This window comes from endosymbiont of Galathealinum brachiosum, assembly GCA_003349885.1.
Classification (GTDB): domain Bacteria; phylum Pseudomonadota; class Gammaproteobacteria; order SZUA-229; family SZUA-229; genus SZUA-229.
Genome location: QFXC01000004.1, coordinates 58,021 through 104,398, shown reverse-complemented (window position 1 = coordinate 104,398; position 46,378 = coordinate 58,021). Strand labels below are relative to the sequence as shown.

The 46,378-nt window shown below is 38.4% G+C and carries 36 protein-coding genes (1 of these 36 cut by a window edge); 11 read left to right on the top strand and 25 right to left on the bottom strand.

Going from position 1 to position 46,378, the window contains the following annotated elements; genetic code table 11:
- Positions 1 to 2,502 (bottom strand): hypothetical protein (locus DIZ80_02525; GenBank protein RDH85311.1); only part of this gene is annotated, 2,502 nt, incomplete at its 3' end.
- Between the two features lie 731 nt (positions 2,503 to 3,233).
- On the opposite strand from DIZ80_02525, the gene DIZ80_02520 reads away from it, so the two are divergent.
- From DIZ80_02520 to DIZ80_02510, 3 genes are read left to right on the top strand one after another with little or no spacing between them, the layout of a single operon-like run.
- Positions 3,234 to 6,485 carry a hypothetical protein gene (locus DIZ80_02520; protein RDH85310.1) on the top strand — a complete coding sequence of 1,084 codons (3,252 nt, stop codon included), beginning with the start codon at positions 3,234 to 3,236 and terminating at the stop codon, positions 6,483 to 6,485.
- Position 6,486: 1 nt separating this feature from the next.
- Positions 6,487 to 6,855: a response regulator gene (locus DIZ80_02515; GenBank protein RDH85309.1), complete on the top strand. Its 369-nt coding sequence runs from the start codon at positions 6,487 to 6,489 to the stop codon at positions 6,853 to 6,855.
- Positions 6,848 to 7,456, top strand: a complete 609-nt coding sequence (locus DIZ80_02510) for a chemotaxis protein CheC (GenBank protein RDH85308.1) — start codon at positions 6,848 to 6,850, stop codon at positions 7,454 to 7,456. The genes DIZ80_02515 and DIZ80_02510 overlap by 8 nt, the downstream gene beginning before the upstream one ends.
- Positions 7,457 to 7,497: 41 nt before the next feature.
- Here the strand turns inward: DIZ80_02510 and DIZ80_02505 are convergent, their stop codons facing one another.
- The 3 genes from DIZ80_02505 to DIZ80_02495 all read right to left on the bottom strand — a co-directional run bounded on the left by DIZ80_02505 (position 7,498) and on the right by DIZ80_02495 (position 14,587).
- On the bottom strand, positions 7,498 to 11,184 hold the full coding sequence (locus DIZ80_02505) for a histidine kinase (GenBank protein RDH85307.1): 3,687 nt from the start codon (positions 11,182 to 11,184) through the stop codon (positions 7,498 to 7,500).
- 9 nt (positions 11,185 to 11,193) lie between these two features.
- The gene (locus DIZ80_02500; protein RDH85316.1) at positions 11,194 to 12,324 is read right to left on the bottom strand and encodes a nitrate ABC transporter substrate-binding protein; all 1,131 of its coding nucleotides are present in this window, start codon (positions 12,322 to 12,324) and stop codon (positions 11,194 to 11,196) included.
- A 115-nt stretch (positions 12,325 to 12,439) separates the two neighbouring features.
- On the bottom strand, positions 12,440 to 14,587 hold the full coding sequence (locus DIZ80_02495) for a hypothetical protein (protein RDH85306.1): 2,148 nt from the start codon (positions 14,585 to 14,587) through the stop codon (positions 12,440 to 12,442).
- Positions 14,588 to 14,729: 142 nt separating this feature from the next.
- On the opposite strand from DIZ80_02495, the gene DIZ80_02490 reads away from it, so the two are divergent.
- On the top strand, positions 14,730 to 15,740 hold the full coding sequence (locus DIZ80_02490) for an ornithine cyclodeaminase (protein RDH85305.1): 1,011 nt from the start codon (positions 14,730 to 14,732) through the stop codon (positions 15,738 to 15,740).
- 6 nt (positions 15,741 to 15,746) lie between these two features.
- Here the strand turns inward: DIZ80_02490 and DIZ80_02485 are convergent, their stop codons facing one another.
- Positions 15,747 to 17,129 (bottom strand): hypothetical protein, encoded by a 1,383-nt coding sequence (locus tag DIZ80_02485; protein ID RDH85304.1) that lies wholly within the window; start codon positions 17,127 to 17,129, stop codon positions 15,747 to 15,749.
- A 144-nt stretch (positions 17,130 to 17,273) separates the two neighbouring features.
- On the opposite strand from DIZ80_02485, the gene DIZ80_02480 reads away from it, so the two are divergent.
- Positions 17,274 to 18,074, top strand: a complete 801-nt coding sequence (locus DIZ80_02480) for a hypothetical protein (GenBank protein ID RDH85303.1) — start codon at positions 17,274 to 17,276, stop codon at positions 18,072 to 18,074.
- Between the two features lie 15 nt (positions 18,075 to 18,089).
- Entirely contained in the window at positions 18,090 to 20,354 is a 2,265-nt protein-coding gene (locus tag DIZ80_02475; GenBank protein RDH85302.1) for a hypothetical protein, read from the top strand.
- Positions 20,355 to 20,358: 4 nt separating this feature from the next.
- On the opposite strand, the gene DIZ80_02470 is transcribed toward DIZ80_02475, so the two are convergent.
- The 5 genes from DIZ80_02470 to ald form a co-directional block, all read right to left on the bottom strand.
- Positions 20,359 to 21,231 carry an arginase gene (locus tag DIZ80_02470; GenBank protein ID RDH85301.1) on the bottom strand — a complete coding sequence of 291 codons (873 nt, stop codon included), beginning with the start codon at positions 21,229 to 21,231 and terminating at the stop codon, positions 20,359 to 20,361.
- 132 nt (positions 21,232 to 21,363) lie between these two features.
- Positions 21,364 to 22,674, bottom strand: a complete 1,311-nt coding sequence (locus DIZ80_02465) for a recombination factor protein RarA (GenBank protein RDH85300.1) — start codon at positions 22,672 to 22,674, stop codon at positions 21,364 to 21,366.
- A 76-nt stretch (positions 22,675 to 22,750) separates the two neighbouring features.
- Complete coding sequence (gene lolA, locus DIZ80_02460) at positions 22,751 to 23,374, bottom strand: outer membrane lipoprotein carrier protein LolA (protein RDH85299.1); 624 nt, start codon at positions 23,372 to 23,374, stop codon at positions 22,751 to 22,753.
- Between the two features lie 80 nt (positions 23,375 to 23,454).
- A complete protein-coding gene (locus DIZ80_02455; protein ID RDH85298.1) occupies positions 23,455 to 25,794 on the bottom strand; it encodes a cell division protein FtsK in 2,340 nt (779 codons plus the stop codon).
- Positions 25,795 to 25,891: 97 nt separating this feature from the next.
- Positions 25,892 to 26,962 carry an alanine dehydrogenase gene (gene ald / locus DIZ80_02450; protein ID RDH85297.1) on the bottom strand — a complete coding sequence of 357 codons (1,071 nt, stop codon included), beginning with the start codon at positions 26,960 to 26,962 and terminating at the stop codon, positions 25,892 to 25,894.
- Positions 26,963 to 27,137: 175 nt separating this feature from the next.
- On the opposite strand from ald, the gene trxB reads away from it, so the two are divergent.
- Positions 27,138 to 28,094: a thioredoxin-disulfide reductase gene (gene trxB / locus DIZ80_02445; GenBank protein RDH85296.1), complete on the top strand. Its 957-nt coding sequence runs from the start codon at positions 27,138 to 27,140 to the stop codon at positions 28,092 to 28,094.
- A gap of 64 nt (positions 28,095 to 28,158) precedes the next feature.
- Complete coding sequence (locus tag DIZ80_02440; GenBank protein RDH85295.1) at positions 28,159 to 29,280, top strand: GNAT family N-acetyltransferase; 1,122 nt, start codon at positions 28,159 to 28,161, stop codon at positions 29,278 to 29,280.
- A gap of 15 nt (positions 29,281 to 29,295) precedes the next feature.
- Here the strand turns inward: DIZ80_02440 and DIZ80_02435 are convergent, their stop codons facing one another.
- Both DIZ80_02435 and DIZ80_02430 read right to left on the bottom strand, forming a co-directional pair.
- A complete protein-coding gene (locus DIZ80_02435; protein RDH85294.1) occupies positions 29,296 to 30,603 on the bottom strand; it encodes a chloride channel protein in 1,308 nt (435 codons plus the stop codon).
- Between the two features lie 226 nt (positions 30,604 to 30,829).
- A complete protein-coding gene (locus tag DIZ80_02430) occupies positions 30,830 to 31,630 on the bottom strand; it encodes a two-component system response regulator (protein RDH85293.1) in 801 nt (266 codons plus the stop codon).
- 61 nt (positions 31,631 to 31,691) lie between these two features.
- Here DIZ80_02430 and DIZ80_02425 point away from each other — a divergent pair, with 61 nt between their 5' ends.
- Entirely contained in the window at positions 31,692 to 32,414 is a 723-nt protein-coding gene (locus DIZ80_02425) for a leucyl/phenylalanyl-tRNA--protein transferase (protein ID RDH85292.1), read from the top strand.
- Positions 32,415 to 32,450: 36 nt separating this feature from the next.
- Here DIZ80_02425 and fghA read toward each other — a convergent pair whose 3' ends face one another.
- The 3 genes from fghA to DIZ80_02410 form a co-directional block, all read right to left on the bottom strand.
- Positions 32,451 to 33,287, bottom strand: coding sequence for an S-formylglutathione hydrolase (gene fghA, locus DIZ80_02420; protein RDH85291.1), 837 nt, complete (start codon positions 33,285 to 33,287; stop codon positions 32,451 to 32,453).
- Between the two features lie 10 nt (positions 33,288 to 33,297).
- Positions 33,298 to 34,407: an S-(hydroxymethyl)glutathione dehydrogenase/class III alcohol dehydrogenase gene (locus tag DIZ80_02415; GenBank protein RDH85290.1), complete on the bottom strand. Its 1,110-nt coding sequence runs from the start codon at positions 34,405 to 34,407 to the stop codon at positions 33,298 to 33,300.
- A gap of 206 nt (positions 34,408 to 34,613) precedes the next feature.
- Positions 34,614 to 35,924: a homoserine dehydrogenase gene (locus tag DIZ80_02410; GenBank protein ID RDH85289.1), complete on the bottom strand. Its 1,311-nt coding sequence runs from the start codon at positions 35,922 to 35,924 to the stop codon at positions 34,614 to 34,616.
- 150 nt (positions 35,925 to 36,074) lie between these two features.
- Between DIZ80_02410 and DIZ80_02405 the strand changes: the two genes are divergently transcribed.
- Entirely contained in the window at positions 36,075 to 36,443 is a 369-nt protein-coding gene (locus DIZ80_02405; protein RDH85288.1) for a hypothetical protein, read from the top strand.
- Between the two features lie 101 nt (positions 36,444 to 36,544).
- On the opposite strand, the gene DIZ80_02400 is transcribed toward DIZ80_02405, so the two are convergent.
- From DIZ80_02400 to DIZ80_02380, 5 genes are all read right to left on the bottom strand, one after another.
- A complete protein-coding gene (locus tag DIZ80_02400; GenBank protein ID RDH85287.1) occupies positions 36,545 to 37,585 on the bottom strand; it encodes an RNA polymerase sigma factor RpoS in 1,041 nt (346 codons plus the stop codon).
- Between the two features lie 247 nt (positions 37,586 to 37,832).
- A complete protein-coding gene (locus DIZ80_02395) occupies positions 37,833 to 38,786 on the bottom strand; it encodes a hypothetical protein (GenBank protein ID RDH85286.1) in 954 nt (317 codons plus the stop codon).
- An 83-nt stretch (positions 38,787 to 38,869) separates the two neighbouring features.
- The gene (locus tag DIZ80_02390; GenBank protein ID RDH85285.1) at positions 38,870 to 39,448 is read right to left on the bottom strand and encodes a hypothetical protein; all 579 of its coding nucleotides are present in this window, start codon (positions 39,446 to 39,448) and stop codon (positions 38,870 to 38,872) included.
- Entirely contained in the window at positions 39,445 to 40,083 is a 639-nt protein-coding gene (gene pcm, locus DIZ80_02385) for a protein-L-isoaspartate(D-aspartate) O-methyltransferase (protein RDH85315.1), read from the bottom strand. The genes DIZ80_02390 and pcm overlap by 4 nt, the downstream gene beginning before the upstream one ends.
- A gap of 100 nt (positions 40,084 to 40,183) precedes the next feature.
- The gene (locus DIZ80_02380; protein RDH85284.1) at positions 40,184 to 40,930 is read right to left on the bottom strand and encodes a 5'/3'-nucleotidase SurE; all 747 of its coding nucleotides are present in this window, start codon (positions 40,928 to 40,930) and stop codon (positions 40,184 to 40,186) included.
- A gap of 68 nt (positions 40,931 to 40,998) precedes the next feature.
- Here DIZ80_02380 and DIZ80_02375 point away from each other — a divergent pair, with 68 nt between their 5' ends.
- Positions 40,999 to 41,514 carry a DNA mismatch repair protein MutS gene (locus DIZ80_02375; protein ID RDH85283.1) on the top strand — a complete coding sequence of 172 codons (516 nt, stop codon included), beginning with the start codon at positions 40,999 to 41,001 and terminating at the stop codon, positions 41,512 to 41,514.
- 183 nt (positions 41,515 to 41,697) lie between these two features.
- Here DIZ80_02375 and DIZ80_02370 read toward each other — a convergent pair whose 3' ends face one another.
- The 5 genes from DIZ80_02370 to DIZ80_02350 form a co-directional block, all read right to left on the bottom strand.
- Positions 41,698 to 42,558, bottom strand: a complete 861-nt coding sequence (locus DIZ80_02370) for a cation transporter (protein ID RDH85282.1) — start codon at positions 42,556 to 42,558, stop codon at positions 41,698 to 41,700.
- Positions 42,559 to 42,634: 76 nt separating this feature from the next.
- On the bottom strand, positions 42,635 to 43,372 hold the full coding sequence (locus tag DIZ80_02365) for a cytochrome B (protein ID RDH85281.1): 738 nt from the start codon (positions 43,370 to 43,372) through the stop codon (positions 42,635 to 42,637).
- A 427-nt stretch (positions 43,373 to 43,799) separates the two neighbouring features.
- Positions 43,800 to 45,053 (bottom strand): hypothetical protein, encoded by a 1,254-nt coding sequence (locus DIZ80_02360; protein RDH85280.1) that lies wholly within the window; start codon positions 45,051 to 45,053, stop codon positions 43,800 to 43,802.
- 8 nt (positions 45,054 to 45,061) lie between these two features.
- Positions 45,062 to 45,754 carry a macrolide ABC transporter ATP-binding protein gene (locus DIZ80_02355; GenBank protein ID RDH85279.1) on the bottom strand — a complete coding sequence of 231 codons (693 nt, stop codon included), beginning with the start codon at positions 45,752 to 45,754 and terminating at the stop codon, positions 45,062 to 45,064.
- Between the two features lie 2 nt (positions 45,755 to 45,756).
- On the bottom strand, positions 45,757 to 46,378 hold the 3' portion of the coding sequence (locus DIZ80_02350) for a hypothetical protein (protein RDH85278.1). Its footprint extends 602 nt past the window's final position; 622 of the gene's 1,224 nt are visible here — the last part of the coding sequence; the start codon falls outside the window, past its right edge; its stop codon occupies positions 45,757 to 45,759.

The window sequence follows — 46,378 nt, the reverse complement described above, 5'->3', positions numbered from 1 at the left end:
GCCAACGGTGTATTGCTGGGTTTGATTACCCGAGACAGAACCGGTCACTAAAAAGCTGGTTTGACTAACCGCCGTTAACGTCCAGTCTTCTGTTTTGGTATCGTAACTGGTATTAAGAATAGTAAGCGAACCATCGCCGCTGTTGGAACTGCCGGCAACCGGTGTGCTGGCACTATAAGGTGTGCCGGTGTCTTCTGTTTCGGATGTAACTCGAACGGTTAGAGTTTCGACAACACCTGCATTGGTATTACCATCGGCATCCGTTACGCGAACGCGAACATCATCACCTGATTGGTAGGTGGCTGCAACATTACCATTGCTGTCAATTAACTCTAAGGTGCCTGTAACTGAAAGCGATACAGGTGCTCCCGTTGCATAAGTTTCGTTCAACCATCCGGCATAATTAACAAAGCCTAAACCGGCGTCACTATTATTATCATAAATAAAACTTAAACTTTGTGGATTGGTGCCATTATTTATTTCAGCCGTATCAGCTACACCCCACCAGTTATTCTTCGCATCTATTTCAAACGTGGTGTTGTTTCTAATTGCATAACCACCATTACCATAAATATCATTATTGTTGATAATTGGCTTCGCATAACCACCAATTGTAATTCCATCATAGGTGCTATTGATAATAATGTTATTACTAATAGAGAAATCACCATTACCATTGACATCATTATAATAAACATAAAAACCATACCCATTACCGTCCAATACATTACCAGCAAGTATTGGAATAACTTTTCCTGAAATCTGTAATCCATAATCCCTAACATTCGTTATCGTATTATTATTAATAATCGGCTGAACGTTATTTATACTATTATCTACCACGATACCAGAATAACCACCGCTAACTATATTATTAGTAATAGTCGCATCTGCTATACCCTGATCATTAATAATCATTCCGTGACTACCACCAGAGCAACATCCCGTTAAAACATCATTCGTAATCGTATTTCCTGCAATCAAAAGACTATCTGTCATCCAGACATCTGAACTTAAACTAGCACCATTGTAAAAATATAAAGCCCAATTATTACCATTATTGGAAAGAACATTATTACTATACTCAAAACCATCTCTTACACTAGATATCTGTGAACCACCACCTAAATTATCAGAGATAGTATTATTGGAAATAACAACATCTGCTGTCCTATATAAATACAAACCCATCCCTGCATTCCCAGAAATAGTATTACCTGTAATTGTCCAAGCATCATAGTCACCATTACTATAAATCCCATAACCCTTATTATTAATAATCTGACTATCAGCAATAGAAACAACTCCCTCAGAGTAACCTTGCATATTGCGTAAACCATAACTGCCATTTTGTTGAATAATACTGTTTGAAATCACCAAACTGCTATTAGTACCAAATCCATACGCATAAATACCATAAGCACTGTATTCGATCGTTGCGTAATTAAAACTGGCATTATCACCATTAATACGAATACCACCCCACTCACCCGTTACCGGTTCACGATTACTACTGGTAAATACAACGCCATTATCAACTGTGCCTGCAACATTTAATGTGCCGTTAACAATCAACTCACTGTCATAAGGTTCATCACCGGAGATTTGATCATCACTGTTGGCCAGGAATAAAACACGCACACCTTCAAGTATGGTTAAGGTCACACCATTGTTTACTGTGACATCACCCGTAATTAAATAAGGACTGTTCGCGGCCGTCCAAACGGTATCCGCTAAAATGGTTGCACCAGCAATAACGGTTGCAGAATATAAAGACGTACTGCGTACCTGAACCGCATCACCCCAATCACCAATCGCATCGTCATAAAATGCCGTGATTAAATCACCTGAGTTCACATCTAAATTATTATCGGACGCACTAGGTGTTACAGACTCAACTAAAGGAATGCTGCCTTCAAAGATACCGGTGTCAATTCCTGTTTCAGTTAAGGTCACTGTTTCAGAAACAATCGTGCCGGCAGTCGTTGAAAAAGTAAAACTATCACCAATTGAAAAACTGATCGTGCCCTGATCAATTCTAAAGGTGACTTCATTATTACTGGTGGAATAACTTTCAGAGCCAACGGTGTATTGCTGGGTTTGATTACCCGAGACAGAACCGGTCACTAAAAAGCTGGTTTGACTAACCGCCGTTAACGTCCAGTTTTCTGTTTTGGTATCGTAACTGGTTTTAAGAATAGTAAGACTACCATCACCACTGTTGGATGCGCCGGCAACTGGTGTGCTGGCACTATAAGGTGTGCCGGTATCTTCTGTTTCGGATGTAACTCGAACCGTTAGGGCTTCGACAACGCCGGCATCAGCATTACCATCTGCATCCGTGACTCGAACGCGAACATCATCACCTGACTGGTAAGTTGCAGCGACATTACCACTGCTGTCGATTAATTCTAAATCGCCTGTAATAGCCGCATTAACATTACTGGTTAAAAAACAAACACATAACCACAGATACATCTTACCTAGAAATTGTTTTTTCATTTTTTTCTTTTTGGTGCGGCCTAGACATACAGCACGTCTATACAAAAGCCATTTTTATGCCTAGCAATTTCTATGCAAGAAATATAAATCACAATGAAATCAACATGTTGTAATGACATTCATTTATCTATCCCACATAAAACTGTAAAAAACCACAATCTTATAAAGGTTTCCTTACAAGATTCAATAATTCTTTACACTTCGAGTCGGTATAATAATTTTTATGGGTTTATAAAATAAAGCAGCCGTTGTAAGCGAATTTCTTGCCCTTGAAGTCCAGTTTCGGCATGTATCTGCCCCCTCTTTTTGATCTTCGTCTTTGTTTTTGTGCTAGATGAAATACTGCACTTCTTGAATTTCTATCTCGTTGTGTTCGCAATAGCCACGAATCAGCCCTTTAACCATATTAGCGATAGAACGATGCTCCTGCTCGACAGACGTGCATAGAGCCTCATTCAATTCTAGTTCAATGCGAAAATCAGGTTAATAGTCTTTCGGTGATCAAGACCTCTCATCAGGCGTTTTATTGTGAACGCACTTCAACGTGATGTAATGCACGCAGGGAGCGAAAAACAAAAATGCCCATTATACTCACTCAAATTAACAACATATTCATCACTAGAGAAATCTATATTAAAAATATGATTCATCCAATAAAAGCACATAAAAACAAAGGTTAAATAACAAAAAAATTATCATATAAATCAGTACTTAATAGCAATTTATGTCCTATGCTTAATCAATCAAACATAAAAACTGACCCCTCATTATTTATGGAAATAAAAAACAAACGCATACAATCATATATGACTGTAGCTATAGTGCTTTCGCTCGGCTCCATTATGTTAAGTGGCTCCAGTTGGCAAGGCAGCGCATACCTTCATACATTAATGGAGATGTTAGCAACGGTGCTCGCACTATTTGTTGGATTACTAGCACTTGTTCGTTTTTATAGTCGAGGTGGTACCGAGTTTCTTGTGCTGGGTTCTGGTTTTATTGGCGTTAGTTTATTAGATGGTTATCACGCTGTTGTAAGTTCAATCTGGTTTAAAGCTTTTCTGCCTTCAGATTTGCCTTCCCTGATTCCCTGGAGCTGGTTAGCTTCCCGAATGTTTTTATCCATTGTTGTTCTTTTACTTTATTTTATTTTGAAATGGGAATCTGAAAACAAAGTAGTCAACAAACTATCTCCCAGGATGGTCTATGGCTTCATACTTATAACGACTCTCTGTAGTTTTCTGTTTTTTGCATTTATACCATTACCAAGCGGTTATTTTGAAGATGCTTTTTTCTATCGTCCCGCTGAGCTTATACCTGCAAGTTTTTTTGCACTGGCTCTAATTGGTTTTTTAAAACAGGGTGACTGGCGTACAAATATTTTTACTCACTGGTTGATACTGACAATAATCGTTAACCTTGTATCTCAACTTATAGTAATGCCCTACTCAAGCAGCTTATTTGATGTTCAATTTGATATGGCACATTTACTAAAAAAACTCAGCTACCTGTGCGTATTAACCGGTTTATGCATCAGTGTGTTTCATGCCTTTAAAGATGCTGACTCACAGGCAAAATTCAGAAAAAAAACACAAATATCATTAGAGGCCAGTGAAGTTCGAAACAGGACTATGATGAACTCACTGGTTGATGGTTTAATTTCAATTAACGAAAAAGGAACTATTGAAAATATAAATAACTCGGCCTGTATATTATTTGGTTATTCTAAACTGGAGGTATTAGGAAAAAACGTAAATATCCTAATGCCCTCTCCCTATCATGAAAATCATGATAGATATTTATCAGATTATAAGGAAACAGGAAATAAAAATGTAATTGGTAGCAGTAGGCATGTAAGTGGGCTTAAAAAAAATGGCTCGGTATTCCCTATGGATTTATCAGTTAGTGAAATGACAATTTCCGGAAAAGTAAAATACTCAGCAATCATAAGAGATGACACTGAAAGATTACGTAATGAAAACGAGTTAATTAATGCTAAAAATGAAGCACAAATGGCAGCAGAAGCAAAAAGCAACTTCCTGGCCACCATGAGTCACGAAATAAGAACACCTATGAATGGTGTTTTAGGCATGGTTGAACTTCTGCAGGAAACTAAACTTGATTATCGACAGGAAGATATTGTTAGTACCATTTCAGAATCAGGCTCTTCTCTTTTAGAAATCATTAATGACATTCTTGAATATTCTAAAATTGAAGCCGGCAAACTGGATATCGATTCATATACATTTAATCTGGAACGTACAATATATGATGTTACTCGACTATTACTGGTTAAAGCTGAAGAAAAAAGCATTGAATTAATATTTTATTTCCATACTGATTGCCCTGAATATGTAAATGGTGATGCAGGTAGAATACGGCAGATAATGCTCAACCTCATAGGAAATGCCATTAAATTCACCGATACGGGTCAGGTAGTAATAGAAGTAAAACTTAATAAAGATAAAGAAAAAAACATTAACATATCAGTATCAGATACAGGTATTGGTCTGAGCAACAAACAGAAAGACAGAATTTTTGAATCATTTACTCAGGCCGATAGCTCCACCAGCAGAACATATGGTGGTACAGGCCTGGGTTTAGCTATTAGTAAACAGTTAATCGAATTAATGAATGGATCTTTAGACGTAGAAAGTGAGCCAGGTAAAGGCTCTAAATTCTGGATTGATTTAAGCCTGACGGAAACAGAAGCACCTGAAAAACTTGAGAAAGCTGATTTAAACAATGTGAAGGTACTGATTGTAGATGACAACCCTATTAATTTACAGATACTGAATGAACAGTTAACTAAACTCGGCATGATAGTTGATAAAACGCTCAACCCTCACGATGTCATAGAGCTTATGCTCACTGCTAAAAGAACTAATGAGCAATATCAACTTGTTATTATAGACAATATGATGCCTGAACTAAGTGGTGATAAGCTGGGTATTAACATAATTGCGAATGATGAATTAAAAAACACACCTCTTGTTCTACTGACTTCGGCAACCGGTCTCGGTGATGCCGCAAAATTTAATGAAATTGGCTTTTTAGCTTATCTCACAAAACCTATTCTTAGTGAGTTATTATATAAAACCCTGAGTCGTGTTTTAAGCATTGATATTAATGATAAAAAGAATGAACGTTTCTTAACCAGACATTCGGTAATCGAGGATGAGCAGGAAACAGAAAAAAACAGACCTGTATTACAGGGTCATGTTTTGTTAGTTGAAGATATATTAATTAACCAGAAAGTCGCGACTGGTTTAATGTCTGACTTTGATATAACAGTTGATATTGCCAACAATGGTCAGGAGGCTATTGATAAATATAAAAAGAATAAATACGACATTATATTGATGGATTGCCAGATGCCCATTATGGATGGATTTGAAGCGACTCGAATAATTAGAGAATCAGATAAAAATTTACCCATAATTGCTGTAACTGCAAATGCCCTCTCATCTGATAGAGAAAAATGCGAATCTGCTGGCATGAACGATTATCTTGCAAAACCATTTAACCGCAAGCAACTCACATCTATTTTATCTAAATGGTTAAGTTCGACTGAAAATACTGTTGATGGCAATGAGTTTGAAAAAACTGCTCATGCTGAATCTAAAGTCGATACAGGCAAAAGCCCTCTTAATTATGAAACTCTTTCAACTATGAAAGCTGCAATTGGTGCAGTATTTGATGAATTGATTCCTGCCTATATTGAACAGTCTGATGAAATGATATACAGCATGATAGAGCTATTTGATAAAGAAGATTTTTCTACACTTGAAAGATACGCACATAGTATGAAATCCAGCAGTTTAAATGTAGGTGCAGAGATAATATCAGCTCATGCTTTAACGCTTGAAAACATGTGTCGCAATGGTACGGATAATTCTGAAATAAGAAAAACAATTGAAATAGTAATTAATGAATACGGGCAGACTAAATCAGCTCTTCTAGACTACCAAAATAAAGGTGAATAAAATGCCAGACGATAAAACCCTGATGATTGTTGATGATAGTAAAGTATCTAGAATGATGATCAAAGCCATTGTAATAGACAAGCAACCTGAAATGAATATTTTAGAGGCAGGAGATGGTAAGGAGGCACTGGAACTGGCTGAAGGAAAAATGATTGATTTTTTCTCAGTTGATTACAACATGCCAAATATGGACGGTATAGAATTTATCACTGAAATGAGAAACAGACGACCTGAAGCTAAATACGCCCTCTTAACTGCCAACATTCAGGATGCCACACATAAAAAAGCTGAACAAATTGGTGCTAAGTGCATAAATAAACCCATTAGCGAAACCTGTATCTCAACGATGCTGGAGCATTTTAATGCCTAAAACTATTGAGTTAACTGAACTTGAACTGGATATGCTCACTGAAATGTTTAATTTAGGTGTAGGTAAAGCTGCCGCTGCATTAAGCACTATGGTAAAACAGGAAATACAGTTGTCTGTACCTCATATTGAGTTTTTATCTGTTGCAGAACTCGCTGTCAGACTTGGATCAGACACAACTATTTGCAGTGTTTCACAAACGTTAAGTGGCCCATTCTCTGCTCAATCCATGCTGTTATTTCCAGAAGACAATAGCCTGGAGATTGTACGTCAATTATTGGGGCAGGATTTACCTGATGAGACAATTGCTGAACTTCAACAGGAGGCTTTTTCTGAAATTGGCAATATCGTTTTGAATGCATGCATAGGTTCTTTTGCAGAAGGGCTGGATGCAGAATTCAAAATGAATTTACCCGTATTTGAATTATCAAAACCTCTTGATTTGTTAAATGTCTCCGAAAACAAAAATGATACTGCCCTGTTTATTCGAATAGACCTGACATTAAGCACAAGTGAGATTACAGGTTATATGGCATTTCTGATGGGAACTTTATCACTTGAACAATTAAAAGAAGTGCTTTCTAAAATGTTGGCCAATTTATAAACAGTGATTAATATTACGTTATATTTAAATGAAATATTATTTTATGGGTTAGTTTCAAGATAATTGTTAAACAATTTCAATACCTGATGACTCGCACTTTGCAATTCAGGTAAAAGTAATTTCACTGCATCTGAATCATCCTGTCTTGCACTCGCTTCCAGTTCTGCGGCAATTTTATATAATTGTTTTGCACTAACATTAGCCGCAACCCCTTTAATACTATGCACTACTTTTGATGATAAATCACAGTCATCAGATTGAACAGCTTTTTGCAACTCACTCATACGGCCCGGGGTTTCGTCTATAAATATTTCTATTATTGTTTTAAAAAGTTCTAGATTACCCAGCACCCTGTTTAGTGCATCCTCTTTATCCCAGATCATTGAATCATCAGAAACATTCTTAATATCATCTTCCGTGACAGGTTCTAAAATTGAAGCCTTCATTTCATTCGACAATATAAGACTCAATTTTTCTAATAATTTATCTGAGTCAATAGGTTTAGGTAAATAATCACTCATACCGGCAGCCAGACATTTTTCTTTATCACCTTGCATAGCATTGGCTGTCATAGCTATTATAGGTATGGACTTATATTCATCACCACCCTTACCTTCACGAATTGCACGTGTCGCTTCATAACCGTCCATTTCTGGCATCTGACAATCCATAAGAATAATGTCATACAAATCTGAAATATGGGATTCATTTAAGCAATGTAATGCTTCCAGGCCATTATTAGCTACATCAAGCGCAAGACCAAAATTGTTAATAATTCCCTGCGCAACCAACTGGTTTACATGATTGTCTTCAACCAGTAATATTCGAGAATTTTCAGGCCATATATAACGCGTTTTTTCTCCCTCATCATTGGTTGATAATGTCTGCAAATACTCATGGGTAACAAGTGGTACTGCATTATGTAATGCTGCACCACCCGCAGCAACGACAGCCAGTGCATTAAACAAATCAGACGTTGTGGCAGGTTTAGGGAAGTACGCACTGAAGCCAAGTTCACCAAATTTATTAATATCATCCTGAAAACCCATTGATGTCATCATCACAAGTTTCATATCTTTAAAACGTGTATCATTTATAAAGTGTCTGCCTAACTCTTCGCCATCCATTTCTGGCATTTGCATATCAAGAAAAGCAATATCAAACACATTAGCTTCTTTATCTATTAATCTATCATTACATATTTGTATAGCCTGCTTACCGCTATGTGCTTCAACAACCGTTGCCCCCCAATGCTCAAGCTGCCCCCTTAACACTTCACAGTTTGTTGCATTGTCATCAACTATAAGTAAATTAAGTTTTTTGATATCGATTTTAGGCAGTACCTGTTGTGATTTATTACTTTTCTTTAACTTAGCTGAAAACTTGAACAAGCTGCCTTTATCTTTTTCACTTTCAACAGATATATCCCCCCCCATTAAAAGGCATAACTTCTTAGCGATTGCGAGCCCTAAACCTGTTCCACCATATTTACGCGTTGTTGAGGTATCAACCTGACTGAATGAATCAAATAATTTTTCTAACTTTTCTTCTGGTATTCCAATTCCAGTATCACTGATATAAAAACAAACCAGCAATGTTTCATCATCGCTCTCCTGCATTTCAACCCGCACGACTATTTCACCATCTGATGTAAATTTAATCGAGTTACCCACCAGATTGGTTAATATTTGTCTTAATCGACTCGGATCACCTCTTACCAGAGACTCTTCAACATTAGTAACATCAAGAACTAACTCCAGATTTTTAGCCTGAGCCGTATAAGCCATAGCTTCTGCAAAATCACCTAACATGCCTCGTAAATTAAAATCAATTATTTCAAGGTCCAGCTTATCAGCTTCAATTTTTGAAAAATCTAAAATATCATTTATTAATGCGAGCAATGACTGTCCACTGGACTGGGCTATTTTAACCCGGTGCAACTGATCTTCATCAAGCTCTGTATTTATTAACAAACTCAACATGCCGAGCACACCATTCATCGGCGTGCGTATTTCATGACTCATACTGGCTAAAAATTCGCTTTTTGCAACAACCGCCTGTTCCGCTTTTCCGATTGCTTTTATGAGTTCTTCTTCAGTCTGTTTCTGGTTTGTAATATCGGTACGAATCGCAATGTAACTTTCAGGTTTTCCCTTCTCATCCATAAACGGAACAATGGTAGTATCAACCCAGTACAAATGACCATCTTTAGCTTTATTGCAAATCTCGGCATGAAAAACTTCACCATTAATCAGTTGCTTATACATAGCTTTAAAAAAATACTCATCATGTAAACCTGATTTTAATAAACGATGATTTTTCCCTATTAACTCACCTCTGCTATATCCGCTAATATCAAGGAACAAATCATTTACAAATATAATAGTCCCTTTAACATCTGTAATTGCGACTATTGAGTGCTGATCAAGTGCAAACTTCTGCTGTTTTAGATCATCTAATGCTTGATTGATTTTTTCTTTACTATCAATTAGTGATTGCTCATGACTTAAACGAATATCTAACATATGATTAAATGATTCGGCCAACTGTCCTATTTCATTATTCGAACTTATATTAACCATTTTATCTGTTTTGCCCAACGCAACTTCTTCACTAACTTTAGCCAATTCAGATATGGGGCTAGTAATACGGCACGACCTAAAGTAAGCAAAAGCCACAATGAAAACAATACTGCTTAAAACGAGTAAAATTTGAATTTTTGCCAGCTCATTAACTGAAGAAAAAGCTTCACTCGTCTGTACTTCACTGACAAGAAAATAATTTTCTTTTTTTATTTTTATCTGTTTCCTAACCCCTATATACTCTTTATTATTTGGGCCAATATAAATATGTGGTTTAAAAACATTATGATTATGACTACTGGTTTTATCTCCATAATGCTCAAGTTTAATCATACGATTAAGAATTTCTTTTTCATCCCCTCCATGCAAAGCACTTCTTAATTCACCATTGTGTGTAATTAGATACTGATGTAAAACACCTGCATCACCTGCATCACCTGCATCAAGTTTATTAGAAACTCCAGATAAATGTTCCATTAGAACATCTAATTTTATCTGAATAGCAAACACACCAATTTTATCACCTAAATCATCCAGTAATGGAGCTGAGATAAATGCGGTTAATATATTTTCTGATGGTTTATATCTTTCAAAATCAGAGAATGCATTTTCACCAGTTTTCAAGGTCTGTTTTACTGTGTTTGAAAATTTTGTATTTGAAAAAAACCCGGTAAACAAATTAGTACCCAGATCAGACTCACGGGCAACGCTATACAAAACATTTCCTTCATTATCGATTAAAAACAAATCATATACATATCCATACCGACGACTAAATGGTATTAAATCATTTCTGCTTAAACCGACACGTTTCATCCAGTCGTAACTTTTCACATATTCAGATAACTCTTCCCCACTTTCTTTGAAACCGTCAGACAGTTGTTTCAGCATAATAGAGTTATTTTTTGACTCAGCCAGACTATTTAAATCTGTAAATCGATAAAAAAACCAGTTGTTAATAAACTTCGAAGTTTGATTGGATGAATGTAATAATTTATCTTTTGCTGCTAATGTCAGGCTTGATTTTGATTGTTGATAACTGAACCATGAGATAAATATAAGCGGTATAAGACCAATTAATAAATAAGACAGGATCAGACTATTTCTGAGCGATCCATATTTTTTCTTAGTCTTAACTTTATTCATACGCTTTAATCATTTATCTATGGTTTTAATATCGAACTGGGTATCTGAAAAACTCTCTATATCAACCGGCTTCATTATAATACCTCCCTCTAAAGCCAGATCCATTATCTGCTTTAAACCTGCCTTATCTACATTCAGATGCTGGTAGTTTATCACCCGTAATTCAGGGTCAAGACTTGCTATAATGGCCTCCCGACTATGAGCCGGAATATATTTACGTATTATTTTAACGATACTCTCTAATTTTATTCCACCTTCTGATCTGGCTATCTCTATATCTTCACCTGCTTTTTGAATAAAACGGGTTACTTCTTTTATCGCTTTATTCTTTTCATTTATTGCTTTATCTGTTGCAAGGGAGATACATTCAACATGACCATTTTTCCAGGGCATTACATCCTTTGAATACCATGCCACATGACCGTATCCTGAAGTTTCTACAATATCAGCCCAGGGTAATGACTGCTCAAATGCTGCCGCCTGATTACGATTACTTTTTGCTTTAATAAATGAAGGTGATTTTGGCGGTGCAACCGATATTGCCGTTACAGGAGCCTCTTCATACCGTGTAAAACTGATATTCACACCGTGCTCTTTAAGGTAACGATACAATACAACACTGTGAGTTGCTTTTAGGTGTGGCATTGCAATTTCTATAGATTTACCTGTTTCAAGATAAAGCCTTTTTAAAGTTAGCGCGACACTGTCATCAGGCTTACGATCTGTTCTTTTTTCGGCTAGATTAACCTGCTCATTTATCAGGTCATTTATCGCCAAGGCATTTCCATCTCGATGCATTAATCCTATCCAGCGAAAATGTGGTTTTTCAATAAACATATCCATTGCCAGAGGGCTCATTACAAATGCCATATCTACATCACCGGACTGGAAATAAGCACGTAATAAATCCCAGTTTTTCATCTGTTCAATCTGAAAATCGGCAAATTTCATCTGACTGGCATATCGATCATAAGCCACAAGAGCAGCATAATGATCTGCCAATGGAATATACAGTGCTTTAATCGTTTGTTTAGAGGATGTGGAATCAGCAAGGGCAGAAGAGCCATATGTGGCCAGAAATAAACTGCTAATAAAATAAATGAATCTAAATTTCAGTAAGTACTTATCGAGAACTTCCATAATTTCTATATCATCCTGACGATCTATATCTCGCATTAATTCTCGGGGGGAGAAGGTTGTAATAAGTTTAGTTCAATATTTGTATATTTCCTTAAAAATCAATGAATACAAGCAACTAAAACATGAAACTAAGGCGGGATATAATCTGCCTTCCTGGCTGCAAAAATTGCATGGGACCACCATTTCTGACATTGGGCAGATATTGTTCTTCATTAAGTGCATTTTTTACTGTCAGCATAAAACTCAGCTTCAAACCTTCATAGTTGAAGTGCCGGGTCGACAATGTAAGATCTAGCTGTGTAGCACTACTGATATCAATAACTTCTTCAATATCAGGATTTCCATGCTCAGCCTGTAGATCACTAAAATAATTAACTCGTGCATTTAGCCGAACTGCCTTTAACACATCATAATTTAGCCCCAAACTTAATCTATGATCAGAAATATTCAGAGATTTTATAGTTTCCCCATTGATAACGACATCTTCCGGATTGGTATAGGTATATGACAGGTCACCTGAAAAAGACTTATATTTATAAAATATCTGCGATTCAAGCCCTTCTGAGACGATTTTTTCACCTGAATTTACAAAATCTACTGTACTGGCTGGTTTCAATAGATCTGTTGCTACACTATGAAAAAACACCAACTGTGCTTTTAATGACCTATGAATACGATGATTTACTGCCAGCTCATAAGTATCAATAGTTGCGGGTTTTAAATCATCATTAAAGGGTTTATCCGGATCATTATTGGCACCCTGTTCAAAAATATTAGGCTCTCTAAATGCCTGACCATAGAGCAACTTATAATTGGTGCTTTCTGTTGCCTGAAAAACCAGCCCACCTCTGAATGTGTTTATAGCTCCATATATTTCCTGATCGTCTACACGCCCACCTAATGTCATATGTAATACATTATCAAAGAATGATTTTTTGAGCTGAGCATACAGTGAATGCTTATCTGTTTTATAAAAAGGCCGCCTCAGAGCATTATCAAATGAAACCGTTTCATCAAAAGCAGGTACCGGATCATCCCGTGAAATAGCGACTCCCAGTACGTCAAGCTGATCAAAGGTGTAACCTGCAATTAGTGACCAGTCATTAGCAATCATCGTGTCGATCTGGGCATTAAATCTGTGTCGTTCTGATCCACTGCTATTTTCCTGAGAGTAATACAGGACAAAATCTTCATGGATTTCTTCATCCGTTAATGGTGCATTCGGGTCACGACCATTGGCAACCAGATCATCAAATATACTCTGGTCATAGCTATAATTGGTACCCCATAATTTTTCCCTGTAATGCTGATATTCTAAATTTATATGTGTTGTTTCAGTCAGGTCATGATCCCATCCAATATACTGATTTTCAAACTCACGCACATCTTCCTGCGCATTATAATCAAGCGCCACATTTTCAAGACCTTTACCACTTTGCAGATTGTAAGACTCAAAACCAAAATAAAATTCTTTAAAATCTATACGAAATGAAAGCGGAATTGCTTTACCTGTGTTTCTATAACCTTCTCCCGGGCTTAACGCATTATTCCCATTTTGAACAATAACAGGAAACCCTTCTGAAAAATTTTGAGTATCATTTACAAACTCTGAAAAATCCCAGTTATCAGATGATGCTACTCTGACACTGCCCGCTATGCGTAAATCACCATACGATTTAGCAAAAACAGCACTATAGGCATTCGTATCCTGCGTACCCGCATCAAGAGAAATTTCAACGTCATTAAATTCTTTGTCTCCCTGTTTTGTAATAATATTAATCACACCAACATATGCATTTGCACCATATAAAACGGAACCGGGACCATTAATAACTTCAACCTGTTTAATATTATGAGTTGAAAACTGATTACTTATAAAAGTTTCAGCCGCAAGTAAGTTTTGCATTTCACGACCGTCTATAAGGATGAGGGTTTGAGAAAAATTACCTAAAAACCCCCGTTGACCACCAAATAGAAAGAAGCCTGAGTTGATTGTTGAAACGCCAGGGATATTTTCAAGCACATCTTCCAACGTGTAATAGCCGTTTCGACTAATTTCTTCTTCAGTTACAACATAAATTGTTGATGGTGCCGTATCTGCTTTTTCAAGTTTTTTTGAAGCTGTGAACACATCAACATTAACCAACTGTTCTAATGACATATCAAGAAAATCATCCATATCTGCAGCAAGTAGACACGGAGATAAGGTAGATAAAAATAGAAATCCAGCTAATTTGTTATTAATACACATAAAATCAAACATTAAATGGGCTTATAAAATTTAAAATACACCTCTGGATTATAGTAAAAAAATTCTACAAGTGTGATATATCACCCCCCCAATATCAGGAAACACATCACTGTACAAACTATACTTAAGGGTACCTGAATTAAAGGAGCTGAAAATGCGCCTACTTGATATTTCCGCTATTAAATCAATAATACATAACATTGGTCTGACAATATTTTACCAACGATTAATAAAACAGTTAGAAGAAGATTTCAGTCAATGGCATACGTTCTATAAATCACCCAGACATGCTATTCACTATAAACACGGAGTGATTGAATTAATGCCCTGCTCCGATGATGAATTTTATAGTTTTAAATATGTTAATGGCCACCCGAACAATACTGCTGAAGGTAATTTATGTGTAGTAGCAATGGGCATGCTGGCAGATGTAAAAACAGGCTACCCGCTAATGATTACCGAAATGACATTTTTAACTGCCATTCGTACCGCTGCGGTTGCCGCACTGGGGGCTAAATTTCTGGCTCGTAAAGACTGCACTAAGCTGGCTATTATTGGATGTGGTGCTCAATCTGAATTTCAGGCAATTGCAATGCAATCTGTATTACCGATTTCACAGGTCAATATTTTTGATATAGATACAGATGCGATGAATAAGTTTTCTAATAATTTATCTGAAAATTTCAAGCAGATAACCTGCTGTACTTCGGCAATTGAAGCAATCTCTGATGCAGATATAATCATTACTGTCACAGCGGCAAATAAAAACGCCACTCTGTTTAGTGAAGAAAATGTGGCACGTGGTACACATATTCATGCCATGGGAGGAGATGGTCCTGGCAAAACAGAATTAGGGACATCACTGTTAAAAAATAGCAAACTGATTGTTGAATATAGCCCACAAAGTTTAGTCGAAGGTGAAATACAACAGCTGGATGAAAGTTATATTCATGCTGAGCTATGGGAAATAATTAACGGTTTAAAAACGGGGCGTGAAAATAATCATGAAGTCACCATATTTGACTCGGTTGGATTTGCTATTGAAGATTACTCCATACTAAAAGTCATTTATGAAATTTCTGAAGAACTAGACTGTGGAACAAAAGTGGATTTAATTCCTGATATAGATAACCCGAAAGACCTATATGGTTTATTAAAACAGTAATGAAAATCAATGTATCCAGGTTAACTGTAAGCTATAACGGTTTCCCACACTACCCACTACATTTTGTACCACAGGATTAGGTTCATTTGGTGCGGTTACTTTTTTATCAATGAAGTTAAATGCTAACTTCAATTTTTTTGTAAAATGATGCTGAATACCATAAGTCATCGTTGTGATATTTCTTGCGTCCCCTTCAGTCCAGACAACATCATCTGTTTCATGTAGTAACTCATGTTTATCCCAACGCAACATGAGCTCCCACTTAGGTGCTACGAAGTGCCCATAATCTACACTAAAGGCCTGAGAGCGATTTCCATCTTCTGCAGCAATCATTATATTACCGCCCTTCACCCCACCAGCTGGCCCTACAAACACCATTCCGTCAGCCACCATATAACCAACATCAAACCTTTGCCTGGCTTTCATACCAAATAACGGCCCCTGACTTCGTAAACCAATGCCATATCGCAAACGATCAAATTCCTGTTGTAACGGGTCTGTTTCAAAGACCCTTACCCCTTTTTGTAACCAGGCATAATATTTCATGCCGTGTTTCCAGGGGCCTTTACCACCTTCAAGATTCTGCTCAGCCGACAAATAATAATACTGCTCAAGTGGGTCCTGAGGCCTGTCTGACTCATAAATTCCCGCCCCCCTGCCGAGCATAAAAGCATAAGAAAAATCCCACTCCTGCTGTTTAAAACTATCAAAAACCTGTATACCCCAGTCTCTGGCTCCATTAAAGCCATTACTCTCTGTTACAGGTGTACCAATACTTGAATTAGTACCGCCACTGGGAGACGTACGGGTATTTCCCGTAGTAAAACGTTCAAGCACTTCTCGTGCAGCAAAATCAGTGAATTCGATATAATCCTGAGCAACTATTCCCTGATAGGTTTCTTCTAACCCCGGAGTTTTAAATAATCCGAATCTTAAACGTGCACCATTAATATGGTTTGAGGTAACACTTATATGATCAGCTGCCAGAACCCTCTGACGAGAGCCTAGAAAATCATAAGTCAAAAGATTGGGAGCAAACTCCGCAAGTAAGAAGTAGTTCATTTTACTGGTGAATTCATTACGCGCCATTCCGGTAAAATTCCCACGGACACCCGCTCTTGCACGCCTGAAATGTAATGCAGAATCATCATCAAACCAGGGGGCAACTGTCGTACCCACAACAGGTTTACCCGCATTAGGACCGGCCGTTATTTCACCACTCAAATCCCGTGTATAACTTGGCTGAACAAACACAAATGCCCGATGTGTTACTTTTTCAGGCTCTGTACCCTGCAGCATTAACCAGTTAACCGCATTTACCGGCAAAGAAAACAAAAACACAATAAAAAACAATAATATAGAGACTTCAAAATGCGACTTTTTAATCATAGTCTAATCCTGAAAAGTATTACACTAAGGGAGTATAGGTAAAAATAAGCAACTTAGAGTAATGTGCTTTTTGTCTTATAGATTTTGTTGCGTAATATAGTATGCTCTTTTATAGCGATTACCTATGTAACAGCTATAATTGGTATGAGCCATATTCGCAACGATGCAGATGCCAATTATCTCCTCTCCACCTCGAAAAAATCAATCCATGGAGTTAAGATGAAAAAAATCTTCTTAATTATTAGTACATTACTGCTTACTCTGAATACCACTCCAACGTATTCAGAGATAAACCTGTATATTACTACCGGATTTACACCACCTGTATCTGATTTCTATGCAAGCGTATTAACAGAGGCCGACAAGCGTTTAGATAATATTTCTATCAGATTTGAAACATTACCAGCAGAACGCTCTCTCGTACTGGCAAATCAGGGTTTAAATGATGGAGAATGCTGTCGTATACCCGCTGTTATAGCATCGGAATATAATAATCTACTACCCATTAATGAGAGTTTTTTTTCAGCTCGTTTTAGTGCTTTTACAAAACATAACAATAGCCATATAGAAAAATTTGAAGATTTAAAACCTTTTTCAGTTGGAACAGTAGCTGGGTGGAAAATTGCTGTAATCAGGATAAAAGATGTTAATCCTGCTGAAACACATATTGTAACTACACCTGAGCAAATGTTTAATATGCTTGAGCTTGAACGAATAGATTTTGGTGTAATGGGATACTTAAGTGGTTTAAAATCGATTTCATCACTCAAACTTGATAAAATAACAGCGATAGAGCCTCCCTTAGTTGAGAGACAACTTTACTTAATGCTTCACAATAAACATAAAGAACTAATTCCGGTATTTGACAAAATTTTCAGACAAATGAACGATGACGGAACTATAGAAAAATTATATAACGATTTAATTAAAAAACTCAGACAATAACTGACTGGCTAACATTTGAAACATCTTAAAAGTAAAATATCCAGAACATTAGTACTGTACATCGTATTATTCAGCTCAGTAGTCACGCTTTGTCTAACGAGCATTCACCTGTACGTGGATTATAAAGACGGCATCGAAACACTACACCAGCGAATTGACCAGATAAAATTAACGAACATTGATTCAATTAAACAGTCTTTATGGACAATGGATTACTCGTCCGTTGAGATTCAACTTAACGGCCTAACTCGCATTACCGATATTATATATGTCGAGCTAACGGATGAAAACAATAAGATAATTGCAAAATCTGGAGAGGTAAACACAGAAGACACCATACGTGAGACAATAGACCTAAAACAGAAATATCGTAATAAAGAAACCGAAATTGGCAAAATAAAAATTATTGCTACGAAAGAGAACCTGTATCAACACCTCATTAATACTGTCGTAATCATTCTGATTACACAGGCAATTAAAACCTTTTTAGTCAGTATATTTATACTGTTAATATTCTATTCACTAGTGACCCGTCATATAGAAAAAATCACAGGCCATGCAGAAAAAATAAAATTAAATTCAAAAGTAAAACCCTTATCACTTGATCGAGAAAAAAATATTTTACTCAAAAATGATGAAATTGAACGGCTTGCAGAATCAATTAACTTCATGTCAGAAAGCATATACAACACCTACACTGATCTCTTTAACAGCCAGCATACACTTACTGAGCGTGAAGCAAAGTTTAGCGCCATGTTTGACTCAATCACAGACGCTATCGTTTTTGTTGATCATGAGAGAAGGATCATACAGACCAATACCGCTTTCACAAAATATTTCGACTACAGCCTTGACGAAATAAAAGGCAAAACAACTCAAATTTTATACGCAGTACCTGAAGAATATAATATTCAGGGCAAAAAACGTTATAATATTAATGCCAACTCAAGACCAAATGTTTATGAAATAAACTATCGACGAAAAGATGGTTCTATTTTCCCAGGTGAAACAATGGGGGGTGCAGTTAGATTGCCAGATGAATCATTGCTGGGTTTCATAGGCATCATACGAGATATTTCATATAAAAAAGAAACTGAAGAAGAAAACACTCGCTTACAACACCAATTACAGCAGTCACAGAAAATGGAAGCCATCGGCCAGTTAACCGGTGGCATTGCACATGATTTCAACAATATGCTTGCCAGTATCCTTGGTTATTCTGAATTATTATCAGGCTATCTTGAAAAATCATCAGATCCTAAACCATTAAAATACATAAAAAACATTACCAACGCAGGTGAACGAGCCCATGATCTGGTCGAACAACTTCTTACCTTTAGTCGAAGCGCACCGGGTAACCCTCAAGCGATCAACCTGACTGAACTAATCCACAAAGTTACCACATTAATTCGCCCAACAATGCCTTCAAGCATACATCTTGAAATAGAAGCCGACGAAAACATACCATCAGTAATGATGGATAACACACAAATGCATCAGATATTAATGAATTTATGCATTAATGCTCGCGATGCTATGCATGGAAAAGGTAATCTCAGCATAAATCTCACCAGTGTAAACATCGAAAAACAAATATGCAGTTCGTGCAAGGAAAAGATTGAAGGTGAGTATATAAAACTCTCGGTAAGTGATACAGGCACAGGTATTGAAAAAGATTTACTAGAAAATATTTTTGACCCGTTCAAATCAACCAAACCTTTTGGTGAGGGTTCAGGCATGGGCTTATCAATTGTTCATGGCATACTGCACAAACATAAGTCACATATTGTTGTTCAAACTGAAACAGGGAAAGGATCGATTTTTAGCCTGTTTATACCACCTTATTTAAAAAACGAGACATCAACAACCATTAATAAACCCAAAACAACTCCAGTTATTGATAACAAAAAGAGCCATCATATTTTAATTGTGGACGATGAAGAAGCGGTCGTTTATTTTATGCAGGACTTACTTGAAAAACATAATTATAAAACCACAATCACCACTAGTAGTTTAAAAGCAGTTGAAATCATCACAAATAACCCGAATGACTTTGACCTGATCATAACCGATCAAACTATGCCCGACATGACAGGCACAGAAATGATTCAGAAAATTTTTAAAATTACGCCTGATATACCAATCATATTATGTAGTGGTTACAATAAACAGGTTGGTGAAAAGGAAGCATTAGAACTAGGCTGCAAAAAATACCTGAGTAAACCAATTAAAAATGATTATCTAATCAAGTCCGTTCAGGAAATTATGGGAACAGACTAAAACCTTATTTACAAATAGAATTTATTATTTCGTATACCAACTTTTCGGTTTTTTGTTGCATATCATTATCTGGATCAAACTCGGCAATTTCAAGCCCTATAAATTTATTACCAAAATCAATATCATTAAATGCGTTTAGTAAATTTTTTGCACTTAAACCTGTATTTTCTCTTGTTTCAACACCAGGTGCATCTAAGGGGTCTATAGCATCAAGATCAAGGCTAATTGCATAATAATCATAACACCTTGATATTGTGTTAGTTAATTCCTCTAATACTTTCCTGGTTCCACCGTCTTTTTCTATTCTAACGGTATCAAAAACATTCACTTTATTTTTACTTAATAATACCAGCTCTTCAGCTTCGTAACTTCTTATTCCAAACAGGTACAAATCTCTGCCATCAATACAACGTTGAGAAGGATAACAGTTCTGTAATTCAAACTCAGCTTCTCCAAGTAGCACTGATACAGGCATACCATGTAGATTACCCGAAGGTGATGAGTCAAGCGTATGCGCGTCCATATGGGCATCTATCCAGATCAAGGCAAAGGTAGAATTTGGTGGTAACTGGTTCATGATACCTGCCCAGGTACCAATTGCTATTGAATGATCCCCGCCCAGCACTAAAAATGGTTTTTCTTCTTCAAACTGTTCCTGTGTAAACTGACTAATTACATGACTTTGCTTTTTTAAAATATTTAAAGAATTTTTGTTTTCATTTGAAACTTCAAGCAGAGACTCCCATTGTAAATCTACATTTGACAGGACAGAGCTATACTCTGATGAGTTTAATACTGCAGGGCCTGTTGAACAGGTATATGATGGCCCACCTATACAGGAAGCCACACCTAAAGTTGGAATTGTTTTTTTGTTCATATAATTATATTTATTTTCATAAAAATTAACTATTTTATATCTTCATCTGCAAATAATTCTCTAGAAAATATAATAACTTAAATTAATTTAGAGTCACTGGATTCCCGGCAAGAGCTTACGAGCATAACGATACTATTTATTTCCTGTTTTATTTTGAGAGCGTAAATAATCCAGTTTTTCTTTTATTTTAATTTCCAGACCACGTTCTACTGGATGGTATATTTCCTGCTCACCTAACTCATCTGGAAAATAAGTCTCCCCTGCCGAAAAACCATCTTTCTCATCATGTGAGTATCGATAATCTTTTCCATAACCCATGTCTTTCATTAGATTAGTTGGCGCATTTCTAATATGCATAGGTACATCCATTGAACCGCTCTCTCTGGCCAGTTGCATAGCTGCTTTATAAGCCATATATACTGCATTGGATTTTGGTGCGCAGGCCAGATAACTTACTGCCTGAGCTAGTGCCAGCTCACCTTCCGGACTACCTAATCTTTCATAGGTATGCCAGGCATTTAAGGATATCTCCAGTCCCCTGGGGTCAGCATTACCGATATCTTCCGAAGCCATACGCACAACTCTTCGAGCCAGGTAAATCGGATCACACCCACCATCAAGCATTCTGCACATCCAGTACAGTGCAGCATCAGGGTTGCTTCCCCGTACAGACTTATGCATAGCGGATATTTGCTCATAAAATAAATCACCACCCTTATCAAACCGACGCAAGGTTTGTGATGTTACTTCACGAATAATGTTTTCATTTACTGTGAGCCGACCATTTTCTTCTGATGCAAGATCTACCGCAATTTCCAGAAAATTAAGAGCTCTTCGTGCATCTCCATCTGCCTGAGCACCTATGAGTTGCAACATATCTTCATTAATACTTACTTCACTAGCACCCAGCCCATGTTCTTTATTCTCTAATGCCCTTTTCAGTAACTGTGTCATTTCCTCAGGCTGAATAGATTTCAATACATACGTTTTACAACGCGATAATAATGCATTATTTAATTCAAACGATGGATTTTCAGTTGTAGCACCGATAAAACTCACTGTTCCATCTTCTACAAAAGGTAAAAAAGCATCCTGCTGAGATTTGTTAAAACGATGAACCTCATCTACAAATAAAATACTGGGTTTCTGATAAACATCGTAATACTGGTGAGCTTTATCTATAGCTGCACGGATATCTTTGACACCTGATAAAACGGCAGAGACTGATAAAAACTGAGCATTGGAATAATTTGAGATCAATCTGGCGAGAGTTGTTTTTCCTGTGCCTGGAGGCCCCCAGAAAATCATTGAATGTAACTTACCGGTTTGAATAGCCACACGTAGAGGTTTATCTTTACCGAGAATATGACTTTGCCCAAGATAGTCATCCAGATTTTCAGGTCTGATACGGTCAGCTAATGGGCGGAATTCATTATCAGACATAATATTTCATTACTATTCGGGGATGGTGAAATTTACTAACTGCTATTACTTAACGAGAAAACATTAAAATTCACTTTTAAAAGTCACCAACAACATCTGTTCCTTTTGGAGCATCAAATTCAAAGTAAGAGACTTCAAATTCAGGATTAACTACCAGTTGTTCAAATTCGATTTCTGTTTGCTGTTCAAAATTATCTATAAAACGCATTGTTTTAATAGCGCTATTTTGTAAGCCTATCTGCATTTCCTTAAAGTCACTTTCAGGATTTTTTGGAATAAGCTTAATCCAGCTCTGGCCATGATCTTCGGGCATAGCTTGCACAATAAATTCTATATCCAGCTTCTGATTTTTATCCAGTAAATTAACGGGAGATGAAGCCAACACCTGATCATATGGGCGTACATTTACCTGTTCCAGTTCTGAGTCATACATCCAGATTTTTTTGCCATTAGATATAATCTTTTGCGGATAAGGCAGAATATAATCCCAGTGAAATTTACCCGGACGATGCATACTTAAACTGCCCGCTGATTGTTGTAACAAATACCCGTATTTATCAACTAATTTTTGTTGAAAACGGGCAGATAGACTTTTTGTATTATCAAGAAATTTTTCAAGCTCTATCTGAGCGGGAATTTCTTCTGCATTAAGCGTTAAACTACTTAGCAGCAAACATATTGAAAAAAACTTTTTTAACATTCTTATTTTAACCTGTTTATTTTTTGTAGCACCTGTACAGGCTAAACTACGTAATTACTTATATTGATTATATTTTACAGTTAAAGTTCCGGTGGTGGAGGCGCTATTACCTGACGCTGCCCATTTGACTGCATTGCACTTACTACACCCGATACTTCCATCTGCTCGACCATACGAGCGGCCCTGTTATAACCAATCTTTAATCGACGTTGAACATAAGAAATTGATGCTTTACCCGATTCGGTTACTATTTGAACCGCTTCATCATACAACACATCACTTTCTGCATCAGACTCTGTTTGTGACGGACCTTCACCTGGCAACCTGATAACATCACTGTTATCTTCAATTAAATTTGAGATGTAATTTGGTTTGGCCTGTTTACGCACATGTTCACATACCGCATGCACTTCATGATCATCTACAAAAGCACCGTGAACTCGTTCGGGAATGCTACTACCGGCATTCATAAACAACATATCACCGTGCCCAAGTAACTGCTCTGCTCCCATTTGATCCAGTATAGTTCTAGAATCAACTTTAGATGAAACCTGAAATGCTATACGGCTTGGTATATTGGATTTTATTAAACCAGTAATAACATCAACCGAAGGACGCTGGGTTGCGAGTATTAAATGTATACCAGATGCCCGCGCTTTTTGTGCTAATCGCGCAATCAACTGCTCAATGGTTTTACCAACAACCATAATCAAATCAGCAAACTCATCAACCACAACAACGATAAATGGCAGTGCTTTTAAATCCTGTGCTTCCGCATCACCACCCAGTAATTCGTCTTTAACAAAAAGCGGATCTTTGATTGGCTCACCCGCTTCTATTGCCTCTGTGACTTTACGATTATACCCGGTTATATTTCTCACACCCAATGACGCCATTAACTTATAACGATTTTCCATTTCACCCACCGCCCAGCGCAGCGCATTGGCCGCTTCACTCATATCCGTCACAACCGGTGTTAACAAATGCGGAATATCATCATATACATTTAACTCTAACATTTTAGGGTCAATCAGAATCAGGCGAACCTCTTCGGGTGAGCTTTTATATAACAGACTAATCAGCATGGTGTTAATACCAACTGATTTACCTGAACCCGTTGTACCCGCAACGAGTAAGTGAGGCATCTTACCCAGATCTGCAACCATCGGCTGACCCGAAATATCTTTACCTAATGCGACAGTTAATGCAGAGCCGGCTTTGTCATAAGCTTTAGACATTAAGATTTCACTTAATGAAACAATCTCTTTATGTTCATTTGGTATTTCTAAACCAACGCAGGTCTTTCCAGGTATAACTTCTACCACACGTACCGACTGAACTGATAAAGAACGTGCAAGATCTTTAGATAATGCGGTGATTTTACTGGCTTTAATGCCCGGCGCCGGTTCCATTTCGAAACGGGTAATAACCGGGCCAGGGTGAACCGCCACGACCTCTACGTCGATATTAAAATCTTTAAGTTTTATTTCAACTAACCGGGATAAAGCAGCTAAAGATTCTGTTGATAAACCTTTACCCGATCTTATAGCTTCATCTAGTAAACGTAATGGAGGAAGTTCTGTATCACCTGAAGACGCGTCATCAAATAATGAAATCTGGCTTTCTCTCGAATGTCGCTCACTCACTTCAACTTTATTAATAACCGGCTCTATACGAACGGGTTTCTTACGAGCTTCTTTCTTTTTGGTGTCTGCTTTAACCGCTTTTTCTCTGGTTTCACGTGCGATCTCACCTTCTTTTTTCTCTTCCCGAACTTCTCTATAAGTGAGGATTTTAGCCTGTATCCATTCGAAGGATTTCAGTAATGCATCACCTATCAGGTCCATCAGATTAATCCATGACAGACCTGTAAAAACAGTAATTCCAGCAAGGAATATTGCCAGTAGTATAAGGGTTGACCCCAGTACACCCAGCGCCCCGGCCATGCCATCACCTATCCAGCGGCCCAAAATACCACCACCATCAACTGGCAGGGTGTCTACTGGAATAACAAAATGTAAACTGGTTAAAGCACAGCCCGTAGCCAGTGTCATAAAAAAGCCGGCCCAGCGAATTCCCAGCACCTGATAATTGATGTCACCCTCATCTGTACGTTCTCTGAAGACTAACCAGCCACTATAAGCAATCATCACAGGAAATAAAAAACTCAGATAACCAAAAAGAGAATATAAAACATCTGAAAACCAGGCGCCAACAACACCTGCCATATTATTAATACTGGAAGAGGGCCCCGAGTAAGACCAACTCGGATCCTGAATACTATGGGTAACTAAAGCAGTTAAAATGAATAGTGAGATTGCTAGCAGTATGAACAGGGCCGCTTCACGTAATCCACGATTAATGTGAATGGTAAGGCCTGAATGCTGTTTTTCATTTTTTTTGCGGCGCGCCTGTGCCAATGTTTTATGCCCTTATACAGTTAAGCAGAGAAATCTGATCGTTAATTACTATTTATTATAATAATACAGATTATAACAGCTTGATCCAAACTATGGCTTATTGTTTTAATGCTTGCTTAATCAAGGGGTTATCTATTTCACCATGACGCACATTTATGCCATTTTGCAGGTTTTTATCTAATTGCCAGTTGTCTTCACATAAACACTGTACATAGGGCAAAATAACCGCTGATAATGCCTGTGACGCCGTTCTGGGTACCGCTCCGGGCATATTTGTCACGCCAAAGTGCAAAACATCATGTTTAAAATATGTCGGCTCACTATAATTAGTCGGTTTAATCGTTTCTATGCATCCGCCCTGATCAACCGATATATCAATAATAACACTGCCGGGCTGCATGCATTTGACCTGAGACTCTGAGACGAGTCTCGGTGCGTGCAACCCTGGTAATAACACGGCACCAACGAGTAAGTCAGCCTCATTAACCGCTTTAGCAATGCTAATTTCAGAAGATAATTCACCACTGATGTTTTGATACTGACGAGATAATTTTTCAAAACGTGACTCATCTCGATCAATCAGGGTCACTCTGGCCCCCATTGCTGCAGCCTGACTGGCAGCAGCGCTTCCCGCGACGCCAGCACCTAGTACCACAACATGCCCGGGCTCGGTCATAGATAAACCACCCAGCATTAAACCTTTACCCCCCTGTGGCTGGTGCAGTAAATGTGTGCCAATCTGGATTGCCAGAGTTCCGGCAATTTCACTCATCGGCTTGAGAAGTGGAAGTCGTCCAGAACCATCCGTTACTGTTTCAAAAGCGATAGCCGTTAAGCCAATTTCACAGAGTCGCTGAGTTAAAGTTAAATTCGCTGCCAGATGAAGATAACAGAATAAAATATGATCTTTGCGTAAATACTGCAGATCCTGATCCACCGGCTCTTTTACTTTAACGATTAAACAGGCAGAAGCGAATAACTCAACTGCTGTCGACTTAATAACCACACCATGAGCAATGTATTGCTCATCTTTATAACCACTAAGCTCACCGGCTCCCGACTCCATAAATAACTCATTCCCCTGACGTACCAATGATGCACAGGCTTCAGGAATGAGCGCGACGCGACCTTCAAGCACTTTACTTTCTTTCGGGATTCCAATCTTCATCCTTTAATTATAGCCGTAAGTTGTAAGACTTAAGTCAAAAACGACTATTTCGCACTTATCATACGAATCTCATATTATTTTAAACTTATGACTTTTATTTAAGACTAAGGATTACTTAAGAAAGATTTGCTAGAATATCGGCAAATTTATATAACCCGCTTTTCTGGAGATGTTCATGAGCGAAACCAAACATTGCAAACTACTGATTCTGGGCTCAGGCCCTGCGGGCTACTCTGCTGCAGTTTACGCTGCACGCGCCAACCTTGACCCGGTAATAGTTACCGGCATGGAAATGGGCGGACAATTAACCACAACAACTGAAGTGGATAACTGGCCCGGTGATAATGAAGGCGTACAGGGCCCGGAATTAATGGAGCGCATGAAAGCACACGCTGAAAGATTCGGCACAGAAATTATTTTTGATCACATAAACAAGACCGACTTAAGTTCACGTCCGTTTAAATTAACCGGTGATTCATTTGAATACACCTGTGATGCATTGGTTATTGCTACAGGCGCAAGTGCAATGTATTTAGGTATGGAGTCAGAAGAAGCATTTAAAGGCAAAGGTGTATCGGCTTGTGCTACCTGTGATGGTTTTTTCTATAAAGGCCAAAATGTAGCCGTAATAGGCGGTGGTAATACCGCTGTTGAAGAAGCACTATATCTAGCCAATATAGCAGACCATGTAACCATTGTTCACAGACGTGACCAGTTCCGCTCAGAAAAAATACTTGCTGATCGTTTAAAAGAACGTGCAGAAAATGGCAATGTAACCATTGCATGGGATAGCACACTTGATGAGGTATTAGGTGATAAGACAGGTGTGACCGGCATACGAATTAAAAGCACCAAAGATGACAGCACTAAAGACATCGATTTAGCCGGTGTATTTATTGCTATTGGACACAAACCTAATACCAGTATTTTTACAGATCAGTTAGAAATGGATAACGGTTACATTACTGTTAATGCTGGAAACAAAGGCAACGCAACAGCCACATCTATTCCCGGTATTTTTGCTGCAGGTGACGTAGCAGATCAAATTTACAAACAGGCAGTAACATCTGCGGGCGCAGGATGCATGGCCGCATTAGATGCTGAGAAATTTCTGGACGAACTGGAAGATTAAATCAGTCGCGAACAAAGCTAACGCCTACAAAGAGCTTATCTGTAGGAGTTAGCTTTAGCTGACGATGGATGCACCCATGCAACTCAGCATAGCTAAATCACTTCAAGACATACCAGCAGATCAATGGAATGCCTTAGCCGGTGATGACAACCCTTTCATTCAACACAAATTCCTTCTCGCATTTGAAACAGGCCAGTGCCTTGAAAAATTTGGCTGGTTTCCAAAATATTTTCTAATTCATTCAGATGACAATGAACTAATAGGCGCAATGCCCGCTTACGAGAAACATAACTCATATGGTGAGTTTGTATTTGACTGGGCCTGGGCTGATGCATATCAACGCTCAGGAATTAACTACTACCCCAAACTGGTCATTTCTATCCCCTACTCCCCCTGTCAGGGACCTCGAATTCTGGCTAAAGACAACAACAGTGAAATAAAAAACACACTGGTAAAATTTGCTCTGAATTTTTCCGAAAAAAACAATTATTCAGGCACACACTGGTTATTTAACCTTGAGGATGATTTCAATATACTTTTACAACACACAGAACTGAACAGGTTTGATTACCAGTTCCACTGGAAAAACAGTCATTATCAGGATTTTGATGATTTTTTAAGTACATTAAAATCGAAAAAACGCAAAAATATAAAACAGGAAAGACGAAAAGTAACCGATCAGGGAATCATCATTAAAACCCTTAATGGAACAGAACTTGATAATTCTGAATGGGAAAAAATTTACTATTTTTACCAGATAACCTTTGCAAAAAAATCTGGCTCACCTACTCTTAGTCTGGATTTCTTTAAATCCATTGCAGACACGCTAGTCATTATTTTTGCTTATCATGAAAACAATATTGTTGCGGGGGCTATCTGCATAAAAGGCAAAGACACTTTATATGGAAGACACTGGGGATGTTACGATGAGTATGACAGTTTACATTTTGAAGTCTGTTATTACACAGGCATAGAGTATTGTATAAAACATGGCCTGAAAACTTTTGAACCAGGCGCTCAGGGAGAGCATAAAATTTCACGTGGTTTTTTACCCGTCAAAACCTGGTCAGCACATCAGGTATTTCATCCTGAATTCAGCAGAATCATAAAGCAACATCTTCAGATGGAAGCCAGTGCAATGGAAAGTTACGGGCAGGATCTAATAGCCGCTTCTCCATTTAAATAACCAGCGATTCTCTGATTATTCTTTTTTACCAAATATTTTTTTATCATCCGGTAAAAAATTATCTGCCAATGTTGTATAAATTGGCGTCTTACATATTGATTTAGAAATTCCCGTTGCAATGAAGGCAGTTACCATTAACGGCATAATCAGTTCATGCTGATCTGTCATTTCCATTACAATCACAAAAGCAGTTATTGGTGCCTGAACAACACCTGCAAAATAACCTACCATTGCAAAAAGAATAATTGCACCATACGGGTAATTAACCAACCATTCCGAAATATGAACACCTATTCCTGCACCTGTTGCTAACGATGGTGCAAATATTCCACCGGGTATTCCACTCAGATATGATACAAAAGTTGCCAGCAATTTTAAGTAACCATATTCAGCACCTATTTCGCCGGTATTATTCATTATAGATTTAGCTTCTTCGTAACCACTTCCATAGGTTAGATGCCCTGAAGAGAAACCAATAAAAGCGATTGCTAAACCACATAAACCGGCTACAACATACGGGTTCTGATTTCTAAATGGAGACACGAGGCGACTACCGTGAATTAACATTAAACTAAATACGCCACCCAGTAAGCCGCAAACAATGCCACAAACAAGCACAGGAATAACTGCATTTTCTAGATCAATCGTTGCACTGGTACTGCCGAAATAAGTGTAATCACCTAAAATTGCGATAGCAACAATGGCTGCAACCATTACACCCGCTAACATTAAACCCCGGGTGCGCACTTCAAATGACCGGCTTAATTCTTCAATCGCAAAAACAATACCGGCTAAAGGTGTATTAAATGCAGCCGCAACACCCGCTGCTCCACCTGCTATTATTAATACCCTCTCCATATCATACATTCGAAAACGAACGAAGCGTCTTAAAGAAAACATAATAGCCGCACCAACATGAACTGTCGGTCCTTCCCGACCAATTGAGGCACCACTTAATAAACCAAGTATACATAACATGACTTTGCCAAATGCAATGCGCATGGTTAATAAAACACTGCGCTCTTTCTCGTGACCAAGTTCAAGTGTTGCAACAACCTGAGGTATACCACTTCCCTCTGCACCGGGAAAATATTTTCGCGTGAGATAAACAATTAAAATCAAACCGAGAGGTGAAACAATAAAAGGAAAATAACTGTTTTTTTCAACCATGTGAAAAAAAGTATGATTAGCCCAGTCACTTGATACCGCCATGAAGACAGCAACCAGACCAACAGCGGCACCACCCAGCATAAACACCAGATTTGCTTTCCAGTCTTTATGTGAAATAAGCCAACGGCTGGATGTCTCGATGTGTTTGCGCATTATTTTGAATTAAGTCTGGTTTTTAATAACGAGGAGAATTGTATATTAAAGATAGTCGTAAGTCAGAAGTCTTTAGTCGTAAGCCCTTTAAACTGATCTGTAGAGATACTGCTGGCTTGTAGTCTACATCTAGTTTTGATAAAACAGAAACATGACTATTTATCAGGTTAATAGCTGAAGCCTACTATTGAATTAAGACTAATGACTTCAGACTTACGGCTATGCCTTAAACATCGGCCATCATTCTCTGTATCAAAGCCCTAACCGTATCACTTTCAAACGGTTTATCACATATGCCTGATACACCCGCCTGTTCGACAGCGGCTAAATTCCCCTGATTACCTTCAGATGTAACCATTAAAACCGGTATTGATCGTTGATTACTACTACTCCTAATGTGACTTAATAATTCCTTACCATCCATTTTGGGCATATTGTAATCCGTAACAACAAAATCAAAAAAATGTTCTTCAAGTAAAGGCACTGCATTCGCACCATCATCTGCTTCTGTAAAATTTGCTATACCCAGACCTTTTAGAACTCGTTTAATATGATTTCTGGCCATCGTACTATCATCTACAATCAATACTTTTAGGTCTTCAGCATTAAACTCTCCCAGATCCAGTTCATCAGGAATAAGAATATCCAGTGTATTATATAATCCTCTTTTTAACTGATCAGAGCTAAATGGCTTGGGTAAAATACCGGTAACGCCAGCCTGCCTTATTGGATCAATAGAATCAAAACCGGTTTCACTGGATATCAGCATAAATGATACATCAGTGAGATATTTATCTTCACGCATACTATGAACCAGCTCTGTTGCTGTCATATCTGGTAAATACATAGCACTTATAACTAGATCAGGTTTAAATTGAGACATAGTTTCCATTGCTGACGTACCATCAATTGCAATATCAAAATGAGTAATACCCGCAGCTTTCAATTCACGATGTATAAATTTAGCCTGTGATTTAGATGGCTCCACCATAAGAACATAGAGTTCTGCCAGAGATTTTTCCTGCATTTAACTTACCTGAATTAATATAGTTATTGTCTGATTGTAGCAGTTCTCTTAAACTTTACAGATGATCTCATTACAATGGTTAGACCCCAAATCATCTGCGAACTTCCCTGATGTAGAAACAACACTGGATGAACCACAGGGTTTATTAGCGGCCGGTGGCGATCTTTCGATAGAACGACTGACAAGAGCATACAAAAACGGCATCTTTCCATGGTACAGCCCGGGAGAGCCTCTTTTATGGTGGTCCCCTGATCCACGTTTTGTTTTATTTCCAGAAGAGATAAAAATAAGTCGTAGTCTGGCTAAAAACGTACGTAATCATAAATTCGAAATCCGCATGGATACAGAATTCGAGCAGGTTATTTCACTATGCGGTAATCAGCCCCGCAAAGATCAACCGGGCACATGGATTACAGATGAAATGCGTCAGGCTTATATCGACATGCATCATGCAGGACACGCACACTGCGTTGAGTGCTGGAGTGGTGATGAGCTGGTTGGTGGCCTTTATGGCATTCACACGGGACAGATATTTTGTGGAGAATCAATGTTCAGCAGGGAAAGCAATGCATCCAAGATAGCACTGGTTCATCTTTGTCAGTTTTTAATCAACAACGGTTTTAAATTAATTGATTCCCAGGTATATACAGAACACCTGGAGCGCCTGGGTGCAAAAATGATTGCACGAAAAGAATATATTGAGATACTCCAGCAAGAACACAATATAGATATGCCCGATAACTGGAGCGATTTATTTAACAACTATATGAATTCAAAATATTAAACGTTTCATCTGGAATACTCACAAAATAAAATAGTTTTATTTTTTTAAAGCTTCTGCATGATACGCAAGATGTTCGCCAATAAAAGTAGAGATGAAATGGTAACTGTGATCGTAACCTTCCTGCTTTCGTAAGGTAATCTGAGCATTCTGTTCTTCATATGCAGCCTGTAAATCCTGAGGAAATAATTGCTCTGCAAGAAACTCATCATCAGTACCCTGATCAATTAACACAGGTATAAGGTTAGCGCCTGCTTTTACTAATTCTGTAGCATCATAAGTTTTCCACAGATTTTTATCCTTACCCAGATAAGCACTGAAACAGTTTTCACCCCAGGGAGATTTAACAGGGTGACAGATAGGTGAAAAAGCAGACGCAGAACGATAGGCATTTTTTTCTTTTAACGCACATATCAAAGCGCCATGTCCACCCATTGAATGACCAGAAATAGATTTTACATTTTTTAATACGGGTAAATTTTTTTCAATTAATGCAGGTAGCTCTTTTGTCACATAATCATACATCTGGTAATGATCACACCAGGGAGACTCAGTCGCATTAACATAAAAGCCGGCACCTTTTCCCAGATCATAACGCTCTGCTTCATCAGCAACATCATCACCACGAGGGCTGGTATCCGGCATAACAAGAGCCAGACCTAACTCAGCTGCATAACGCTGTGCACCTGCTTTTGTTCTTACATTATCATCTGTACAGGTAAGACCTGATAACCAGTATACAACCGGTACTTTTTCAGTTTCTGCCTGTGGCGGTAAATAAACTGAAAAAATCATTTTACAATGACAGCTTTCAGACTGATGCTCATAACGATTTAACCAGCCACCGAATTCTTTAACACTTTCAATTTTTTTCATTTATAAATCTCTAAAAGATAATAACTGAACGAATACTTTCACCACTGTGCATTAAATCAAAAGCACGATTAATATCTTCTAACGGCATACTGTGAGTGACCATTTTATCCAGCTCAATTTCACCACTCATATAACGATCAACATAACCGGGTAATTCAGTACGCCCTTTAACACCACCAAACGCAGAACCTTTCCATGTGCGCCCTACTACAAGTTGAAATGGTCGCGTTGAAATTTCCTGCCCTGCACCCGCCACACCAATCACAGTTGAAACACCCCAGCCCATATGCGTACACTCAAGCGCTTCACGCATTACATGAACATTACCAATGCATTCAAACGAATAATCTACTCCACCATTCGTCATTTCAACGATAGCTTCAGTTACACTGCCACTTAATTCATTCGGATTAATAAAATCAGTCGCTCCCAGTGCTTTAGCAATTGGCCATTTATCAGGATTAATATCTATTGCAATAATCCGTTCTGCCTTAGCCATAACCGCTCCCTGAATACAGGAAAGACCAATACCACCGAGACCAAATATAGCGACCGTGGAACCTGCCTCTACCTTAGCCGTATTTATCACAGCACCAATACCTGTCGTTACTCCGCAACCCAATAAACAGACTTTTTCTAATGGTGCAGCTTTATTAATTTTGGCAAGCGCAATTTCAGGTACCACAGTATATTCGGCAAAGGTTGAACAACCCATGTAGTGATAGATGGGTTTACCATTCATAGAAAAACGTCGTGTTCCGTCAGGCATAAAACCTGTCCAGACAGTTGACGCGATTGACTGACATAAATTAGTTTTTGGTGAATGACAATATTCACATTCGCCACACTCGGGTATATACAAAGGAATTACATGATCACCGGGTTTCAGGTCTTTAACACCAGGGCCACATTCAACCACCTCACAACCACCCTCATGTCCCAGAACAACAGGAAAAACCCCTTCTGGGTCATTTCCCGATAGTGTAAAAGCATCAGTATGGCAAACACCGGATGCGATCACTTTAAGTAAAACCTCATCTTCTTTAGGACCTTCAATATCTATCATTTCAATAGACAGGGGTTTCTTCGCTTCCCATGCAACAGCTGCTTTTATTTTCATTTGATTTATCCCGGGTTGTATTAAGTATTATTTAAAAATAAGTTATACATTGCAAACCAAAAAGAAGTTTCGGTTCTCTAGATATTAATCGAAATATTAAAGATAAAGAAATTCCTATAAATACTTAACAGGTTTCCTTAACTTTTTAACTAATACTCCCTTTAAGCAAAGGGAGTGATTTAATCATAGTTAATTTTATAAAATTTTTAGCTAAGATGTTCTAAACGTATCTTAACTACATCACCTTCAATCGAATCTAACGCTTCAATTTTAGACAGTGCTTTCGACATATTTTTCTCAACAATTAATGATGTCATCATGATTAAACAGGCACGCGTCTGTCCTTCATCCGGTTCTTTCTGAATAACCGCTTCAATTGAAATATCATTATCAGCAAAAATTCGAGTAACATCAGCAAGTACACCAGGACGATCATCTGCCAGCATACGAACATAATAAGAAGTTTCAAAATCATCTGCTGATACTACTGCCGTATCCTGTAAAGATGCAGGCTGGAAACCCAGCATCGCAACACGATCATTAACATCTGAGTCCATCGCTCTGGCAACATCAACTAGATCAGCAACAACAGCTGACGCAGTCGGTTCTGCACCTGCACCTGCACCATAATAAAGCGTTGAACCAACCGCATCGGCTTTAACCAGAACAGCATTCATAACACCATCAACATTTGCGATTAAACGTTTTTCAGGAATCAATGTCGGATGAACTCGCATCTCGATACCTTTATCCGTCTTACGTGCAATACCAAGGTGTTTAATACGATAACCCAGCTCTTCTGCAAAATTAACATCTTCACGGGTGATTTTGCTGATACCTTCAGTGAACGTTTTATCAAATTGTAAAGGTATACCGAATGATAACGATGCAAGTATTGTTAACTTATGCGCAGCATCAATACCTTCAACATCAAAGGTCGGATCAGCTTCCGCATAACCTAAAGCCTGAGCCTCTTTAAGCACATCATCAAAATCACGGCCTTTATCACGCATTTCAGTCAGAATAAAATTACCAGTACCATTAATGATACCCGCAAGCCATTCAATTTTATTACCGGCCAGACCTTCACGAATAGCTTTAATTATAGGAATGCCACCTGCAACGGCTGCCTCATATGCAACAATAACGCCTTTTGCTTCTGCTGCTTTGAAAATTTCAGTGCCGTGCATTGCAATAAGTGCTTTATTTGCTGTAACAACATGTTTGCCATTTTCAATTGCCTGCAGCACCAGTTCTTTAGCAGGCGAATAACCACCTATTAGTTCTACAACGATATCAACATCAGGGTCATTAACAACACTGGCTGCATCTTCTGATAACTTAACTTTTGAACCATCTAATATAGTCTGATCAGCGATATCTCGCGCTGCTGCATGAACGACTTCCAGCTTACGCCCTACTCGACGTGCTATTTCTTCACAGTTTCTAATTAAAACCGTGGCAGTGCCTCCACCTACAGTTCCAAGGCCCATTAAACCAATTTTGACGGCTTGCATGTATTTTTACTCCGCTGCCAGATCATGCTGGCTTGTAATGTTTCTATAATTGCAATGGATAATATAGGGAAACGCTTTTAGATTCCACACCCGTAAGATATATGTGGGTGGTATAATCAATTAACAGACATTAAAGAGTAAAAGGCAAAAATGAAATTTAGCGAAGATTATGCTATTGGTACCAATGTCATTCGTTCATTTACCGAAAATACAATTGATGTTAACAGCCAGACTTACAGTAACAGCCTGATTGTTGGCAACAACCTGCTCATTGCTGACTGGGGAATTAAACATATAGATGAACTGACTCCTGAGAACTGGCAGGAGTTAGTTCAACATAAACCCGAAGTTATTTTAATCGGCACAGGTAAATCACTGACGTTTCCACACCCCTCTAGTTATGCCACTGCCATTGAGCTGGGAATAGGCGTTGAGTTTATGGATTCAGGTGCATGCTGCAGAACCTATAATGTACTGGTGTCTGAAGATAGAGTGGTTATAGCTGGAATAATATTATAGAGTTTAGCTAACTCTTAAAATTATTAAGATAACCCCCATAAAAAAGGGAGGCTAAAAGCCTCCCTAATAATACAACGATTATAGTTATTAGTTATTCGATATTAATCATTAAGCAATAACTCTTCTGAGAAACCATGGCTTTCCAGAATTTTGCGTAAATGACGCAGTGCATCCATCTGAATCTGACGTACACGTTCACGTGTTACACCTAATTCACGACCCACTTCTTCCAGTGTTGTACGCTCATAACCATGTAAACCAAAACGGCGAACTACAACCTGACGTTGTTTTTCATCTAACTGGTTTAACCACATTTCAAGATTAGCCATTACATCTTCATTCTGTAAAATTGAAGATGGTTCAGGATTTGCCTGATCTGGAATAATTTCCAGTAGTGGGCGGTCATTTTCCTTACCAACAGGAACATCAACAGATGAAACACGGTCACGTAAACCCAGCATCTTTTCAACATTTGCTACAGGGCGGTCAACCAGTTTAGCTATTTCATCAGCCGTAGGCTCATGCTCAATTGTTTGCTCCAGTTTACGAGAAGCACGCAAATAAACATTAAGTTCTTTAATAACATGTATGGGGAGGCGTATTGTACGAGTTTGATTCATCAACGCGCGTTCAATGGTCTGACGAATCCACCATGTTGCATAAGTAGAGAAACGGAAGCCTTTTTCCGGATCAAACTTTTCTACTGCTCTGATTAAACCCAGATTCCCCTCTTCAATCAGATCCAGTAATGCTAAACCACGATTCATATAGCGACGAGCTATTTTTACTACCAGTCGAAGATTGCATTCAATCATCTTCTTACGTGCTGACCCGACCCCTTTTCGAGACAGACGCGAATAGTAAACTTCTTCTTTCGCAGTTAATAATGGTGAGAATTCAATTTCACGAAGATACAATCGAGTTGCATCCATTTCCTTTCTGTTAACGCTTCCTGCAGTATATTTCTTTTTAGCAGCTGTTGTTTTTGCTGCTGTTTTTGATTCCTTTACAATATTTTTAGTTGATTCCAGTTCCTCATCTTTAACGATATCGTCAAGACACATTTCCTGGTTATCATCCTCAACCTTTAGTCCTGCTTGCTCTAATTCTTCTGGTAGTTTTTTTTCACAAATTGCAGTCATATGTAGCCCTCCCCACGTGAGCTAGATTATTATAATTTAGGTCTAGATTGTTTTATATAAGTCCCTCGTTATATTAGAAAAGAATAATAAGTTCATTTAAATCACTAACTTATGTATCCTTTGTAATCCAAATTAAAGCATAAAACAAGAAATAAATGACTTTTTTTATATATTTCGTCCAATTTTACCTATTTTTGTCTGTTTTTATTTGACAACTAACCCATTTGGGTGGTTTTGACTAACTTCTTCAGGACCTGGGGAGATAATGTAGGGGGTTCACAGGTTTTCCATTTCGACGAATCTCAAAATGAAGCTGGGGTTTACTATTCAGTTTACCCATTCTTGCAATCGACTGACCACGCTTTACAGAATCACCCTCTTTTACCAGTAAAGACTGATTGTAAGCATACGCGCTTAAAAAGGAATGACTGTGTTTAATAATAACAAGGTTACCGTAATTTATAAGCCCGTTACCACTGTATACCACCGTGCCTGCAGCAGCTGCCTTAACGGGTTGACCTGATTTACCCGTAATACCAATACCTTTTCTTGATGGCTCATTCGCTTTATAAGTTTTAACGACTCGACCTTTAGCAGGCCAGTGCCAACGATCTACTTTTACAGGTAAAGGCTTTTTACTTACAGATGCCGTAATTGGCACAGCTTTCACTGATGTACTTCTTAACGAACTGGTAATCGGTTTAGTTACCGGCTTAACCGCGGCAATAGACGTTGATTGACCGCCTAAAGAATTAGCAGTTGGACTAAGGCGTAATTTCTGACCCGGTTTTAATGCATAAGGAGGCTGCAGATGATTCCATCTGGCTAACTGATGATGACTATAACCTTCACGGCGGGCAATTCCATACAGTGTGTCATTTTTCTGTACCGTTGCATGAGATGCTTTCTTTCTACTCACAGTTGCCGAGGCTACAACTGCTTGCTCTTCAGGCGTTTCAATTACAATAGCCTTACCGGTTTCCGGTTCAGTTAATACCTGAGGTCTGATTTCATCCGTCGTCGTCCCATCTTTATCTGCTGGCTGCATTCGCAGACGCTGCCCGGGATAAATTGCATAGGGAGACTGAATATTATTGATTTCGGCAACCTGTCGAAAATCCTTTTCATAACGCCAGGCTATGGAATAAAGCGTATCGCCACGTTTTACAGTATAACCCTGCGGGTCCCAGCGCTTAGGCATTTCCCCGCAACCTGATAACAGGCTAACCAGTATGGTTAATAGTAATTTAAATCTGATTTTATGGATCTTATATCTCAAATTATTTATATATACTTGTGTATTAAAAAACCAACAACCGCCAGAAGTATGACAGCCCAACCTAACCATTCGATGTATTTACGTACCACAGGTTCCATTTTGGGACCTGCCCAGGCCATTAATAAAGCAATCATATAAAAATGCGCGGCTCGTCCTACGAGTGAAACCAGCAGAAATGGAATAAAAGACATGGAGAGCATGCCGGCAGTAATCGTAAATATTTTAAAGGGCGCGGGTGTAAAAGCGCCAATCCCAACAGCGAGCACGCCATATTTAACAAATTCAAGACGAGCACTTTCCAGTTGTGGCAACCAGCCCATTTCTGTTATCCAGGGCTCAATAACACTCATTGCACCCCAACCTAACAGGTAACCAATTGCTGCACCAAAAACTGACATCAAGGTGGTAATCGTCGCCAGACGTATCGCTTTGTCTGGCGTCGCTATTACCATCGGAATCATTAAGAGCGCAGTGGGTAAAGGGAAGATAAATGACTCAAAAAGGCTAACACCAACCAGATAACGTTCCCTCTTCGGGTGCTCGGCCCAGCCCATTGCCCTGTTATATAAACCTGCAAAGATCAACTGATCGCTCCATTTAATAATGGCACGAATTTAACGGCATCCAGCTCTTCTTCAACAAACTGATCTGCTTCACGGGTTATCAACAATAACTTTTGCACTGCCTGTTGACCACCTACTGGAATAACCATAATACCGCCAATATCCAGCTGATCGAGCAAACCCTGAGGAACCGTTTCCGGTGCAGCAGTGACGATAATGGCTTTATATGGGGCATGTTGTGGCCAGCCCCAGGAGCCATCTGAGTGTTTAAGTGAAATGTTATGTATGCCCAGCATATGGTAACGCTCACGCGCCTGAGTCTGCAAAGCAACGATACGTTCTACAGAATAAACCTTTGGAACTAACTGAGACAAAATTGCTGCCTGATAACCTGAGCCGGTACCGACTTCTAGCACCGCATCCGGTATCCCCCGGCTGAGTATTACTTCAGTCATTCGTGCAACAATAAATGGCTGGGAAATAGTCTGTCCATGTCCGATAGGTAAAGCAGAGTCTTCATATGAACGAGAGCTCATCGCTTCATCCATAAATAAATGTCGGGGCATGGAACGCATAACCTCCAGCACTTTTTCATTCTGTATTCCCTTACTGCGTAATCGCTCTACCAGTCGATCACGTGTCCGCTGGGATGTCATGCCTATACCCTGCACGCGGGGATCAGATAAATTCACTTTAAAAACCTGGTTGTATTTATCTCATTGAAAATCAAGAGATTTAAATATTGTTCTATATGACTTATAACTCGGTAAGCCATTGATTTAAATTTTGCAGGCTATCATACCGTGTTAAATCAATCTGCAAAGGGGTAACTGAAATAAAACCCTGTTTTACAGCATAAAAATCGGTGCCCTCACCCGCATCCTGCTCTTCACCAGGTGGGCCAACCCAGTAAACTGATTCACCTCGAGGGTTAATTTGCTTAATAACCCCTGAAGATTTATGTCGATTTCCAAGGCGTGTGCTTTGAAAACCTTTAATTTGCTCTACCGGCAAATCAGGCACATTTACATTTAATATAGTGTCATTGGTTAATGGGTGTTGCTGTAATTTAGCAATTAATTTTTCTATCGCCCAACAGGCAGTTTCAAAATGCTGCGGATCAAAACTAGCCATAGAAACAGCAATGGCAGGAAACCCTAAAAAACGCCCTTCTGTTGCCGCTGCAACGGTCCCGGAGTAAAGCACATCATCACCCATATTCGGTCCATCATTGGGTCCTGAGACAACAATATCGGGTTCTGACTGCAAAATACCGGTAATCGCGAGATGCACACAGTCTGTTGGAGTACCATCTACCTTATAAAAACCATTATCCGCTTTTTGAACATTTAACGGTCGAGACAATGTAAGTGAATTACTTGCAGCACTGCGATTACGATCTGGCGCTACAACAGACAGGTCTCCCAGTTTAGACAAGCAGGTCGCCAGAACCTCAAGGCCCGGGGCCAGATAACCATCATCATTGCTTAATAAAATTTGCACAGGAATTCACTCAGTAGGTAATATATACATTTTATAGAATATACAAACATTTTCACAGAGCAAACTCAATGAACGACGACGATGAAAGCCTTTTTAGTAAAGCGATGCAGGGAGTGAAGACTCTTTCATCTAACAAGGCCAACCTGAAACGCAAACCAGACACCATTAAAAAGCGTGAAGCGGTGATGGAAAGAAATATTTCTGACACCTTAAGCGATGAGTTCATACCTGAATGTGAAAACTTTCTAGAATTCAAACGTCCGGGCATACAGAACGCCTATCTAAAACAAATTCGAAATGGAAAAATAGAGGTTTCAGATTACCTCGATCTACATGGTTACCGTCGCGACGACGCACGAAAAACACTACTGGAATTTCTGGACCATGCACAGCAACATTCTTATAAACTGGTACGCATTGTTCACGGCAAGGGTTATCACTCAGATGAAAGCCAGCCCATTTTAAAAGCCATGGTGAATAAATGGTTACAAAGTATTCCTGAAGTACTGGCTTTTGTAAGCGCTGTACCCAAAGACGGCGGAACGGGTGCGGTTTATGTTTTGCTTAAAGTATTAAAGCCTTAACATTTTTTTAAACACAAACATAACTAATACTTCACTGATTATCCAATACCTGTACAAACTGATAATAATTAATTCTATAACCGTCATACATAATGAATTATCAATGCGCAATCAGTAGAAGAGCAGAAATTGACTGTCTGGTTTTCACCTCATAACTCTACTCATTTTTATTCAGACACACTGCTAAATATCTGGCTCTACATGTATAGAAATATCTGAAGTATCAAATTCTTTTTCAATTAAAGACTCTATTTTATCAGCAATTGAATGTGACTCTTCAGTCGACAATGATGGATCAACTGAAATAACCATATCAACAGCACATGCATTTCCAATCCATCTTGAACGTATTCGGTAAACTTTTTTTACACCATGAACCTTTTTTATGATGCAACTTAATTCATCTGGATCAATAGCATACTCATCTAATAACACTGGCACTGCACGCTTAAACAGCTTGTAAGCAAGATAGATAACAAGAATTGCAACACCAAAGGCACACAGCCGATCAACCCATACATATCCCATGACAGATAGTTGCCAGCCAGCAATGACAACACTGGTAATAAGAACATCAGCAAATGTGTGAGTGGCATCCGCACGCAAAATATCTGAATTCAGTCGTTTAGCCCACATATGTTGCCAACTGGTCACCAGTATATTAATCACTAATACGCCAAGCATAATAACAATTTCAATGTCACTGGACACGACTTCAGATTCTTCATTTTTTATAGCACTGAGAGCTAACTCAAAAGCTAACAGCACTAATATAGACCCCAAAACAAAAACAGTCAGCGTCTCAAATTTTCTATGTCCATATGGATGTTCACGATCAGCGGGTAAGCTAGAGAAATGTATTACAAACCAGGCAACAACATTGTTGATTAAATCTGTTAATGAATGAATCGCATCGGCCAATATTGCCATGGATCCCGTAGAAAGGCCGACAGTGATTTTGCAAATTAAAACCAGCAGATTAGCCAGACCCTCTATAAGGATTATGCGCCTTACCTGTTTATCTCTTTGAGCGGAATCTTTCATAAAACTCTGGTTAAAAACCTGGGTTGAATGCCAGCATATGAATGAAACTTATCACCCATATGCTGGACTATGCACTTTAATCTATTTTTCTCTTATCAGCAGGTGTCTCACTTAAAATCTTTTTACCTGTAAACATCGCAGATATAAGATTACCACCTTCTCGTAATTCAGTTATAACAACTGCGAGAATATGTACCAGCGCGAAACCAAGTAGTATGTAAAAACCATAATAATGAATTGTAATAAATGGCTTACGGAATGAGCGCATTGCATCATAGGCAACCGGATCATACATTTCTTTCGCGTAGGGCACGAGAGTTGCCGGGTCTACACCAGGGTTAGCTATCCAGTTAGCAATCCACGAACCAATTGGAGGATAAAAAATATCTGTGCCTGCCAGAACCAGGCCAGTGATAGCCTGCACAAACAGAAGACAAAGGAGAAGAGTAACAGCAATACGACCGAGCGGGTTATGCCCGAGGTACTGACGTGGCCTACCCGCTTTTAAATCAGCGATATAACCCTGCACTTCATTCATATAACCCTGCCCACCGGGCAAAATTGATCGCCAGCGTGCATATTGGCCACCGATAAATGTCCAGATCAGTCTCCACAGCAGGTTAGTTGCAAAAACATAACCAATCCAGACGTGTACGGTTTTTAATAGAATCTTACCTTCAGTGGCTACACCAAGCCCCTTTGCATTGAGTATAACCACACCCACAGCAATCAACCCGAGAACACACACAAGATTGATCCAGTGAAACCAACGGATATTGGCATCCCAGACAGAATAAGCTTTTAAGTTGTCCATGGCATAACTCCTTCAATTCGTTCATATTACATTAACGGCTGCGAGTTTCTAATCGTTACAATGATACTCCAAATTAATATCAGGTTACTTGTTCAAAATTAAGTAATAATTAAACTGTTAATTTAGAACATCAGTATTCACCTTAAGCATCGCTCTAATGGCAGCTCCTGCATATCTCGTTTATTGTTTATAAGCTTATGTAATGAAGCTGAAATGAAACTGAAAATTAATGAATACCTGCTTGAGTCACCGGTTAATAATTGAATTATTTTTTAATATAATAATGAAATCTGGCTATCAAAAACCAACATACGACTTTATTGCCTAATTACTGATAAATTATAAATAGAAGATAATTTAATAGTATATTAATAGCAAAAATAGAGCTATTTCAGATAGTGCTCCAAAGATCAGTCATATAAAAAATCTAAAAGTAATATCTCAGGCTCGCATATATACTTAACGGATAAGAACCGAACTCTGAGCCTAAATTGATCTGCTGAGGTGATATCTGAGATTCAAGAACATCACCATAACTTACATACATTCCAAAATCTGAATATAAATTTTCCGTCCAGCTAACTTCAGACACTACATTTATAAATGCAGAATGATCGTCAATATTTATAAAACCACTGGCATTCACTGTTACTAATGGATTGGCAATCCATGAAACTGCGGGAATCAGATAATTTTCTCCCAACAAAAACACACCTGCTTTCTGATATGGAAATTGTGTAACAAGTTGTAAATAGTCATCAGGGTTATCACTGCCTGCTCCGTTATAATGGTACTCAACTGAAGTAATGATAGATTTTGTTAATGCATAATCAGAACCGATGGATGTTCTCCAGTAATTTTCAACCACGTCATTAGTAACATCCATATAAGCGGTTTCAAACCAGAAACCAAAATCACCAATTGCTCGCTCCAGACCTCCTCCAAGTAACCAGGCATCGTCTAGCGCAATAACTATCAACTCAACATCATTTCCTTTTAATGAATTTTTACCCCGAATAAAAAATGCGCTGTTTTCTTTTTTCGCATCTTCACCAATAATCAGCCCCGTATCTAAAACTGCAAAATCACCTAACGCTGCCTGATAACGTATCGCATCTATACCCACCCTGTATTCCTGATTAAGGGTTTGAATATTAAAGGGTATAAATATATCGGTCGGATTTATAAAACGTGAAGAACCAAATGAAACTACCTGACGACCGAGTGTGAAATCACCGGTTTCATTACTATATTGATAATTCAGACGATCCAGATTTTGAAATACAACCATGTGATTACCGTATTGATCAAGTTCAACATCTAAATCTTTATATCGGTAAATTGTTGCACCCGTAGATAAAGTTGAACCTATACCACCGGCACTACCGACTAACGACGTATTAGAATAATAGACCGGTTGTATTTCATAATGAACTTCTACATTACCGCTATTTTCTGTAAACCAGTTTCCCATAAGCCGTACTGCGTTCTGTGACTGATAACCATTATCAAACTCGTCAGGTATTACAGCAGGTGAATTTTCAAACTCAATTTCATCCTGTATAAGTGCATAAGATTTAATATATCCACTATATGTAAAATCAACAGCCTGAATAGGCCCTATATTAAATAACAGAACCAGTAGAATAAAATATCTGGAATTATCACATTTACCATTCATAAATAATCTTAAGCACTTCGCCTCTCATCATCAATGATACGGCCATCATGTAATTTTATGATTCTTTTAGCTCTTTCCATAATCATCGGATCATGGGTAGAAAAAACAAATGTCATATTTTCTTTTTCATTTAATTCTTTCATCATATCAAGTAATGCAGCACCGGTATGAGAATCAAGATTAGCAGTCGGTTCATCCGCCAATATTAAACTCGGTTGTGACACCATCGCTCTTGCAACAGCAACACGCTGCTGCTGCCCACCCGATAGTTGCGCAGGACGACGATTTTCTTTTCCCTGCAAACCAACAGCATGCAGTATTTCTTTAACCCGTTTACTCCGTTCCTGCGCAGGCAGATTCTGTAATAACATTATATATTCTATATTTTCTTCAGCCGATAATACGGGTATCAAATTATATGCCTGAAAAATAAAACCAATATGATCACGACGAAAATCTGAAAGTTCCGTTCCACTCATATTACTGATATTTTTGTTATCCAGAAAAACCTCACCCGATGTAGGTTCATCTAAACCACCTATAAGTTGCAACAAGGTAGATTTACCCGAACCTGACGGACCAATAATTGCTGTGAACTCACCCTCTTCAATTATAAGATTTGCATCATCCAGTGCTTTTACCAGTGTTTCACCTTCACCAAATGTTCGACATAATTTTTTCGTTTCAATTACGTGAGTCATAATTACAATGCCTTTCTCATCGCCAATGATGGCTGTAAACGTGCAGCGTGTAATGCGGGATAAACGCAGGATAAAACGGTTATCGCCAATATAAAACCAGATATTTTAATAAAAGCCAGAACATCAATAATAAGATAAATAGGCTCACTCATGCTGACACCTGAAAACTCGGTTCCAGAATAATCTATCCCGGTCACTGACTTCCAGTAACTGATTACCCCCCCCAGAAACACACCAGCAATAATACTTAACATTCCAATATAAAAACCTTCCAGTAATATCAACCAGAATAACTGGCGAGGCCGAGTACCAACCGCAAGTAAAATACCAAACTCATGATGTCGCTCATAAATAGACATAAACATTGAATTTATTAAACCCAGAGCAACTAACAGCGACATAATAATAGAAACAATCAATGTACTGTACTGGCTCATATCCAGCATGCTGCTTAACTGGGGAATCAACTGTCTCCAGTTTAAGGTTTCCAGTTCTTTATTATTTAATTCAGCCCATAACGTAAGGCGGGTGTCGCTGGCCTGCTGTACATTATTAAAACGCAGAGCAATCTCATGCACACCCTGTATATTTAATATTTCCTGCCCCTGCTGCAGATTAATTACT

Bases quoted from the DNA above. Each gene is read 5' to 3' on its own strand.
- ald (RDH85297.1), bottom strand. From the start codon at position 26,962: ATGAAGATTGGAATCCCGAAAGAAAGTAAAGTGCTTGAAGGTCGCGTC.
- DIZ80_02495 (RDH85306.1), bottom strand. From the start codon at position 14,587: ATGTTTGATTTTATGTGTATTAATAACAAATTAGCTGGATTTCTATTT.
- fghA (RDH85291.1), bottom strand. From the start codon at position 33,287: ATGAAAAAAATTGAAAGTGTTAAAGAATTCGGTGGCTGGTTAAATCGT.
- DIZ80_02395 (RDH85286.1), bottom strand. From the start codon at position 38,786: ATGCCTAAGCGCTGGGACCCGCAGGGTTATACTGTAAAACGTGGCGAT.
- DIZ80_02425 (RDH85292.1), top strand. From the start codon at position 31,692: ATGATCTCATTACAATGGTTAGACCCCAAATCATCTGCGAACTTCCCT.
- lolA (RDH85299.1), bottom strand. From the start codon at position 23,374: ATGTTAAAAAAGTTTTTTTCAATATGTTTGCTGCTAAGTAGTTTAACG.
- DIZ80_02370 (RDH85282.1), bottom strand. From the start codon at position 42,558: ATGAAAGATTCCGCTCAAAGAGATAAACAGGTAAGGCGCATAATCCTT.
- DIZ80_02440 (RDH85295.1), top strand. From the start codon at position 28,159: ATGGATGCACCCATGCAACTCAGCATAGCTAAATCACTTCAAGACATA.
- DIZ80_02485 (RDH85304.1), bottom strand. From the start codon at position 17,129: ATGATTAAAAAGTCGCATTTTGAAGTCTCTATATTATTGTTTTTTATT.
- DIZ80_02500 (RDH85316.1), bottom strand. From the start codon at position 12,324: ATGGAAGTTCTCGATAAGTACTTACTGAAATTTAGATTCATTTATTTT.
- DIZ80_02465 (RDH85300.1), bottom strand. From the start codon at position 22,674: ATGTCTGATAATGAATTCCGCCCATTAGCTGACCGTATCAGACCTGAA.
- DIZ80_02415 (RDH85290.1), bottom strand. From the start codon at position 34,407: ATGAAAATAAAAGCAGCTGTTGCATGGGAAGCGAAGAAACCCCTGTCT.
- DIZ80_02405 (RDH85288.1), top strand. From the start codon at position 36,075: ATGAAATTTAGCGAAGATTATGCTATTGGTACCAATGTCATTCGTTCA.
- pcm (RDH85315.1), bottom strand. From the start codon at position 40,083: ATGACATCCCAGCGGACACGTGATCGACTGGTAGAGCGATTACGCAGT.
- DIZ80_02515 (RDH85309.1), top strand. From the start codon at position 6,487: ATGCCAGACGATAAAACCCTGATGATTGTTGATGATAGTAAAGTATCT.
- DIZ80_02520 (RDH85310.1), top strand. From the start codon at position 3,234: ATGCTTAATCAATCAAACATAAAAACTGACCCCTCATTATTTATGGAA.
- DIZ80_02400 (RDH85287.1), bottom strand. From the start codon at position 37,585: ATGACTGCAATTTGTGAAAAAAAACTACCAGAAGAATTAGAGCAAGCA.
- DIZ80_02480 (RDH85303.1), top strand. From the start codon at position 17,274: ATGAGCCATATTCGCAACGATGCAGATGCCAATTATCTCCTCTCCACC.
- DIZ80_02365 (RDH85281.1), bottom strand. From the start codon at position 43,372: ATGGACAACTTAAAAGCTTATTCTGTCTGGGATGCCAATATCCGTTGG.
- DIZ80_02470 (RDH85301.1), bottom strand. From the start codon at position 21,231: ATGAACAAAAAAACAATTCCAACTTTAGGTGTGGCTTCCTGTATAGGT.
- DIZ80_02430 (RDH85293.1), bottom strand. From the start codon at position 31,630: ATGCAGGAAAAATCTCTGGCAGAACTCTATGTTCTTATGGTGGAGCCA.
- DIZ80_02505 (RDH85307.1), bottom strand. From the start codon at position 11,184: ATGAATAAAGTTAAGACTAAGAAAAAATATGGATCGCTCAGAAATAGT.
- DIZ80_02360 (RDH85280.1), bottom strand. From the start codon at position 45,053: ATGAATGGTAAATGTGATAATTCCAGATATTTTATTCTACTGGTTCTG.
- DIZ80_02510 (RDH85308.1), top strand. From the start codon at position 6,848: ATGCCTAAAACTATTGAGTTAACTGAACTTGAACTGGATATGCTCACT.
- DIZ80_02410 (RDH85289.1), bottom strand. From the start codon at position 35,924: ATGCAAGCCGTCAAAATTGGTTTAATGGGCCTTGGAACTGTAGGTGGA.
- trxB (RDH85296.1), top strand. From the start codon at position 27,138: ATGAGCGAAACCAAACATTGCAAACTACTGATTCTGGGCTCAGGCCCT.
- DIZ80_02435 (RDH85294.1), bottom strand. From the start codon at position 30,603: ATGCGCAAACACATCGAGACATCCAGCCGTTGGCTTATTTCACATAAA.
- DIZ80_02355 (RDH85279.1), bottom strand. From the start codon at position 45,754: ATGACTCACGTAATTGAAACGAAAAAATTATGTCGAACATTTGGTGAA.
- DIZ80_02375 (RDH85283.1), top strand. From the start codon at position 40,999: ATGAACGACGACGATGAAAGCCTTTTTAGTAAAGCGATGCAGGGAGTG.
- DIZ80_02490 (RDH85305.1), top strand. From the start codon at position 14,730: ATGCGCCTACTTGATATTTCCGCTATTAAATCAATAATACATAACATT.